This window comes from Aeromonas sp. s7(2024) (assembly GCF_040907825.1).
Taxonomy (GTDB): domain Bacteria; phylum Pseudomonadota; class Gammaproteobacteria; order Enterobacterales; family Aeromonadaceae; genus Aeromonas; species Aeromonas veronii.
In genome coordinates this window covers 57,672-113,763 of record NZ_JBFOCM010000019.1, presented here as the reverse complement: position 1 = coordinate 113,763, position 56,092 = coordinate 57,672, and the positions used below count along the sequence as shown (strand labels likewise).

Below are 56,092 nucleotides of genomic sequence, written 5' to 3'. Positions count from 1 at the left end.
GCCCGCCTTCGCATCCAGGGCGAGATGCTGCCCGAATACGCGCAAATTCTGACGCCGGACGCGGTGGCTCTGGTCTCCGAACTGGTGGAACGTTTTGCTCCCCAAAGAGGGGAATTGCTGAAACAACGTGTGGCACGCCAGGCCCGTATCGATGGCGGCGAGCTGCCGGACTTCCTGCCGGAAACCGCCCACATCCGTGAAGGTGACTGGACCATTCGCGGCATTCCCGCCGACCTGCAAGACCGCCGTGTGGAGATCACCGGCCCGGTAGAGCGCAAGATGGTGATCAACGCCCTCAACGCCAACGTCAAGGTGTTCATGGCGGACTTCGAGGACTCACTGGCCCCCGCCTGGAATAAGGTGATCGAGGGCCAAATCAACCTGCGCGATGCGGTCAACGGCACCATCTCTTACACCAGTCCGGAAGGAAAGGCTTATACCCTGAACGCCGATCCGGCCGTCCTCATCTGCCGGGTGCGCGGTCTGCACCTGCCGGAAAAACATGTCACCTTTGATGGCGAGCCGATCCCCGGTGGCCTGTTCGATTTTGCCCTCTACTTCCTGCACAACTATCAGGCGCTGCTGGCCAAAGGCTCCGGCCCCTACTTCTACGTGCCCAAGTTGCAGAGCCATCTGGAAGGGCGTTGGTGGAGCGAAGTGTTCGCCTGGACCGAGGACAAGTTCGGTCTGCCCCGCGGCACCATCAAGGCCACCGTGCTGATTGAAACCCTGCCGGCCGTATTCGAGATGGATGAGCTGCTCTATCAGATGAAGGATCACATCGTTGCGCTGAACTGCGGCCGCTGGGACTACATCTTCAGCTATATCAAAACCTTGAAGAACCATCCGGATCGCGTCCTGCCTGATCGTCAGGTGGTGACCATGGACAAGCCGTTCCTCTCCGCCTACTCGCGGCTGCTGATCAAGACCTGTCACAAGCGCGGTGCGCTGGCGATGGGCGGTATGGCCGCCTTTATTCCGGCCAAGGACGCTGCCGTCAACGAGCAGGTCTTCGCCAAGGTCAAGGCCGACAAGGAGCGCGAAGCCAACAACGGCCACGACGGTACCTGGGTCGCCCACCCTGGCCTCGCTGATACCGCCATGGCGGTATTCAACGCCACCATTGCGGCTGGCGCCAAGAACCAGATTGGCGTGCTGCGCGAGCAGGATGCCCCCATCACCGCCACCGACCTGCTGGCCCCCTGTGAGGGCGAGCGGACCGAAGCAGGGATGCGCACCAATATCCGGGTTGCCCTGCAATATCTGGAGGCCTGGATCAACGGCAACGGCTGCGTGCCCATCTACGGTCTGATGGAAGATGCCGCCACCGCCGAGATCTCCCGCACCTCCATCTGGCAGTGGATACGCCACGGCAAGAGCCTGTCGAACGGCAAGGTGGTGACTAAGGAGCTGTTCCGCCAGATGCTGGACGAGGAGCTGGAGGTGGTCAAAGCCGAGGTGGGCACAGCACGCTGGCAGACAGGACGCTTTGCCGAGGCAAGCGAGCTGATGGAAGAGATCACCTGCGCCGATACCCTGATCGATTTTCTGACGCTGCCCGGTTACGAGCGGCTCTGAATCACGGGCCCCCAGCGGGGCTCGCCAATAACAAGTCAATGGAAACGTGAAATCAATGAAAGAGGGAACTGATATGGCACTGACCCGTGAGCAACAGATCCAGGCTATCGAGAAAGACTGGGCGGAAAACCCCCGCTGGAAAGGGATCAAGCGCGGCTACAGCGCCGAAGATGTGGTGAACCTGCGCGGCAGCTTGCAGCCGGTGCACACCCTGGCCCAGCGTGGTGCCGACAAGCTGTGGGGTCTGATCCACGGCGACGCCAAGAAAGGCTATGTCAACTGCCTCGGCGCCCTGACCGGCGGTCAGGCGGTGCAGCAGGCCAAGGCGGGGATCGAGGCGATCTACCTCTCCGGCTGGCAAGTGGCTGCAGACAACAACTTGTCCTCCACCATGTATCCGGATCAGTCCCTCTACCCGGCCAACTCGGTACCGTCCGTGGTGGAGCGCATCAACAACTCCTTCGCCCGTGCCGACCAAATCCAGTGGGCCAACAAGGTTGGGCCGCAGGATGAGGGCTTTATCGACTACTTCCTGCCGATCGTGGCCGATGCGGAAGCCGGTTTCGGTGGCGTGCTGAACGCCTTCGAACTGATGAAGGGGATGATTGAAGCGGGCGCCGCCGGCGTGCACTTCGAAGATCAGCTGGCATCGGTGAAGAAATGCGGCCATATGGGCGGCAAGGTGCTGGTACCGACTCAGGAAGCGGTACAGAAGCTGGTTGCAGCCCGTCTGGCAGCCGATGTGTGCGGCACCACCACCCTGGTGATCGCCCGTACCGACGCCAACGCCGCTGACCTGCTGACCACTGACGCTGACTCGTACGATGCAGACTTCCTGACTGGCGAACGCACTGCCGAAGGGTTCTACAAGGTGCGTGCCGGTATCGATCAGGCCATCGCTCGCGGTCTGGCTTACGCCCCCTACGCCGACATGGTGTGGTGTGAAACCGCCAAGCCGGATCTGGACGAAGCGCGTAAATTTGCCGAAGCAATCAAGGCCAAGTTCCCGGATCGCATCCTGGCCTACAACTGCTCCCCGAGCTTCAACTGGAAGAAAAATCTGGACGATGCCACCATCGCCCGCTTCCAGCAGGAGCTCTCCGACATGGGCTACAAGTACCAGTTCATCACCCTCGCGGGTATCCACAACATGTGGTTCCACATGTACGAACTGGCCTACCAGTACGCCCGTGGCGAAGGGATGAAGCACTACGTCGAGATGGTGCAGGAGCCGGAATTTGCCGCCGCCAGCCGTGGCTACACCTTCGTAGCCCACCAGCAGGAGGTCGGTACCGGTTACTTCGACAAGGTGACCACCGTCATTCAGGGTGGCCAATCCTCGGTCACCGCCCTGACCGGCTCCACCGAAGAAGATCAGTTCCACTAATAAGAGAGCTGCCTTGAAATAGCAAAACCCCGGCCTGATGCCGGGGTTTCTTTTTGAAAGGCCCTTCTCCCGAAGGGAGAAGGAACAAAGCGATAGAACCTCTTCACGGTCTGTGACGAGAGGTCGTCAGCAAGGTGAAGAGCAGCACATGAGCCTTGCTCACGGCCTCGCAGTAAGAACGTGGCTAGGTTCTCAGAGGTCGAGGATCTCTTTGACAAAGGGAATGGTGAGCTTGCGCTTGGCGCGAAATGAGGCGTTGTCGAGCTGATTGAGAGTGGTGAGCAGGGTTCGCATATCGCGGGAGAGTCGGTTGAGCAGGAAGCGGCCCACATCGATGGGCAGTTTGAAGCCCCGCAGCTCGGCACGCAGCTGCAGGGCACTGAGCTTGCCTTCGTCATCCAGCTCTTCGAGATGGAAACTCACCCCCCAGTCGAGGCGCGAAGCGAGATCCGGCAGTTGCAGCCCCAGTTTGCGCGGTGCGCTGCAGCCGGTGACCACCAGCGTCCCCTCGCCCTTCTCCTGCCAGCGGTTGTAGAAATCGAACAGCGCCCGCTCCCACACGGCATTGCCGGCGATCGCCTCAAGGCTGTCGAGACAGACCAGCGGCAAGCTTTCGAGGGCATCGAGCATACTGGGATCGAGCTGTTCAAACTGATCGAGAGAAAGATAGGCAGCCGCCGCATCGCGGGCGTTGACCTCAGCACAGGTGGCGTGGAGCAGATGAGAGCGTCCGGATCCCTTGGCTCCCCAGAAATAGAGGAAAGGCGATCCCTGACCGATGGCCGCATTCTTGAGGGCGGTGATCAGATGAGCATTGTTGCCGGGATAAAAACTGACGAAGGTTTCATCATCCGGTAGTTGTACGGCTAAAGACAGTTGGGCCGGTTGCTTCACTCGTTGGGCTTTGACTGTGACATTTGTGGCTAAGTGTATCATCGCAAAGGCAGATAGAGAACCGCCCGGGCAAGCCGGGCGGTCTACAAAAGCCTTATAAAATCAGGGCTGCGACCATTGGTAACGCAAACCGCTGCCATTATCGTCAACCTTGCGCAAACGACTCTCAAGCTGCAGCGCCCGCACCAGCTCGGCCTGCTCCCCTTGCAGGGTAAAGTTGAAGGTGACCTGGTCCCCCTCCAGTTTGCCGATCGCCACCTTGCTGACGTTGGCCATCCCCTGCAGCATCTTCTGCACGGCGATCATGCTGTCCACTTCGGAGAGGCCATCCACCACCAGGGTCTGGCTGGTTGCCGGACCCGAAATGCGGGCACCGTAGTTTTTCACCAGCCAGGCCGCCAGGGTATCGGCGAACCCTTGCGCCACTTCGGCCTGAGTGCCGGTGTTATTGCCACGGGTCAGCTCGGCCACTTCACCGGCCGCTTTGGGGCCGTAGAGTCCCCAATCGATGCTCCACTTGTCACCTTCCGGTGTCAGCTTGCCCAACACCACCATCTCGGCGCCATAGCGCTGGCTTGCCTGCAAAATCGGGTCGGCAAAGCGTCCCCAGACGTCGGTGGCACTGACCGCCATGTTGTCATCGAGATCCATCAGCGGAATGCTGATGGGTAGCCCCAGCGTCTGGGCCTGCTCGCGCAAGGCTTGCGCCCAACCATCGCTGGATTGATCCGCCAGCAAGCGACGCTCACCCTGATCCACCACCAGCCAGATGGCCATCTGGGGACGCGCAGGGCCAAGCAGGGCAAACTGGCTCTCGGAGACCAGGCTGTTGACCTTATCACTCTTGAACTCGGCTTTCAGATACTTGACGGCGTCCTGATCCTGATAGCCATAGCTTTTGACATAATCGCCCGGGGCCGCCAGCGCCTTGACCACCACCGGCTGGGTGAGGATGTCGCGCTTGCCGGTCACCTTGATCAGCACCTGACCCAGTGCCTGCCCTTGAGCGGCCACCATGTCGCCACTGGTCGGGGCCTTGCCCTGATAGAGGTCGGTCACCTGAGCGGCCGAGGCCATGAATGACAAGCCGCAGCAGAGGGCGGTCACAACACGTTTGAACATGAACAGAGTCTCGAAATGGGAGAGTGTGCTTATGGTAGCGGCAAGGCGCATCCTGCGGCAAGGCTGGCACAAGCGGCCACAAACAGCAGAGCCGGCGATGCGCCGGCTCCGATCACCCCTTCCACATGGGAAGCAGGTTAAAGCATTAAGTTACTTGGTACCGAAGATCTTGTCGCCTGCATCGCCCAGACCCGGCACGATGTAGCCCTTCTCGTTCAGCCCCTGGTCGACAGAAGCACAATAGAGCTCTACGTCAGGGTGTGCGGCTTCCAGCGCCTTGATCCCTTCCGGCGCGGCAACCAGTACCAGCACCTTGATGGATTGGCAGCCTTTCTTCTTCAGCAGATCGATGGTGGCGATCATGGAACCGCCGGTGGCCAGCATCGGATCGATGACCAGCGCCAGACGCTCTTCGATGTTGCTGACGATCTTTTCGAAATAGGGAACCGGTTGCAGGGTCTCTTCATCACGGTAGATACCGACCACGCTGACGCGGGCGCTCGGCATGTGCTCCAGCACGCCATCCATCATGCCAAGGCCGGCACGCAGGATGGGTACGACGGTTACCTTCTTGCCTTTGATCTGGTCAACTTCTACTGGCCCATTCCAGCCATCGATGATAACCTTCTCGGTTTCGAAGTCAGAGGTCGCTTCATAGGTCAACAAACTGCCCACTTCTTTGGCCAGTTCACGGAAACGCTTGGTGCTGATATCGCCTTCGCGCATCAGACCGATCTTGTGTTTGACCAGGGGGTGTTTGACTTCAACGACTTTCATTATTATCTCCTCTAACCTGCCGCAAAAAAATCGCGGAATCATACAACAAAAGCCACCGCTTGTAGAGCATTTCCGCGCAAAAACGCGCAAACGATTTCCTTTCTGGTTTTTCACCGCCACTGTTAGAATACGCCCCGAATTTTACCCTCCACTTCTTTACATGACGGGGAATACTCGTGACTGACAAAACCTCACTGAGCTACAAGGATGCTGGCGTAGATATCGATGCCGGCAATGCACTGGTTGAACGTATCAAGGGCGTGTCAAAGCGCACTCGTCGTCCTGAAGTCCTTGGTGGTCTTGGCGGCTTTGGGGCCTTGTGTCAAATCCCTGCGGGCTACAAGGAGCCGGTACTGGTCTCCGGTACCGATGGTGTGGGCACCAAGCTGCGGCTGGCCATCGACCTGAAGAAGCACGACACCGTGGGCATCGATCTGGTGGCCATGTGCGTCAATGACCTGATCGTACAGGGCGCCGAGCCGCTGTTCTTCCTCGACTACTATGCAACCGGCAAGCTGGACGTGGACACCGCAGCCGCGGTAGTCACCGGGATCGGTGCCGGTTGCGAGCAGTCAGGCTGTGCCCTGGTGGGCGGCGAGACCGCCGAGATGCCGGGTATGTATGAAGGGGAAGACTACGACATCGCCGGTTTCTGCGTCGGTGTGGTGGAGAAGAGCGAAATCATCGACGGCAGCAAGGTCGGTGAAGGGGATGCCCTGATCGCGCTGGCTGCCAGCGGCCCTCACTCCAACGGCTTCTCCCTGATCCGTAAAATTCTGGAAGTCTCCAAAGCCGACGTGCATCAGCCGCTGGGTGACACCACCCTGGCCAACGCCCTGTTGGAGCCGACCCGCATCTATGTGAAACCTGTGCTCAAGCTCATCAAGGAGTGCGAGATCCACGCCCTGTCCCACATCACCGGCGGTGGCTTCTGGGAGAACATCCCCCGTGTCCTGCCCGCCAACACCCAAGCGGTGATCGACGAGCAGAGCTGGCAGTGGCCGGCAGTGTTCAGCTGGCTGCAGCAGGCTGGCAACGTCACCCGTCACGAAATGTATCGCACCTTCAACTGCGGCGTCGGCATGATCATCGCCCTGCCCGCCAACCAGCTGGAGAAGGCGCTGACCCTGCTCAAGGCAGAAGGCGAGAACGCATGGCACATCGGTCATATCGCCAAGGCAGCAGACGGTGAGGAGCAGGTCGTCATCAAATGATGCGGATCCTCGTCCTAATCTCTGGCAGCGGCAGCAACCTGCAGGCGATCCTCGACCACTGCGCCAGCGGCAAGATTGCCGGTGAAGTGGTCGGCGTTATCAGCAACAAGGCCGATGCCTATGGTCTGGTTCGCGCCAAAGAAGCTGGCGTGGCGACCTCCATTCTGGCCCAGCAGCAGTTTGCCAGCCGGGAGGAGTATGACGCCGCCCTGCTGGCGCTGATGGCAGACTATCAGCCTGACCTGGTGGTGCTGGCCGGGTTTATGCGGATATTGAGCGGCGATCTGGTGCGCCATTTCGCCGGCAGGATGATCAATATCCACCCCTCCCTGCTGCCCAAGTATCAGGGCCTGCACACCCACCAGCGCGCCATAGATGCCGGTGACAGTGAACACGGCGCCAGTGTCCACTTCGTGACCGAAGAACTGGATGGCGGCCCGGTGATCCTGCAGGCCCGCGTGCCCATCTTTGAAGGAGACACGGCGGACGAGGTAGCGGCACGAGTACAGGCGCAGGAGCACAGCATCTACCCGCTGGTGGTGCGCTGGTTCTGCGAAGGCAGGCTGCAGATGGTGGACGGCGCTGTGCAACTGGATGGCGCCCTGCTGGGCCTCGCTGGTTACGCCTGCGAGTAAGCAGACGTCTTGTCGAAATGTGAAAAAGGAGGCCGATGGCCTCCTTTTTATTTCCTGAATTTTCCCACCACAGGCACAGGCTTAAACCTGTTCACGACCTGCAGCGAGAAACCGTCAACAAGGTGAAGAGCAGCACAGGAACCGGAGCGTATAGACATACGTGAGGATTCCGAGCAGCACATGAGCCTTGATCACGGTTTCGTAGCCAGATCGTGGACAGGTTTAGACCGGATTGTCGATATCGATAAAGGTCACATCCAGCCCGTGCACAGTCGCCAGCCACTCCCCCAGCGCCTTGACGCCGTAACGCTCGGTAGCGTGATGGCCAGCGGCGTAGAAGTGCATCCCCATCTCGCGAGCGGTGTGAATGGTCTGCTCGGAGGCTTCACCGGAGATAAAGGCATCGATGCCCTGCTCCGCCGCCAGATTGATGTAGCTCTGACCGCCGCCGGTGCACCAGGCCACGGAGCGGATCAGCTCGGGGCCGCTGTCGCCACAATAGAGTGGTTCACGGCCAAGGCGCTCGGCAATCAGTTTGGCAAAGTCGGCGCCGCTCATCGGCTCTTCCAGCTTGCCCACCATGGCGACGCTCTTGCTGTTCCACGGCTCCAGACCACGGCGTACCTTGATGTCGAGCAGCTTGGCGAGCTGGGCGTTATTACCCACCTCGGGGTGAACATCCAGCGGCAAGTGGTAGGCAAACAGGTTGATATCGTGGGTCAGCAGGGTCTTGAGCCGACGCTGCTTCATGCCGGTGATCTGGGCCGGTTCACCGCTCCAGAAGTAGCCGTGATGGACCAGAATGGCATCGGCCTCGGCAGCCACCGCCGCGTCGATAAGCGCCTGACTGGCAGTGACACCGGTCACTACCTTGCGAATGCGCTCACGCCCCTCCACTTGCAAGCCGTTGGGGCAGTAATCCTTGATAGCGTGCGGTTCGAGCAGATGGTTCAGTACGGTTTCGAGTTTTCGATGAGAGATCATAGGGGTCCCTTATTAAGGCTCGGTCCCCTGCTTTACCAATAAAAACAGGGCCCAGGCTCAAAGCGCCAAGGGCCCCATGATAATCGAGCCGGGCCATCAAGACCATGACAGCCCCCACACAGTGCGGTTTCCCTCCCGGCCTCAGGCTGGCAGATCGATCCCCGCCTCCCGCATCTGGGCCAGTTTGTAGCGCAGGGTGCGCGGGCTGATGCCGAGTCGGTCGGCCACCGCCTTGCGGCTGCCGTTACAATCTTGCAGGGTGTCGAGGATGATCTGGTGCTCCTGCTGCTTGAGTTCGCTGCCGAGGCGATCGCCGCCATAGCTGCGCTCCACGCTGACAAACTCCATCTCCTGCTCGTCCAGCTCTTCCAGAATAAGGTGGTCACAATCAATGACCCCATCGGGGCTGAGGATCAGGGCGCGCTGTACCACGTTGTCCAGCTCCCGCACATTGCCGGGCCAGGGGTGGGCCAGCAGTCGCTCCCGCGAGGCGTCCGTCAACTGTGGTGTCGGTAACCCCTGCTGACTGGCATGAAGCGCCAGCAGATGTTCCGCCAGCGGCAGAATATCCCCGGGCCGCTCGCAGAGGGCAGACCAGCGCAGCGGAAAGACGTTGAGACGATAGTAAAGATCTTCGCGAAACAGGCCATCCTGCACCGCTTTTTTCAAATCCCGGTTGCTGGTAGCGATGACCCGCACATCCAGCGGGATCATCTTGCGACTGCCGAGCCGCTCCACCTCTTTCTCCTGCAACACCCGCAGCAATTTGGCTTGCAGCCCCTGATCCATCTCGGTGATCTCGTCAAGCAGCAGGGTGCCTCCCTGCGCCTGCTCGAACTTGCCCGGGCACCCCTGCACCGCACCGGTGAAGGCCCCCTTCTCGTAGCCAAACAGGGTCGCCTCCAGCATGTTTTCCGGAATGGCGGCACAGTTGATGGCGACGAAGGGCTGCTCGGCGCGGCTGGAGTTATCGTGAATGTAACGGGCCAGCACCTCTTTACCCGTCCCGCTCGGGCCGGTCACCATCACGGTCGCTTCGCTTCTGGCCACCCGGGTCGCCAGCTGGAACAGCTCGGCAGTTTTGGGATCCCCGTAGACCACGGCGCGCTTCTCCACCTTCTGGGCGGGCACATAGCGGCTGACCTGATTGAGCAGCACCTCTGGCGAAAATGGCTTGGCCAGATAGTCGATGGCCCCTTCACGCATGGCGCGCACCGCGCCATCGATATTGGCGTAGGCGGTCATAAGCAGCACAGGTATCTGCGGATATTGCTGGCGGATGGTAGCCAACAGGGTGAGGCCGTCCATCCCCCCCATCTGGATATCGGAGATCACCATGTCAAACGGCTGACGGGAGAGGGCCAGCAGAGCCCGCTCGCCGCTGTCCGCTTCACGGCACTCATAACCGCCGAGCAACAAGGTATCCACCAGCGCTTCGCGCAGGCCATTGTCATCTTCAACTACCAGGATCCTGGCCTGTGTCATGCTACACCTCCAAGCTGCACCGTTTGCTGGTGCAGGGGGAACGACAGAGTAAAGCAGGTGCCTTCACCGGGAACCGAGGCCACACCGACCTCCCCCTGATGGGCACGCACTACAGATTGCACCACCGCCAGTCCGAGACCAGTGCCTTGGGAGCGAGTGGTAAAGAAGGGTTCGAATACCTGACCGAGCTGATGGGAAGGGATCCCCTTGCCATTATCGATGACCCGCATCTCCACCCGGGCACCGCTGCGCACCGCGCTGACCAAGAGTGAGGTGGCCCCCGCCTGCTGGGCATTGGCAATCAGATTGTTGATGGCTCCCGCCAACGCGCTGCTGTTGGCCAGCAGACAGAGATCGGGCTCTGGCGCCTCCATGTGCAGCTCGCAGCCCTGTTGCTGACAGAAGGCCTCGGCACCGGCCTGCACTTCGGCCAGCAGCCCTTGTACCGAGATCGGGGTGACCACCTGATTGTCACCGTTGCGGGCGAACAGCAGGATGTCGTTGATCTGCTTCTCCAGATCCTGCAAACGGGCCATCAGCTTTTGCTGAAACTGAGTGCGGGATTCCGGCTTGAGGGTGCGGTTGGCCAGGTTTGCGGCATAAAGCATGGCAGCGGAGAGCGGTGTGCGGATCTGGTGGGCGAGCGAGGCCGCCATATTGCCGAGCGCCGACAGCCGCTTCATGTGATTGATGCGGTCTTGCAGTTTACGGGTTTCGGTCAGGTCATTGATAAAGACCAGCTGGCCGGGCTGATCCGGCAGCGGCTGGGTCGAGAGCTGGACCCGGCGCCCGTCGCGCAGGGAGATCTCGTGGCCATCATCCTCGCGCGGCTCGAAGCAGCGCGCAATGATGTGGCGCCAGAGCTCCCCTTCCAACGGCTCCCCCAGCAGGGAGATGGCCGCCGGATTCGCGCGGGTGACCACTCCAGCCCCGTCAAGCAGCAACACCCCGGTGGGGAGCGCCTTGAAGATGGCATAGAGCTGGCTCACTTCGTGGGACTGGAGTGGCATGTCCTGCTGCTGGATTGTCATAAACCTGACCTCAAACTGGCTATTGGGTCAGGTTATTCAATTTTCATGCCACTAAATTATATGAATTAAAACAATGAATTGCGCATTAGCGTCAAGGCTTTGACCCTTAGACGTCCTTGCTCATCCCGTACTTTTTCATCTTCTCCACCAGGGTAGTACGCCGCATGCCAAGCAGATCGGCGGCGCGGGCCACCACCCCGTCCTGAGACTCCAGCGCCTGACGGATCAGCTCCACTTCAAGGTCGGCCAGCATCTCTTTGAGGTTGACCCCCTCCTCCGGCAGCTGCATGGTGCGGGCCGAAGCGAGGGAGTGATCCAGCTCGGGCGGATCCTGAAACACCGCCGCCAGCGCATCCCGTTCATCCATCTCGGTCAGCCGCTCATCCCGCGGCTCGCTCGGCAGCAGGCGATAACGGCTCGGCAGATCCGCCACATCGACGATCTGGTGTGGATAGAGGATCAACAGCCGCTCCAGCAGGTTAGAGAGCTCGCGCACGTTGCCGGGCCAGGGGTACTGCATCAGTGACTCCAGCGCCCGCTGGGTCAACCGGATAAAGCCATGGTGCTGCTCGGCATGGCGGTTGAGCAGCTCCTGCAGCAGCAGCGGGATGTCATCGATGCGATCCCGCAGCGGCGGCGTCTCAATGGGGAAGACGTTGAGGCGGTAGTAGAGATCTTCACGAAAACCCTGAGTGCGGATCATCGCCTCCAGATCCCGGTGGGTCGCCGCTATGATGCGCACATCGGCCTGAATGGGCTTGCCGCCACCGACCCGGTCGAACAACCGCTCCTGCAGCACCCGCAGCAGTTTGACCTGCATCGGCATCGGCATGTCGCCGATCTCGTCGAGGAACAGGGTGCCCCCCTGCGCCAGCTCGAAGCGACCGCGACGAGCCGCGATGGCACCGGTAAACGCCCCCTTCTCGTGGCCAAACAGTTCGCTCTCCAGCAATTCGGCCGGAATAGCGCCGCAGTTGATGGGCACGAAGGGGCCACTGCTGCGGGAAGAGAGTTCATGGATAGCGCGCGCCACCACCTCTTTACCAGTGCCAGACTCCCCGAGGATCAGCACGTTGGCATCGGTCTCGGCCACCTGGCTGATGAGGCGGCGTACCTCCTGGATCCCCTTCCCTTTGCCCACCAGCAAACGCAGCAGGGCCTGCCCCTTGTCATGGGTCTGCTGACGGGGATGCAAGGATACAAAGGCCTGACAGAAGTGCAGATGACGAGTAAGGGATTCATAGGTAAAGGGCGAGATCGCGACCCCGATAAAGTTGCTGTTGGGCAGATCGGCCTCAACCAGCGAGAGGAAGGGGGTACGGGGGAAGGCGGCCAGCAGATCTGACAAGGGACGGTCGGTCAGCTCACCCACCAGCACCCCTTGCAGCGGACCGGAGGATTCGATGGCCACATCCAGATCACTTTGTGCCACCTCCTGCCACGGGATCCCCATAAACGAGAGCACGGTTCCCAACTGTTGGCGCCGCTGCGCATCGGCATCAACAATCAACACGCCCATCTCCACCATATCCATTCCTCGCGATGTCCTGAACTAACTTATTGTTTTATTTGATGATAAAACAGCTACCGACTGTCTTTTTGCTGGCACACAAAGTGCCAAAATTCCGACACATTGTCAAAAATTGTCGTATTCAGGCTAAGTGTATCGACAGAAACGGGAGATTAGATAAATTTTGCCGAGGAATTTTCTGCATTGGCGCCGTTAACAAACGCCGCCAATGGCGGAAAGAAAACTGCCCTCGTCAGAGGGCAGCATGCAACACGGTGAAGCGCACTCAGTGGCGATTATGGTGGTGCGGCGCCGCGTAACGACACTCTGGAAAACGGCTGCAAGCCAGAAAGAGTCGACCGGCGTGGGGGCCTTTTTTCGCCTCCCGCTCCACCAGCGGCGCATTGCAACGGGGGCAGTGGTGTACTTCATGCTCCTCGTCATCCTCTACATCGGCGAACAGGCTATCGACCAGCTCCCCCTCACTCTGTGGCGCCTCCATCACCCCCTTGGGCTGGATGGCGGGCTCGTGGAGCGACGCAGGCGAGATCGCCTCGGCATGGGCAGTACGGCCACGCATCCCGGCACCTACATCCACACCGTCCAGCAGCAGAGGGTTGAACGTCGGCTCGCGGCGCGCCCCGTGCGGCAAATCGTCGATCAATGGTTCGCTGGTTTTGACCAGCAGCGGCAGGATCTGTTCGCGCAGCTCTTCCACCAGATAGCTGGCACTTGCCGGGATCTGCAGCAACGGCAGACCGGCGCTGTCGCAGGCGGTTTTCAGAAAAAGGTCGCGCGCCTTGCGCTTCTGGTGACGATGGGAGCTGTCATCGAGTTCGATGGCGCAGATAAAGGAGAGATCCGCGGGGTGGCAAAGCAGATAGTCGAAATGCTTGGCACTGATCTTGTTGAAGTGCTGCTGCCATTTGCTCTTGCCGATCCCGGCCTGCGGCGTCAGCACATCGGCCACCCGCACCTTGGCAAAGACCCGGGCCTTGTCACCCACCGCCAGATCCAGCACCCCAAGGAACGATCGTTCGGCAGGACTGAACAGGGTCTCCTGCATATCATAGGGCAGGCGCTTTTGCTGTCTGCCTCTGCTCCAGAAGATCGCCAGCACAAGCAGCGCCAGCAACAACAATCCCGATAGGACAAGGGTATTCATGAGAGCACGATCCAGTTCACGACACGAAAGGGGAATTACTTTACCACAGCCGCCACGGAGCAAGGCAGCAGACCCGTGTATAGAAAGTGAAAAGTCCCATCTTTTTATCTATTTGTCAGCAGGCGGGGGTTCATATGACCAGCCCCAGCAGGCACAATAGGGATAGAGCAAGAAATCCCATTTCAAGGAGAGCAGGATGCAAAAGCAATTGGTGGTCACCGTGATCGGTGCAGACAAACCCGGGATCGTCGAGAGTCTGGCAGCAGTCATCAGCCGCGAGCAGGGCAACTGGCTGGGCAGCGCCATGAGCGAACTGGCGGGCCAATTTGCCGGTATCCTCCATGCCTCTGTCCCCGATGAGCACTATCGCAGCCTGTGCGAAGCACTGGCCCTGCTACCGGGTCTGACCATCAGCTTTGCCGAAGGGACACCTACCGCCGAGCCAGCTCATCAAGTCATGATGACAGTGACCGGCAACGACCGCCCCGGCATCGTCCATGAAGTAGCCAGCATCCTGCGCCAGCTCGAGATCAACGTGGCCGATCTCACCACCGGCTGTGAACCGGCTCCCCACTCCGGCGCCCCGCTCTTCTATGCCCATGCGCTGGTTGCCCTGCCCGACGGGCTCGCGATGGATACGCTTATCACCGCGCTGGAATCCCTCTCCGACGATCTGGTGGTCGACATCGACGAAGCGTTCAGCGAGTCATAATCCTGTCATTTATTTGTCATATATTAACGCCATAACTGCCGCGCAGACGCGACCTGAAACAGAGGCACAAGATGAGCACCGACAAGCAGTATGAAGAGAAAGAGCTGAGCTGGCTCTCATTCAATGAACGGGTGTTGCAAGAGGCAATGGACAAGACGGTGCCCCTCATCGAGCGGGTTCGTTTTCTGGGGATCTTCTCCTCCAACCAGGATGAGTTCTTCAAGGTACGGGTATCGGACGTCAAGCGCCGCATCCTCATCAATGAAGTACATGGTGGCGACGATGAAGCGAAAGTGCTGCTGCGTGCCATCCAGCAAAAAGTGATGACGCTCGGTGAAGCGTTCGACAACACCTACAAGGAGCTGTTGATTGCGCTCGCTCGCCACAACATCTTCCTGGTCAACGAGAACCAGCTCTCCGATGCCATTCAGAAGTGGCTGCGGGTCTTCTTCAAGGAGAAGGTGCTGCGTCACATCATCCCGATCCTGCTCAACAAGGAGGTCAATCCGGTCAAATTCCTCAAGGATGAGTACACCTATCTGGCCATCGAGATGAAGAAGAACGGTCAGGTGATCCAGTACGCCCTGGTGGAAGTGCCGACCGACGACCTGCCCCGCTTCTTCCAGCTGCCGCCGGAAGGGACCCGCCGCAAGAAGCAGATCATCATTCTGGATAACGTCATCCGCTTCTGTCTCGACGAGATTTTCAAAGGCTTCTTCGACTACGACGAGATTGCCGCCTATGCGGTGAAGCTGACCCGGGATGCCGAATACGATCTCTCCGACCAGCTGGACTTGAGCCTGGTGGACAAGATGAGTGACGGCTTGAAGCAGCGCCTTACCGCCATGCCGGTGCGCTTCGTCTACGAGCGGGAGATGCCCGCTGCCATGATAAGCTTCCTCAAGCTCAAGTTGCAGATCAGCTCCTACGACGCCATCATGCCGGGTGGGCGCTATCACAACTTCAAGGATTTCATCGGTTTCCCCAATGTGGGCCGTGACTATCTGGAAAACCCCAAACTGCCGGCCCTCGATTGCCGCGATTTTGACGGCTTCGTCAACGCCTTCGATGCCATCACCAAGCAGGATATTCTGCTCTACTACCCGTATCACAAGTTCCACCACTTCACCGAACTGGTGCGCCAAGCGGCGTTCGATCCGGCGGTCAGCGCCATTCGCATCAATATCTACCGGGTGGCCAAGAAGTCGCGGATCATCCACTCCCTCATCGATGCCGCCAACAACGGCAAGAAGGTGACCGTGGTGGTCGAGCTGCGCGCCCGTTTCGACGAGGCGGCCAACATCGACTGGGCCAACATCCTTACCGATGCCGGAGTCAAGGTGGTGTTCGGGGTACCGAGCCTCAAGATCCACTCCAAGCTCTGCCTCATCACCCGCCACGAAAATGGCGAGCCGGTGCGCTATGCCCATATCGGCACAGGCAACTTCAACGAGAAGACCGCCAAGATCTACACCGACTTCTCGCTGCTGACCCGCAATCCGGATATCACCGCCGAAGTGGAAGGGGTGTTTGAATACATCGAGTACCCCTATAAGCGTTACAAGTTCAACCACCTGCTGGTCTCCCCCATCAACAGCCGCCGTCAGCTCTATCGCCTCATCGACAACGAGCTCTCCAACGCCAAGGCGGGCCAGCCGAGCGGCATCATCCTCAAGATCAACAATCTGGTGGACAAGGATCTCATCAACCGTCTCTATGCTGCCGGGCAGGCCGGGGTGCCGATCCAGATGATCATCCGTGGCATGTGCGCCCTGCGTCCGGGCGTACCGGGCCTCAGTGACAACATCAAGGTGATCAGCATCATCGACCGCTTCCTCGAGCACCCGCGGGTGATGGTGTTCCACAACAAGGGCAACCCCCAGCTCTATATCTCCAGCGCCGACTGGATGAGCCGCAATATCGACGGCCGTATTGAGGTGGGCACCCCCATTTATAATGAGCGCCTCAAGCAGCGCATCATGGACATTCTCGAGCTACAACTGAGTGATACCTGCAAGGCGCGGGTCATTGATGCCGACCAGCAGAACGAATATGTGAAGCGGGGCAACCGCCGCAAGATCCGCTCTCAGGTGGCGATTTACGACTATCTCAAACGTATCGAGTCAAACAATGGACAATAGTCTCTATGCCGCCGTGGATCTCGGCTCCAACAGTTTTCACATGGTGATCGCCCATCTGAGCGAAGGGCGTTTTCGCATCGTCGATCGCATCAAGGAGCGGGTACGGCTGGCGGAAGGGATGGATGAGCAAAAGCGGATGAGCCCGGAGGCGATGGAACGCGGCCTCGCCTGCCTGTCGCTGTTTGCCGAGCGGCTCACCAACATCAAACCGGATCAGATCCGCATCGCAGGTACCTATACCCTGCGCCGCGCCAGCAACGCCCGCGAATTTGTGAGTGAAGCAGCCAAGGTGCTCAACCACCCCATCGAGATCATCAGCGGGCAGGAAGAAGCACGCCTCATCTATCAGGGGGTTGCCCATACCCAGCATATCGAGGGCCAGGTACTGGTGATCGATATCGGCGGCGGCAGCACCGAACTCATCATCGGTGAAGGGTTTGAACACAAGGCCCTTACCAGTCGCAAGATGGGCTGCGTCAGCTTTACCCAAAGCTTCTTCGCCAGCGGCAAGCTGAGCGACAAGCACTTCACCAATGCCGTGCTGGAGGCGCAGCACCAGCTCGCCCCCATCGTCAACCAGTACCGCAAGCTGGGCTGGCAGAGCTGCCTTGGCAGCTCAGGTTCGATCCGCACCGTGCGCGATGTGCTGCAAGGTGAGGGGCTGACCGATGGCAGTATTACGCTGGAGGGGCTGGAGCGGCTCAAGGCGCTGATGATTGAGCGCAAGCGAGTCGATAACCTCAAGCTGACAGGGCTTACCGAGGAGCGTCAGGAGGTGTTTGCCGCTGCGGTCGCCATCCTGCTCGGGCTGTTTACCTCGCTGCCCATCGAGCGGCTCGACTACTCCGACGGTGCCCTGCGCGAAGGGTTGCTTTATGAATTCGAGGAGCGCTTGCAGCACCACGATATTCGCGAGCGTACCGCACAGGCGCTAGGCACCCACTACCGGATGGACCGCAAACAAGCCGCCCGGGTGGAGCAGAGCGTGCTGACGCTGTTTGATGCCTTGCAAGAGCCCTGGCAGATGGAGATAGAGCCCTATCGCGCCATCCTCGGCTGGGCGGCGCGGCTGCACGAAATTGGCCTTGCCATCAACTATAGCGGCATTCACCGCCACTCCGCCTATATCCTGCAACACACCGACCTGCCTGGCTTCAACCAGGACGATCAGGCCCTGCTGGCGGCGCTGGTACGCTTTCAGCGCAAGGGGCTCAAGCTCTCCGAGCTGCCTCCCCTGCCCAACCACGACATGCAGACGGTGCTGCGCTGCATCCGCATCCTTCGCCTCGCAGTCGCCGCTCACCACAAGCGTCAGGACAACCTGCTGCCCGAGTGGCAAGTCGCAGTGCAAGGCGATCAGCTGGTCGTGACCCTGCCGATCGACTGGTGCGAGGAGAACCGTCTCCTGATGCAAAATCTGGAGAAGGAGCACCGCTACTGTCAGGAGCAGGGCTGGCCACTGTTGTTCCAGCTCGGCTAAACCGGAAAGATAAATTAAAAAGGCAGCCCACTGGCTGCCTTTTGCATCTCAATCTCCCGGTTACTGCAACTCGGGCAACAACCACTTGGCCATCTCGAAGTAGATGATAAGGCCGGTGCCATCCACCAGTGTCGCGATGAATGGCGCAGAGACCACCGCCGGATCGATGCGGAAACGACGCAGCACCATGGGAATAATGGATGCGACCGTGGCACTCCAGAGCACGATGGCGATGATGGTAAAGGTCACCACCATGCCAATCTGGGGACCGACGCCGAGACTCCATGCCCGTACCCAGGCCGCCATGGCAATGGCACCCGAGATGAGCAGACCGGTGGAGAGCTCCTTTTTCAGCACGGTACCGAGATTGCGCAAGCTCACCTCCCCGACCGCCATGGCACGTACTATGGTGGTGGTGATCTGGGTGCCGCTGTTACCGCCAGTACCGATCAGGAGCGGAATAAAGAAGGCCAGCGCGATGGCCGCTTCCAGCTGCTCCTCAAATGCCCGCAGCACGGTGCCGGTGTAGGCTTCTGCCACAAACAGGATGAGCAGCCAGCCCACCCGTTTGCGCCACAGCTGCCAGGGAGTCGCCTGCAGATAGGGAGTATCGAGTGGCGAGGAGCCACCCTGCATCTCGGCATCCTCGGTGGATTCGAGCTCCAGAATATCCGCAGCATCATCGACGTGGAAAATACCGACCAGTCGCCCCTGATCCTCGACCGGCAATACCGACAGGTCGCGGTCGATCAGCAGGCGCGCTGCCAACTCCTGATCCGCACGGGCGTTGATCCGCACAGTCTCCCGATCCATCAGGGTCGCGACACTGGCCAGCGGGTCGGCGATCAGCAAGGTCTTGAGGGAGAGGCTTCCTTGCAGACGACCATCCCCGTTGACCACATAGATATGGCGAAACAGCTGGGCATTATCCCAGGCATCATGGATCAGCTGTTTGGCGTGACCGACCGTGTCCTCCTCCCGTACCGCCAGATATTCGTGGCGCATGTTGGCCCCCACCGACTCGGTGGGCCAATCCAGCAGGGAGTAATACATGGCCTGCGCCTGGGTCGGGAAGCGAGCCAGCAACATGGTGCGATCCTGACGACCCAGTTTGCGCAGGATGGCGACCATCTCGCGACGGGGAATGGCCTCCTGCAACACGCTGACGATGCTGCCATGGAGCCGCTGCAACAGGCGCCCGGCACTCTCGGCTGAGAGTGAACCAAGCAGTTCGGCCCCTTGCGGAATTGGCAGGGTATCAAAGATGCAGTTGAGCTCTTCCGGACGCAGGGTCAGCAGTTGATCGGCGCGCTGAACCGGATCCAGATTATGTTCCAGCCAACCCTGCAGGGCGGCCAGATCGAGCAGTTGGTGACGGTTAAGAATGGTATGTGTTTTCTTCATCACAGATATCCTCATGTGATTTCAGGCGAGCCTGAATGCCTCCGGAAATAGCCGGATGCAACGACAAGAAAACAGCAATTTGATTGACGAGTAATAGGCAGGAAATGACGCCGTTCGGCGTGTCATCATCCCCACGTACCAGCTTTAGCACTGTATAACGTATCCGGCATGCCGGAAGCCACTTGGGTTTACACCTTAATCCGATGAAAACTGTCCTGATCTTGGGCGTCTCTGGACGTCGTGAGATCAGTGGCCTGTGTTTATACAGGAGCCTCGCCTAACGAGATGCTGCAAATAATTCGCACAACCCTCTGTTGTGCGGGCGGCATGATTATCCAATCCCGCAGGGAGGTCAACCCCGCAGCTCCCATTAAATGGGCAACGGCAACAGCTTGTTACAATTGGCAGGAGATGACACGGAACCAATTTTCATAGTCTGGACAAAAGAAAAGGCCCCAAAGGGCCCCTCTTAATTAGCGAATATAGTCAAATAACGTCAGACGGCTTATTTTGCTGAAAGAGAGTTGCGAGGCACTCAATGCCGCATCCTCTTTTGACAGCGCGGAAATCACTTCATAGAGATCCGCTTCCGATACCTTGGCTCTCGCCTCGGCGTTGAGGGTACTCAATCCCTCATTGGAGCCCATAGCCTGCTCCAGACTGTTCATCCGGCCGCCCAACTCACCCAATCCATGGTCAATATTCAGGCGGGCATTTTTCATATGAACGGTGGCATCGGCTACTTCCAGCGCAAAGTTGTCAGCGGTAATAGCAGGATCACGCAAGGCGGTAATAAAATCCGACATACCATTCAATATGTTGTCATTCTTCGGTGGATTAAGGTCAAACTGCTGAGCCGCACCACCTGCAGGCAAATCAAGGGTCAACTCCAGACCATTGAAGGGGATCTTGGTGCCAGCAGTATAGTTACCCGTTTGCAACGTATTGCCACCGGCATCCTTGATATCATAGGTATCCGGCGGGCCTATGGTGGTTGATACGGTATAAGTGTTGCTGGGCAGTGCCGAGTTATAATTGGACTTATAGAAATTATCAAAGTTACCCTGATCGCCGACCCCGACCTTGATATTTGCGGTGGTTGCACTGGCGGTTCTTCTGGTCGCCACGATTTCAAACAGATCCTGCCCGGAATCATTGGCTGCGATTTGTACTGTGGGTGAGACCTGAATATTTCGCTGACCTGGATCACCCTGATAAATATATTTTCCGTTGACGTCTTTTATATATGGCTGGGTCTTGCTCTGATTGCCACCAAATATAAATTCACCCGATGAGTTTTTGCTATTCATCAGGTCGAACATCTGCTGCTGCAACCCTTCAAGCTCGCTGGCGATGGCCTTGCGATCATCGTCACTGATAGAGCCGTTATTTGACTTCTGGATCAGGGTCTGGGCACTGAGCATTGCCGTATTAAGAGAATCCAATACTGTCTCTTCATGCCCCAGGCTGTTTTCCAGCAAGCTGCCATTGACACTGTACTGCTTGAACAGGTCAATCTCCTTGGTCAGAGCCATCTTCTGGCTCATCCCTGCGGGATCTTCGCCGGCAGTCTGAAATTTATTGCCGGTTTGCAACTGTTGATAGGCAGTATTCAACCGCTCGTTGGCACTGTTGAGGGAATATAAATTCCGGTCGTAGATCATGTTGGTGGTGATGCGCATGACGTTACCTCACGGAAGAGAGCAGTGTATCGAAAATGGTTTTGGCCGTGCTGACGATTTGCGCCGATGCCGCATAGGATTGCTGGAAGCGGATCAGATTGGCAGCTTCCTCCTCCAAATTGACCCCAGACACGCTTTCAAAGATGCCGGTGCTCTGGATAAGCTTGGACTCATTGGCCTTGAGCAGCGTTTTTGCCTGACTGGTATTGTTACCCACTTCCATCACCAACCCGGAATAGGCCTGATTGAAGGTCATCTTGTCGTTGGTCGTCCCACCATTGGTGCTCTTGCGCACCAGATCCTTGTTTTGCAGCTCGGCCAGAACCAGGCCATTGCTGTTATCGGCAAAGCCATTGCTGTTGTAACTGAGCTTGAAGCTGTCACCGGCATCCACCGTCCCGGTGATGCTGAACTCGTAGCCGGGGGCCTGTTTCGGGTTGGCATAGACTGCGGCTCCGGCGGGAAAAGGGTTGACGATCGCAGACATCAGGTTTTGCCCTTTGCTGCTCGCAGGGGCAGTGCCAATCAAGGTAGTACCATCGGCTTGAAACACCTGATAGTTACCACTGCCATCAATTTTGACCACCTGGGGCGCTGTCGGGCTCAGACTATTGGTACCAAAACCTGACCCTGCACCTGTATTGAATACGCCACCCAGTTTGATATCTGCCCCGCCGCCATTATTGGTGGTCTTTTCCGCTTTAAGCGGAGAGGCCAGGGCCAAATCTTCCGGTCGGGTGATCAGCTGACCCAGACCGGCGGCCGCACTTTTGGTGGGTTGCAGCAACAGTTTGTCACCCGCAGCCGGCGTACCGGTGAGATCGATTGAAATGCCGTGACCCGTGAGTTCAAACGTTGCAGGAGGGGTCGTGCCAGTCGCCACAGAGGTTCGATTACCAGACTTGTCCAGCGAGAACACCTCATAACCGGTGGCGCTGCTAAAGCGCACTTCGTAATCAAACGGGGTCACTGATGTCCCCTTGCCCGGCACGAAGCTGACATTAGCCTCAACAGTTCCTGTATTGTCGTCGTAGGGTAATCCCTTGCTGGTTGGCAGGGTGAAGATATCACCGCCAATTTCATTATCCAAATCCATCCCGAGGCGGTTCTGCTGGTTCATTGCATCGGCCATCGCCACGGCCAGCTGCCCCAGTTCGCGCTTGGTAGGTTCAAGGTCGTTACGTGCTTTGAAGAGGCCTCCCACGGCGCCACCAAAGGTCTCGTTGTCAATAAGCGCTTCATTATCACCCAAAGTTAATTGCAGCTCTAAATCTCTCGAATCAGGATCACTGGGCATCACTTTAAACTGAGCCACGCCGCCGTTTAGTACCAACGAATGGCCAGTGCTCATATTGACCAGCATGCTGCCGTTGGGTTGGGCTACGGTGCGAATATCCATCTTTTCCGACAGCTGGCGGATCGCCTCATCCCTCTGATCAAACAGCATCAGGTTCTCTTCGGGTGACCCCTGGGTGCGGATGATGGCCTGATTAAGATCATTGATGCTGGTGAGCAGGCTGTTGAGCTGCTTGGTTTCATCTTCAATACGGGTGTTGAGGGTATCGCTCTGCTTGTCGAGCTGCGCCGAAAGGGTATGAAAACGGTTGACCATGCCACTCAACTCCGTCATCACCACCTTGCGCCCACCGATCTCGGCAGGCGATTCATTGGCTGAGTGAAATGACTTGAAGTAGGAGGTGATGGCCGCCCCCACGCTATTGCTGGTATCCCCAAGCAAGCTGTCAACGCCAGCCAGCTGCTCATAATGGGTCAGGGAGGCATGATAGGCGGAGGTATCACGGCGCACCTCCCCCTGCATATAGTCATTGATCACCCGCTGGGTCTTGATGTCACCGGTCCCAAGACCGATGGTATTGGTATACACCAGCGTACGCTCACGCACATAGCCCTGGCTATTGACGTTCACTATGTTGTTACTGGTGGTCTGCAGCAGGCGTTGCTGTGCCAGCACGCCCGATGAACCAATCCCAAGCAGGTCGCTTGCCATACGTTACAGCTCCATCTCGTTGTATTGGGCAATGGCATCACTGCGCAATACCTGTTTCAATTTTCTGGCGTAGTGCGGGTCGGTGGCATAACCCGCCTGTTGCAGCGCCTCGAAGTAGCGATCAGGGCTATCCACCTTCGCTAGGGCTCCCTTGTAGCGAGAGCCGGAAGTGAGGAAGTCCACATAGTCGTTGAAGCTCTCTTCAAACGACTCATAGGAGCGAAATGCCGCTTTCTGGCGGGAGGCAACGCCTTGCTCATACTCGAGCGTGCTGACCACCGCCTTGGGCCCTTCCCAGCGCGGATCGGCCTTGATGCCAAACAGGTTATGGGTCACCTGCCCCTCGCCATCCTTGATCACCCGCTTGCCCCAACCGCTCTCCAGTGCCGCCTGAGCGACCAGTACCGCCGGGCTTAACCCCAACTTGTCGGCCGCTTTCTTGGCAAGCGGCATCAGGCGATTGACGAACTCTTCCGGTGTATCGAACTCTTTGCCCCCACTACCGGTGGCACTGCCCTCTTCACTGGCCATGCGCCCCATGGGCGGAATGCTGCGGTGAGGACGACGGGGCATAGTGAGTGCGTGACTCTCATTTGCCCCCTCGGTCATCTCTTTCTCAGCAAAATCTTTGCCAACTTTTGATGCTGCGATCAAATCATCGGCAGCCGCCGTAGGGGGCTGATAGGGTTTGTAGGTCCTTTCGGTGCGCTGAGGCATCTTGAGCACCCGTCCATCCTGATGGGTAAAAGTCTCGGGAGAGAGCTGCTTGGCCACCATGTCAGCCAATCCCATCCCCCCCTTGCTGGACATGTCGGCAACCCGCTGCTCATCCAGCATCCCTTCATAGAACTGGGTATAGCTGCTGTTCATCGGGTTGTCCTGAGTCAACACCCCGTTGGCCTGACGCATGCTCTGAAACAGCATCTGGGTAAAGATTGACTCGAACTGGCGTGACGCACTCTTGAGCGCTTCGGCCTGTCCCTCTTTGCTTTGGCTCATCTGGCGCAGACGGTCCAGGTTCTTGATGTCCTGTACCATCCCGAGATTCATGCCGCTGTTGCTGTCAAACTCCGCCATTTTGCTTACCTCATTGCCACCCGTGGCAACCACTTGCCGCTTGTTACAATATAACCAGTTGCCCCTCGATGGCGCCTGCCTGCTGCAGTGCCTCAAGGATGGCCATCAAATCACCGGGGGCGACCCCGACCTGATTGACCGCCCGGACCAGATCGTCCAGGGTCGCACCGGTATCAAACTTGAACATCCGCCCCGGCTCCTGCTGGACATTGATGGTCGAGTTGTTGGTCACCGTCGTCTCTCCTCCCGCCAGCGGGTTGGGCTGGGAGACCTGCTGGTTTTCGGCGATGGTCACCGTCAACCCGCCGTGGCTGATGGCCGCCGGTTTGAGCTTGACCTGACTGCCGATCACTATGGTGCCAGTGCGGGAGTTGACGATGATCTTGGCCGCCTCGTTGGCCGGATCCACCTCCAGATTCTCGATGGTGGCGAGATAGGAGACGCGCTGACCCGGATCCCGCGGGGCATAGACCTTGACCGAGGTGGCATCGAGCGCCTGAGCGGTATTGGACCCCACCAGATCGTTGACCACATCGGCCAGACGGCGCGCCGTAGTAAAGTCGGGTCGGTTAAGGTTGAAGGTGATAGTGTCACCCTGACTGAAGGAGTTGGGCACCTCCCGCTCCACGGTCGCACCGTTGGCAATCCGCCCGACGGTCGGGGTATTGATCACTACCTTGGAACCATCAGCCCCCTCGGCCCCCAGACCACCAACCACCAGACTGCCCTGGGCGACCGCATAAACCCGCCCATCGAGCCCTTTCAGGAAGCTTTGCAACAGGGTGCCGCCCCGCAGGCTCTTGGCCTCGCCAATGGCCGACACCGTTACGTCGATGGTCTGGCCCGGCTTGGAGAAGGGGGGCAGGTCGGCATGAATCGCCACCGGTGCCACATCCTTGATCTTGGGCTTGATGTTATCCGGCACCTTGATGCCAAAGTTGTTGAGCATGGTACGGAAGGTCTGCTCGGTGAAGGCGTTGTTCTTCTCGCCAGTACCGGGCAACCCCACCACCAGACCGTAACCAATCAGCTGGTTGTTACGCACCCCTTCAACCGAGCTGATGTCCTTGATCCGGGCCGCATTGGCCACACCCAAGGGCAGCAGACAGCAAAGCAGAGTGACAAGACGGAGTGACTTCATAACATCTCCTAGAGCGGCCACCAGGGACCATTGAAAAAGCTGGTAAGCCACCCTTGCTCCTGGCTATTGGCCAGATCGCCGGTACCACCGTAGTAAATGCGGGCATTGGCCACTTTCTGGGACGAAACGCTGTTATCAGACGTCACGTCCTCCGGGCGAATAAGGCCGGTGATCCGGATATATTCATTGCCATTGTTGAGCATGATCCACTTCTCACCGCGCACCACCAGATTGCCGTTGGGCAGTACCTTGGCCACGCTGACCGAAATATTGCCCTGCAGGCTGTTGCTCTGATCCGCCTTGGCCTGGCCCTTGAACGCGCTGTCTTGAGCAATGGAGGCTGAGAGATCATAGGGGCTGGCGGTCACGGGCACGCCACCCAACTTGACCGGGTCCAGATTGAACTTGTTATTCTTGCCACTCTGGGTATTGGCCTTTTTCGAGGCAGAGGTCGACTCCGACAACTCGATGGTAATGATGTCACCTACCTTGTGTGCCTTGATATCCGAATAGATGCCATTGACCTGATCCGGCTGGAAAATCGCCCCTGTCGGTCGCACCGACACCGGCTCCGACTCCCCGTAGACGGGGGAAAACTCGGGATCATCAGGCTTGGGCGTATTGGGAGTGCTGCTACACCCTCCCAGCACCAACAATCCCAGCATCCATACGGCTTTCATCATGCACCTCCTAATTAGGTACGCTGGATCAGGAAGGACATCATGCCGTCCACGGCGGAGAGCACCTTGGAGTTCATCTCGTAGACCCGCTGAGCCTGAATGAGGTTCACCAGCTCTTCGGTCACGTTGACGTTGGAAGTCTCCAGCATCCCCTGCTTGATCACCCCCAAACCATCGGCACCGGCAGTCCCCTGAGCGGCAGCACCACTGGATTGGGTCTCGACAAACATGTTCTCCCCCATCGGCTGCAAGCCGCTGGCGTTGACGAAGTCGGAGATGTTGATCTGACCGACGACCTGAGAAGCGCCATCGCCCTTGAGCTGCACCGAGACCTGACCATCTTCACCCACCGTAACGCTCTGGGCGTTTTCCGGGATCTGGATTTCCGGTTGCAGCGGGTAGCCATTACCCGGGGTCACTATGGTCCCTTCATCGTTGAGGGTGAACTGACCGTTGCGGGTATAGGCCGCACTACCATCCGGCAGCTGAATTTCAAAGTAACCACGACCACTGATCATCAGGTCCAGCGAGTTGTCGGTGGTTTGCACGTTGCCCTGGCTGTGGTTTTTCTGGGTCGCCACCACCTTGGCACCCACCCCCAGCATCAGGCCGGAGGGGAGCTCGGTATCGGCAGAGGAGCGGCCACCGGGCTGGTTGATGTTTTGATACAGCAGATCTTCAAAGATGGCCCGTGACTTTTTAAAGCCCACGGTGCTGGCGTTCGCCAGGTTGTTCGAAGTGACCGAAATATTGGTCTGCTGTGCATCCAACCCGGTCTTGCTGATCCAGAGTGCGGGATTCATAGGTAACTCCTTGATTAGCTGATTCGCAGCAGTTGGGTTTGAGCTTCATCATTCTCTTCGGCCGTCTTCATGATTTTGACCTGGGTTTCGAACTGGCGTTGCAGCCGGATCAGGTTGGTCATCTCATCCACCACATTGACGTTGCTCCCCTCAAGGGAGCCGGCAATCAGGCCGACATTGGCAGAGGCGGGTTCATTCTGGCCATCTTTGCGGCGAAACAGACCATCTTGCCCCTTCTCCACCGCATCGGCGGCCGGGTTGACCAGCTTGATCCGCTGAAAATCTTCCGGCAAGTTGGCGGCTGCCCCCTCCGGACGACCGCTGATGGTGCCATCCCGATTTATCTCGAGTTTCTCCATCGGCATCGGCAGCACGATGGGCTGACCACCGTCATCCACCACATTCAGACCGGTCGAGGTCTGCAAATTGCCGGTCGCATTGACCTGCAAATTCCCCATGCGGGTATAGGCCTCGCCGCCCTTGGGATCCTGCACGGCAATCCAGCCAGGACCATCTACCGCCACGTCCAGATCCCGTCCGGTGGTCATCAGCATGCCATGCTGCAGGTTCTGACCCGGGCGCTCAGCCATGGCAAACACCCGGCTTGGCAAGCCCTCTCCGAACGCCTGCATGCTTCTGGCCTGCTCAAAATCGGACTTGAAGCCGGTGGTATTGGCATTAGCGAGGTTGTTGCCCCGAACAGCCAGGCTGTTCATGGTCTCTTTGGCCCCGGACATGGCGATATAAAGCAGGTGATCCATGGAATTCTCCGTCAAACAGATGACTCTGACAGGAGAAATGCAATTAGAGTGCCAACAGCAGAGATATGGGGGGATAAGGAGGATGGGAATGCGACAGAAACAGAGAGGGGGCCAAGCCCCCTCTCATTATCATGTATTGCGCGATTAACGGATCTGCAGGATGGTTTGCTGCAGCGAACTATTGACCTCCAGAGAACGGGAGTTGGCCTGGAAGTTACGCTGGGCAGTGATCAGGTCCACCAGCTCCGAGGTCAAATCCACGTTGGACTGCTCCAGCGCCGATGATTTGATGGTCCCGAAAGTGCCCGAGTTTGCCATACCCGGTAACGCGTCTCCGGAAAGCAACGATTGTCTCCAGGAAGTATCTCCGACCTGAGTTAGTCCTTGCGCATTAGCAAACTTGGCCATTGCCACCATGGCAACTTTGACAGTAGTCGCATTGCTATAAGTTGCAGACACAATACCGTCAGGGGTAATTTCAACTTTGGTCAAACGACCGACTGTCGAGCCGTCTTGCGTCAACTTATAGGCCTCGAAAGGAGAAGCGTAAGAGGTAAGATTACCTAAAGAAATTTCAATGACTTGGGTAGGGTCTGCACCATTATTGATTATCCCTGCGCCAGCTCCTAATGCTTCGGTCTTGATAACCGCCGGTGCAGTCGGTGAAATCATTTTTCCATCAGCATCAAATGTGATTCTCGCACCAGCAGGAGCCTGATCCAAACCAGGTGCCATCGTCGGAGTAACCGCACCAACACCATCGATATCAATAGGCTTATCTCCCTGGTAAAGATACATGCGCCATGCTGTAGGATTTGCTGGGTTAGCAAGATTGGCAGGATCTGCTTCTTTAACAAAATATTGGGTAATGGTATGTGGCTCACCAAGCGAATCGTAAACCGTAATTGACGTGGACGCAGAATAGGTATTTGAGTCTTTTCGATTAAATGTAGATGCATCAGGCGGGTTAGGAACAGGAACCGTTGGTGCCGTAGCACCGGCCGGAAGCGGCTTTGTATTAGCTGGCAAGTTGTAACTTGCCTCGATCTTGGTCGTTTTCACAGGCTCACCCGCCTTATCAGGGATCTGGATCGGCTTGGTAGAGTTAATACTGACCGCCTTCGGGGTGCCATCGGCGTTAATTTCATAGCCTTGCAGGTAATGACCCTGATTATTAACCATATAGCTGTTTTCATTGAGCTTGAAGGCACCCGCACGGGTATAGGTGCGATCCAGGTTGGTCAGGCCATCGGAGGTCACAAAGAATCCATTCCCCTGAATCGCCAGATCCAGTGCGTTATTGGTGAATTGCAGCGCCCCCTGATGGAACTGTTGGGCAACCGCACCGGTTGCCACACCGTTACCGACCTGGGTCTTGGCATTGACAAAGATGGAGTTGGCGTAGACATCCGCAAACTCGGCACGGGACTCTTTAAAGCCCATGGTGTTAACGTTGGCAATGTTGTTGGCGGTGACGTTCAAGTCTTTTTGTGCCGCGTTGACACCGCTCAAGGCATTGTTAAATGACATATCCAGCTCCTTAGATCGATGCTGTCGACGTGGTTTTTGACGGTGTAACCGTCGGATTTGAATTGGTGCCTGAAATTTGCAGAATATTGTTCAGATATTCGCTCCCCAGCCCTCTCAAGTTGAGACGAGTCGGGTTGGTGGCATTGCCCAAAGCAACGCTATCTACTTTGGCATAAGCAAATGTGGCAATACTTTCCGACTTGCCATCGAGAGTGCCGCTGGCTTTGATGACATACTTGCCTGCGGCGACTCGGTTACCGGCCTTGTCTTTACCATCCCAAGCAATTTCCACATTACCTTTTTGGTCGCCTTCGAGGGGAAACTCCTTGATAACCTGTCCCTTTTCATCCTCAACGGTAATTTTGACGCCCGCATATTTATTCGTTGTGCCTACAGCAACGACCGCAGATAACGAACCATCCTTGTCTAAAAATCCTGTATTGCCCTGTAGCAATACATTTTGGCCCACCAGAGAAGACGCTTGGAGAGCCTGGCTGGATATCATCTGGTCATTAAGCTTGCCCATCTGGGTAGACAGACTACTGATCCCCTCGGATGTCGACATGGATGCCATCTGGGAAAGCATCTGGGCATTGTCGACCGGCTTGAAGGGATCCTGATATGACAGCTGCATGGTCAGCAGTTTCATAAATGAAGCCTGATCCAGCTCTTTCTTGGGCGTCGTGGTTATGCCTGTCGTCTGGGTCGTGGTACGGCTTATACCGTTAGCACTGTTGGTTGTATCGACCATGCTGCATCCCTCCTATCAGGACTTGCCAAGCTGGAGCGTCTGCTGCAGCATCTTTTTGGCCGAATCTGCAACCTGTACGTTGGTCTGGTAGCTGCGCGAGGCGTTGATCATGTCGGCCATCTCTTCAACCATGTTGACGTTTGGCTTGAAGATAAAACCGTCTTTATCCGCCATCGGGTGGTTGGGGTTGTACTCCTTGAGCAGTGGCGCCTTGCTCTCGACAATCCCCTTCACCTCAACCCCGACCGAGCCCTGCTTGTCAGACATCGCCTGATCGAGCTGGGCGGCAAAGACTGGCCGCCTGGCGTGGTAAGTATTTTCCACACTGGAGCTGACGCTGTCCGCGTTGGCCATGTTGCTGGCAACCGTGTTGAGGCGCACTGACTGTGCACTCATAGCCGAGCCTGCTATGTCAAAGACCTTGAACAAACTCATCACTGCTCTCCTTTCAGGGCCTTGAGCAGGCCACTGATCTTGCTATTCATAAATTCAAGGGAGGTTTGATACTCGAGGCTATTGCGCAGAAATTCGCTGCGCTCCTGCTGCACATCGACTGTATTGCCGTCACCGGTATCCGGTTGCAGCGGGTTGCGATATTGCACGGTACCCGGAGCGTCCATATTCAAGGCAAAGTGCTTTTCGCTGGTCGTTGCCAAACCAAAACCCTGATGCGACTGAGCCTCCTGCAATGCCTGAGCAAAATTGATATCCCTGGCTTTAAAGCCAGGGGTATCTGCGTTGGCAATATTGCTGGAAAGCACCTCTGCACGCTTGGCGCGAACGCTTATGGTGTGTTGATGCACACCGAATGCCTTGTCAAATGAAAGAGCCATAGCACACCTCCTGCTTGGTATATTTTGTTTGCAAGAGGTGTGCCATAAGCAAATCACTCAGTTCGATGGTTTGGGTATGAGCACATTTCAGACCGAAAACGGCAGGAGCATCTCGCGCATTGAGTCAGACGGCATCATTTGGCCACCTTAAGGCTTCAACCACTTTTGCAGTGGCGAGATATGGTAGGTAAATAGAAAGACTGAGCTGTAGATAAAGAAAGAGGGAAGCTCGTAGCTTCCCTCTTTGCATGAACGGGCAATATCCGGCAGAACCCCTAATATCAAGGCCATCAAGCCTATTTTACCTTGTAAACAATCCCCGGATTGCAGCGGATCATCTCGAACCGATCGGTTAACCCGGCCAGTGACTCCGACGCGCCCAGCATCAGATATCCACCGGGATTGAGACTGGCAGCAAACTGGTTGAGGATCTTCGACTTCACTTCCGGCGCAAAATAGATGAGCACGTTACGGCAAAAGATAATGTCAAACTTGCCGAGCAGACTATAACTCTCCAGCAAGTTGAGTGGCCGGAAGGTGGTCAATTTTCTGACTCGCTCAGCGACCCGCATCTTGTTGTCACCGTAAGGCTCAAAAAACATCTTCTTGCGCTCCGGTGACAAACCGCGTGCAAGAGCAAGGCTATCGTAAACGCCTTCCTTACACTGATTGAGCATGGTCGTCGAAATATCCGTCCCGACAATCTGCACGCCACCAGGCAAGGTCCCCGGCTTTTTCATCTGCTGCTCCAGTGCCGTCATGGCAATGGAATAGGGTTCCTGACCTGACGAGGATGCGGCAGACCAGATCTTGATGGGGCGGCCACTTTTCCCCAACTCGGGGAAAATCTTGTCGGTAAGAAGCTGAAACGGATAAGTATCACGAAACCAGAGGGTCTCGTTAGTCGTCATGGCATCCACCACGGCCATTTTCAGGTCACGCTCTCGCACACTCATTGCACGGGTAACCAGATCAGACAGACTCTCGATGCCAAACTGAGCCATCAAAGGTGAAAGACGGCTCTTCACCAGATACTGTTTGTTATCCCCCAGCACAATTCCGCTCTGTACCGCCAGAAAGTTGCTGAACTGTTTGTATAAGTCGTCCGAAAGTGTCTTCATGCAGCTGTTCTTCTTTATTAGAGTGCGTTTTGTACGGCCTTGGCCAATTCATCAGGCTGGAACTTGGCGATAAAATTGTTCGCACCAACTTTCTGCACCATTGCCTGGTTGAATACTCCACTGAGCGAGGTATGCAAAATAACATGCAAATCCTTGAGATTGGGATTATTCCGGATCTCGGCAGTGAAGGTATAACCATCCATTTCCGGCATTTCGATATCCGAAATAACCAGCGCAACCTGATCCTTGATAGGACCATTTTTGGTCATTTCCAGCAGCATGTTCAATGCTTCGCGGCCATCTTTTGCCAACACGCACTCGACACCGATAGCCTCAAGCGCACGTTGTACCTGTTTGCGTGCCACTGAGGAGTCATCCGCAACAAGAACAGGACGCCCCAGAGTCGGGTGGTCGACGCTGGCCTGAACCAACTCCTCACTCACATCCGTTGCAACCGGAGAAATTTCGTTCAATATCCGCTCAACATCAAGAATTTCGACCAACTCGCCGTCGACTTCAGTCACGGCTGTCATGTAGTTGATGCGACCCGCACCTTTGGGCGGAGGCAGGATGGATTCCCAGTTCATATTGATGATGCGCTCGACCGAATGCACCAGAAATCCCTGAATAGAGCGGTTGTACTCGGAGATGATAATGAAGCATTTGCTCAGATCATCAATCGGGCGTTTGCCAACCGCCATGCTGAGGTCGATAACCGAAATCGTCTGGCCACGAATATGTGCAACCCCGCGGATGCAGGAGTTCAGTTTGGGCATCACGGTCAAGGGGGGACACTGCAACACTTCACGCACTTTGAATACGTTGATGCCAAATCTTTGACGTCCATTGAGACGAAACAACAACAACTCCAGCCGGTTTTGCCCCACTAGCTGGGTACGTTGGTTGACCGAGTCCAGGATACTGGCCATAAACACTCCCTAAAAACGCTTGGCATTAATCATGCATGCGTGATGGATTGCGTCAGACTATCGATGTGACAACGAACAGATTCTGAAGCAATCATAGTTAAATATGGTGATATGCGTGAACAACTTATCGACCAACGAGCGAAAATGATTAACCGACTTTTACTCATCAGCCTCTTTTTTGGCAGTATATCTTCCAGCTACGCCTCGGACGTCACTACTTATCTGCAAGAAAAGGCACAAGAGTTCGTTTACAGCCAGCTGGATATTCCGTTGGATGCCAGAGCCGAGGTCACCTCTGCCACGCTGGATGAACGGCTCCCACTGACCCGCTGCGAAGATCTGCTCACTATCAGCTTACCAGCAAAAATGGAAATTCGCCGTAATACAACAGTTTACCTTAAATGTGAGGAAGAGAGGCCCTGGGACGTCTATCTCCCGGTGCGGGTCAGCATTCAAAAACCCTATGTCACTGTGACCAACCCCATCGCCAAGGGGGACCTGCTGAGTGAAAGCCAGCTGGTGTTGGCCTATCAGGATCAGACCCTGATCCGCGGCGACTACCTGACTGACACAGCCCCTCTTGTCGGAGTACGCAGCAAGCGGGAGCTAAAACCTGGGCAACCCATCCGTTTGAGCCAGGTTTGTGTCGTGTGCAAAGGGGATCAGGTCACCCTGACGGCAGAAAATAGCAACTTCCAGATCAAAACCATGGCCCGAGCCTTGCAGGATGGCAGCTTCGGAGAGATCATCAAACTCGTCAATATTCGCTCCGGCAAAACCGTTGAGGGTAAAGTCAGTGCAGTAGGTGCCGTATCGGTCACTTTTTAAATCCGGATCCTTGACAACTTTTTTCTAAAGTTTTGATCTGCCGCACCGATAAACAGGTAAGCAAACCTTAAAGCAGACGAAGGTAACTAAAATGGCCATCAACAATATCAACAACTTGGCGAATAATCGGTTGCAAAATACCGCTAATAGCCAGGGGACAGGCAGCAAGTCAGTCACCTCATCGCCCGAAAACAAAGCGGCTACTGTCAAGCTGGACTCCGTCTCCTTGACCAGTGAGGCGCAACAATTGCAAAAGATGCAACAAAACCTCAATACCGCCTCGACCGGCAATGAGAGCAAGGTCGAACGGCTGAAAAAAGCCGTCGCGAGTGGTGAATATCAGGTTAACAGCGACGCTGTGGCCAAGAAGATGTTCAGTTTCGAGGCCAATCTGGACAAAGTTCTGGGATGATGGATTTACCTTCGTTACTGCACACCCAAGATGATTACCTCAGCCAGATGCAAGGCATTCTGGAAGAGGAGTTCAGCTTGCTCGAACAGCGTCAGGCACTGGCCCTGCCCGCACTGACCGAGCGCAAACAGCAGTTGCTTGCTGCGATAGAAACTCTGGACAAGACACTGGCAGAGATGCCGGAACTGGCACTGCAGCTGGCAGCCTATCCCGACGAGATGGCACAGCTTCGTGCAAAACTGGATGCCTGCCAGGCACAAAATGATATCAACGGTCGCTTGCTTGAATTGAGCATCGTATCAAACCGTCGTCTGGCAACCTTTCTGAGTCAGCTGCGCGATCGCAACAGCCTCACATATGACGCCAAGGGTAACACTCGCTCTGGCACCCGCTCCTACGGTATCAAGGCCTGACATCTCTTATCAGGCCTTGCATTTTTGCTCTCCGTTTTAAAGCACCAGTCGCAACAACTCTCGCCCGTCCTCACACGCATTGACGCGCAGTACCCCGCCCTCATAGCTCCCGTAACTGGCAGGCAACTCGCCGCGCGGGAAACAGATCGACCCCGGGTTCATCAATACCCGCTCCCCCTGCCACTCCAGCACCGGCACATGGGTGTGACCGCTCAGGAACAGACTGCCCACAGGCAGCTGTACCTCGTCCGGGCGATAAAGATGGCCATGGCTGACAAACCAGCGCCGCTCATCGATCAGCAACTGGTTGTAGGGGGCTGTGATGGGAAAGCGCAACAGCATCTGATCCACTTCGGAATCGCAATTGCCCCGCACCGCGATGATCTGTGGCGCCAGCTCGTTGAGCCGATCGGCCACAGCGGCCGGGTTATACCCTTCCGGCAGAGGATTGCGCGGGCCATGGTTGAGCAGATCGCCGAGCAGCAGATAGTGATCCGGCTGCCAGGGCTCAAGTTGGGTCAGCACCCGCTCCAGCGCAATGATGCTGCCGTGGATGTCGGAAATGATGGCAAGTTTCATGAAATGCTCCTCACTGCGGGCTGAAATAGAGATCCTTGGTGGCAATCGTCCCTTTCAAATTCTGGCTGGGCAGTCCCCGCAGGGTGGGATCGACCAGTCTCATCTGATTGTAATGATACACGGGGAGGATCGGCGCCTCCTCAAGCAGCAACTGTTCGGCATGCCGGTAGAGTTCAACCCGGCTCGCGCAGTCCAGCGTATTGGCAGCCTGCTCCAGCAACAGATCAAAGTCGGGATTGCAGTAGCCGCTCTCGTTGCGCAGATCCTGACAACGGAAGCTGCCCAGCATGGCAGACGGCTCCACGTAATCGCCAAACAGGAAGCTTCTGGCCACCTGGAAATCACCGCTATCCTTGGCCACCTGATAGGCACCCCACTCCAGACTGTTGAGGGTGACCTGTACCCCCAGCCTCTGCCACATGGCGGCAATGGCCATCGCCATCTGCTTGTGGGTTTCTGCGCTGTTGTAGGTAATGCTCAGCTTGAGTGGATTGGCACTGTTATACCCGGCCGCTGACAACAACGCTGCCGCTTTGGCCTGGCGGGTCGGCATATCTTCAAGCGCCACAGGCAATATCACCCGGGGGTAACCCGGCATCTCCGGCAACAGCGACCATGCTGCCTGTTCATCCTGCCCGCTCACCGATCCAATGAGCTGCTGTCGATCAACCGCCATGGAGAGCGCCTGACGCACCCGCACATCCTGCAGTTCGGGTCGCTTCAAATTGAACGCATAGAGATAGGTGCCAAACAGCGGCAATCCCCAGAGCCGCTCCGGAGATTCGCGCTTCATCTTCTGGTAATAGCCGAGGGAGACCTTGTTGGTGAGCTGGATTTCACCAGCATCATAGCGCAGCCGTTCGGCATGTTGCGAGGTGATCGGCAGGTAGGTGACCCGTCCGATACGGGTGTGAAGGTCATCCCAGTAGTGAATATTGCGCTCGGCTTCTATCCGCTCGTTTGGCGTCCAACTTGTCAGCCGGTAAGCACCATTGCTCACCAGCTTGCCGGGCTCGGTCCACTGTTTGCCAAATTTAGCTATCGCCTTCTGATTGACCGGCACAAAGGGGCGCTGACTGATGAGCTGCAGGAAATAGGGAGCCGGCCGCTCCAGGGTGATTTTCAAAATCTGATCGCTTTGCGCTTCAATGCCCAGATTGCCGAGCTCCAGCGCACCGGCATAGATGGATTGCGCATTGTTGATCCCCGTCGCCAGCAGCAATCCGGCAGAAGGGGAGTTGATGGCCGGATCGAGCAGACGGCGCCAGGCATAGACGAAATCAGCGGCCACCAGCGGCTCGCCATTGGACCATTTCAGTTGAGGGCGCAGGAAGAATCGCCACTCCAGCCCATCGTCACTCACCTCCCAGCGCTGTGCCTGAGCAGGAACGATATTCCCCTGCCCATCATCACTGACCAGCCCTTCAAACAGATCGACCAGCACAGCCTCCCCCGGAAAACCGGAGCGCACCAGCGCCGGATCCAGCGACTCCGGCTCGGCACCGTTGCCCTTTACCAGGGTTTGCCGATCGGCAAGCAGAGGCTGCTGCTCAACGGTGGTGGCATGGGCCAGGGGCCCTGCCAGCACGGCAAGCAATAGCGGGGAGAGCCAGCGTTGCGCCAGCTTGGGGAAGAAACCATACCTCATGACAAAACCTCGAATAAAACCACTGCAGGAGGGGAAGGCCGACGGCGCGCCTGATGAATGCCTGATGCCGCTCTTGTTATCCCCGAAAACGCCCCGTATTGTATCGGGCTTGCCCGGGAGATGGAGTCTTTCGGGTTAATTTTTTCAGGAGTTTTTATGGGTTATGAGTGGCTGGCCCTCGCGTCGGCCAGTTTATGGGCAGTTGCAGCGCTAATTTCGGTCAAACCGGCCCGTCATCTCGGCGCATTTGCCTACAGCCGCTGGCGCATGTTTCTGGTCAGCCTGATGCTCGGCACCATGAGTCTGCTCACCGGTGGCTGGCAAACCCTCACCGCAAGCGCCCTGCCCCTGCTCGCCATCTCGGGGCTGGTCGGCATCTTCGTGGGCGATACGGCGCTGTTTGCCTGCATGAACCGGTTGGGGCCAAGGCGCAGCGCCCTGCTCTTCTCCTGCCATGCGCTGTTTTCCGCCCTGCTTGGGCTCTGGCTCTTTAATGAACAGCTGACAGGCTGGCGACTGCTGGGGGCCGTGCTGGTCTTTGCCGGCGTGATGCTGGCGATCCTGTTTGGCAGACGCAGTAGCAGCAACGAGTGGGAGCAGATCCGTGGCCATCTGGCGCTGGGAATTGGCCTTGGCCTGACGGCGGCACTGTGTCAGAGCGTGGGAACCATCATCGCCAAGCCGGTGATGATGAGTGGTGAGGTGGATGCGGTGAGTGCATCGGGTATCCGGATGGGCAGTGCCCTGCTGGCCCACTGCGTCCTTCGGCTGGGGCGCTTGCCGCTGGCCATGCCGCTAAAACCGGTCAATCGCCATATCCTCGCCATGATTGCCACCAACGGCTTTCTGGCGATGGGGCTGGGGATGACGCTGATCCTGATGGCACTGCGGCAGGGCGAGGTGGGCATGGTAGCCATTCTCTCCTCCACCACGCCGGTACTGCTGCTGCCGCTGTTGTGGTGGCACTCGGGGGAGCGGCCATCCATTGCCGCCTGGGCAGGTGCACTGATTGCCACCCTGGGCACGGCGCTGGTGCTGGGTTTCAGCACTCACTGACACCCGGCACCATCCCAGATCAGAACAGGGCAATCTCCTCAGCGGTCAGCTCGCGGTATTCACCGGGGGCCAGATCTTCGTCCAGCGTCAGCCCGCCCACCCGCTCGCGATGCAAGCCAACGACCTTGTTGCCGATGGAGGCAAACATCCGCTTGACCTGGTGGTACTTGCCTTCGTGGATGGTCAGGCGTGCCTCGCACTCGCCGAGAATTTCCAGCTGGGCAGGACGCGTTTTATCGGTCTCGTTACGCAGGTAGACCCCTTCGGCGAACAGCGCGATCGCATCCGGGCTTACCGGATCGGCCAGCCAGACGTGATAGGTCTTGGCACACTCGTGACGCGGTGAGGTGATGCGGTGGGACCATTGACCATCATCGGTCACCAGCACCAGACCCGTGGTATCGAGGTCGAGGCGACCCACTACGTGCAGCTTGCCCATCGCCGGTTCATCCATCAGGAAGAAGACGGTCGGGTGATCCGGATCCTCGTTGGAGCAGACATACCCTTCCGGCTTGTGCAGCATGAAATAGCGGTTGCGCTGCTCCAGCGTCAGCAGCACGCCGTCAAACTCGATCTGGCTCTGCTCATTGATATGAAAGGCGGGCTGCTTGACCACAATGCCATCCACCATGACCTCGCCCTGACGGATCAGTTTGCCTGCCAGCGAGCGGGTCAAATCGGAACAATCGCACAGAAATTTATCAAGCCGCATTCACAACCTCGGAGTCCAACAAGTAAAGGGGCGTCATTATATCGGGCGGGGGCGACAACGCCACTGTTAAGGGGTTGCCAATTATGACGAACTGGTCATCCGATGTTACACTTCTCCGGTGTGACCCATCCGAACGATACTCATAATAATAAGAGTCAGGAAGCCCTCATGAAGTCTCAAGCATCCTATCCCGTCATTCCCGTCAACCAGCTGAAACCCGGCATGTATGTCATTGCTATCGCCAGCCAGACAGGTGGGATGGAGATCGCCCAGATGGGCTTGGTGACCAGCGTGGCGCAAATTGCCAATCTGGTACGTCAGGGGGTGCTCACGGTACGCATCGATCTGGCCCGCAGCAAGCTGGGCAGTGCCGAGAGTGACGCCGTTACCTCCCCCGATCTCAATGCCAACAGCGCCCAGGTAGGGCGCCGGGCCAGTGCCAACGGCGAAGGACGAGAGCTTAAAATCCGACGCCTCTATCAGGAAGCGCGCGAGCTGCAAGGCAAGTTCATTCGCCACCTCAAAGCGGGTGAGCCCATCGACATCACCCCGCTGGCCGAAGTTGCCGAAGAGATGGTGGACACAATGTTCACCCACGGCGATGCCATGCTCTGTCTGGCCCGTATTCGCGCCAAGGATGCCTACCTGATGGAGCACTCCATGAACGTGGCCATTCTGCTGGCCAACTTCGGCCGCTATCTGGGACTGGAGCGCAGCGTGCTCAAGGAGCTGACCCTGGGTGGCCTGCTGCACGACGTGGGCAAGATCATGACCCCGGACGAGGTGCTCCACAAACCGGGCAAGCTGACTGATGAGGAGTTCGCCATCATGCGCCAGCATGTGGTGCACAGTTACGAGATCCTCAGCAATACCCCTGGCATTACCCCCACCATGCTGGAGGTGGCCGCCAACCACCACGAGCGGCTCGATGGCTCCGGCTACCCGCAGCGACTCAAGGGGGAGCAGCTCTCCCTCTATACCCGGATGAGCGGTATCGTCGATGTCTATGATGCCATCACCGCGGATCGGGTCTACAAAGCAGGTATGCAGCCGACCCAGGCCTTCCGCATCCTGCTCAAGGGGATCAATCAGCACTTCGATGCTGAACTGGTTACCAAGTTCATCAAGTGCATGGGGGTCTATCCGGTGGGAACCCTGGTACAGCTCTCAAACCAGCGCCTGGCTATCGTGATGCAGCGCAACGAGCAGCAGCCGCTCAAGCCAGTGGTCAAGGTGATCTATCACGCCACCCAGCGTCACTACCTCGACGTACAGTGGCTGGATCTGGCCAAGTCAGGGGTGCAGGAGAGCATCGAAAACACGGTCGACCCCAAAGAGTTTGGCATCAACCTCGCCAACTTCTTCTAAATCTCTCACCTCAGATATTCATGATTGGCGCTGGCTGTCGAGCCAGTGCCGGATCAGAAACTCCTCATCCAGCGGCGAGAGATCAAAACGCAGGCTGGCCTCTTCAATGGCGGCGAGATCGTGCTGGTGATGCTCGCTGAGCCAACGCACCGCACGACGCAAATCTTCACCATGGGGCAGTAGCAGATGGTCGCTCATGGGATACCTCCGGTAGACTGCAGGGCGGCCCGCGAACGTGGCCACCCCTTTCCAGTCTAGTCGGTCAATCCCCATCACCCGCGCTTCTTCACCCTCCCCCCTCAATCACGGCAATCAGCTTGTCACCGGGATCAGCGACCGAAGACGCGCTGCCAATCCTGCTCAAACTTCACCAGCGCCGCATCCACCGCAGGCACATTCAGCAGCTGCTCCGCCACATCGAGCGGCAAGGTGATGGACTGACAACCCGCCAGCAGGCAGTCGAGCGCTTGGCGCGGGGTACGGAATGACGCCGCCAGCACCTTGCTGTTCGGTGCGTGCAGCGCAAGCAGCTGTTGCAACTCCTGCACGGTGGCAATGCCATCGCCACCCTGGGCATCCAGCCGGTTAACGTAGGGCGCGACATATTCCGCCCCCGCCACCGCCGCCAGCCAACCCTGCAGCGGGGTATAGACAGCGGTGCCCAAAGTCGGCACACCGTTGGCTGTCAGGCTCTTGATGGCAGCCAGCCCCTCTGCGCATACCGGGATCTTGATCACCAGATCCGGGTCCAGCTCACGCAGAGCGAACGCCTCGCGCACCATCTCGGTTTCGGTTTTGGCCATCACCTGGGCAAACAGGCGCGCCTTGGGCCCCAGCACGTCGCGCAGGGCGGGCAGCAGCTCACAGAGCGGCAATCCCCCGGCGGCGGTAATGGAAGGATTGGTGGTGACACCGGCCAACGGCAGGATCCGTGACCAGCGACGTACTGCCGCCACATCAGCGGTATCGAGATACAGCTCCATCTCTGACTCCTTAACGGGATGTTCAATATGTCGCCATTCTAGCGATAAAACATCTGCAAATAGCTTGATCGAAATCAAATCAACTTTCGAATGAAAGTAAATAGAATGCAAATACAAAAGGAGGCGGTATGATTTTCGACCTGCAACGATATTCAACTCACGACGGCCCCGGCATTCGCACCCTGGTGTTTCTCAAGGGGTGCTCGCTGGCCTGTCGCTGGTGTCAAAACCCGGAAAGCCGCTCTCCCAAGCCGGACATACTACTCGACCGGCGCCAATGCATCGAGGGATGCCAGCTCTGCTGCCAGGCCTGTCCGGCAATCTTGCGTGACAGCGAGGGCATCCAGCTCAGTCGTTCTGCCCTCAAGGCCGACGATATGGAACGGCTGCGCGGCCTCTGCCCCAGCGAAGCGCTGCAGGTGTGCGGCCGCGATGAACCCCTGGACACCCTGATGGACACCATCTTGCGGGATCGCCCCTTCTTCGAGCGCAGCGGCGGTGGCGTCACCCTCTCCGGTGGCGAGCCTTTTATGCAGCCCGACTTTGCCGCCGCTTTGCTGGCCCGCTGCAAGGCCGAAGGGCTGCACACCGCGGTCGAGAGCTGCCTCCATGTGCCATGGCACCAGATTGAGCCAAGCCTCCCCTCACTGGATCTGGTGCTGGCAGATCTCAAACACGTGGATAAAGAACGATTCTTCCACTGGACCCGCGGCAAAGTGGAGTTGCCCATCGCGAACCTCAAACGCCTCGCCAAATACGGCATGCCGATGCAGATCCGGGTGCCGCTCATTCCCGGCTTCAATGCCGACCGCGCATCGATCAGCGCCATCACCGACACCGCCGCCAGCCTCGGCACCGTGCAGGAGATCCACTTCCTCCCCTACCACACCCTGGGGATGGGCAAATATGCCCTGCTGGATCTGCCCTATCAGGCGCCGGAGACACCGCTCGACGACCCCGATTTACTCCACTTTGCCCATGCATACGCCCAACGTCAGGGGCTGACCCCTGTGACCAGAGGATAAGATCATGACCCAGCTCGACCTCAATACCCTCAGCCCACGGATCCGCGCCCACAAAGAGAGCCTGATCCACATCGTTCAGCCACCGGTTTGCACCGAGCGTGCCCGCCACTACACCGAGGCCTATCAGGCTAACCTCGCCCGCCCGCTGCCGGTGCGCCGCGCCCTGGCGCTGGCTCATCACCTCAAGGAGCGCACCATCTGGATCAAGCACGACGAGCTTATCGTCGGCAATCAGGCCAGTCAGGTACGGGCGGCGCCGCTATTTCCCGAATACACTGTGAGCTGGATTGAGAAGGAGATCGACGAGCTGGCAGACCGCCCCGGTGCCGGTTTTGCAGTCAGCGAAACCGACAAGGCGATCATCCACGCCCTCACCCCCTTCTGGCGCGGCCAGACGGTGCAGGATCGCTGCTTTGGCCTCTTTACCGATGAGCAGAAAGCGCTGCTGGAGAGCGGCATCATCAAGGCCGAGGGCAACATGACCTCGGGGGATGCCCACCTCGCGGTCAACTATGAGGAGCTGCTCACGCTGGGGCTCGATGGCTTCAAGGCCAAGGTGGCCGAGCGGCGCAGTCAGCTGGATCTGGCGGATTGGGCCGACCTGCAGCGCGAGCAGTTCCTGCACGCCGTCGCCATCACTCTGGATGCGGTCAGCGCTCACATCTCGCGCTACGCCGCACTTGCCCATGATATGGCAGCACAAGAATCTCGCCCCGAGCGCCGAAACGAGCTTGAGACCATAGCGCTCAACTGTGCCCACATCGCCCACCAGCCACCCGAAACCTTTTGGCAGGCACTGCAGCTCTGCTACTTTATCCAGCTCATTCTGCAGATCGAATCCAACGGCCACTCGGTGTCGTTCGGCCGGATGGATCAGTACCTCTATCCCTGGTATCGCCGCGAAGTGGAGCTGTCAGAATCCCTGTCTCGCCCCCGCGCCATCGAGCTGCTGCAAGGGTGCTGGCTCAAGTTGCTGGAGGTGAACAAGATCCGCTCCGGCACCCACTCCAAAGCCTCCGCTGGCAGCCCGCTCTACCAGAACGTCACCATTGGCGGCCAGAACTGGCGGGATGGCAGTGCCCATGACGCAGTCAACGGCCTCTCCTACGCGATTCTGGAGTCCTGCGGCCAGCTGCGCTCCACCCAGCCCAACCTCTCGGTGCGCTACCACGCCGGGATGAGCGAGGATTTCCTCGACGCCTGCATTCAGGTGATCCGCTGCGGCTTCGGCATGCCCGCCTTCAACAACGACGAGGTGGTGATCCCCGAGTTCATCAAGCTCGGGGTGAGCGTGGAAGATGCCCACCACTACGCCGCCATCGGTTGCATCGAGACCGCCGTGCCCGGCAAGTGGGGCTACCGTTGCACCGGCATGAGCTTTATCAACTTCGCCCGCATCCTGCTGGCCTCCCTTGATGGCGGCCGCGATGCCACCACCGGCAAGGTCTTCCTGCCCCAAACCCAATCGCTGCGAGACGGTAACTTTGGCAACTTTGACGAGGTGATGGCCCGCTGGGATGAGCAGGTGCGCTACTTCACCCGCAAATCCATCGAGATCGACTGCGTGGTCGACAGCGTGCTGGAAGCCCAAGCCCATGACATCCTCTGCAGCACCCTGGTAGATGACTGCATCGAGCGCGGCAAGACCATCAAGGAGGGGGGCGCCGTCTATGACTGGGTCTCCGGTCTGCAGGTGGGGATCGCCAACCTCGGTAACAGCCTGGCAGCCCTGAAGAAACTGGTGTTCGAGCAGGGGATTGTGGATCAGCAAGAGCTGGCCGAAGCACTCGAGCAAGATTTTTCAGGTCTGGCGGGGGAGCAGCTGCGTCAACGCCTCACCAACGCCGCCCCCAAATATGGCAACGATCTGGACGAGGTAGACCTGCTTCTGGTGCAGGCTTACCAGAGCTACATCGACGAGCTCAAGGGACTGCACAACACCCGCTTCGGCCGCGGCCCCATCGGCGGTACCTACTATGCCGGCACCTCCTCCATCTCCGCCAACGTGCCGTTCGGTGCCGCCACCATGGCCACCCCGGATGGTCGACACGCCCGCACGCCGCTGGCGGAAGGGGCCAGCCCGTCGTCAGGTTCGGATCGTCTCGGCCCGACGGCGGTATTCAACTCCATCGGCAAGCTACCCACGGCGGCCATTCTCGGCGGGGTGCTGCTCAACCAGAAGCTGAGCCCGGCGAGCCTTGAGAACGAGCGGGACAAAGCCAAGCTGATGATCCTGCTGCGCACCTTCTTCGAAGTGCACAAGGGGTGGCATGTGCAGTACAACATCGTCTCGCGGGAGACCCTGCTGGCAGCAAAGGCCCATCCCGATCAGTACCGGGATCTGGTGGTGCGGGTGGCGGGCTATTCGGCCTTCTTCACCGCCTTATCCCCGGATGCGCAAGATGATATCATCGCCCGCACCGAGCACAGTCTCTGACGGGGCGCTCCCCATGGCGCCTGTGACGTCATATGATTGGCAAGCCACCCCACGGGTGGCTTGCCGCTATCCACCACCTTCTATGTGAGCGCACCATGAATCCACGCCACCAATTGATCCTCACTCTGGTCCATCAGGCTCGCAAGATGAGCGTGAGTGAACTCTCCCGACACACAGGCGTGTCTGAGGTGACGGTGCGCAACGACCTCACCGTGCTGGAGAAACAGGGACTGCTCAGACGGGTACACGGCTCGGCCATGGCGCTGGAGACCGATGACCCGGATGCCCGGATGAACATCAATTACCTGCTCAAGGAGCGCCTCGCCGAGCGTGCCGCCCAGCTGGTGGAAGATGGCGAGACGGTCTTTATCGAAGGGGGCAGCGCCAACGCCATACTGGCCCGCCATCTGGCCCTGCACAAACGGGTCACCATCATCACCATCAGCAGCTATATCGCCCATCTGCTCAAAGACACCCCGGCTCAGGTGGTACTGCTTGGCGGACTGTTCCAGCATCAGAGCGAGAGCGTGGTGGGGCCGCTGACGCGCCTCTGTATCGAGCAGGTGCACTTCTCCAAGGCCTTTATCGGGGTGGATGGCTTTCATCCCGAGATGGGTTTCACCGGCCGCGATATGATGCGGGCCGATGTGGTCAACAGCGTGCTGGCCAAGGGGATGACCAATGTGGTGATCACCGACAGCAGCAAATTTGGGGCCATCCACCCGAGCCAGCTTGGCGCGCCGGGCCAGATCAACGTGCTGGTTACCGACGATGCCCTGCCCGCCCCCATGCGGGCCGCCATCGCGGCCAAGGGGATCAGCCTGCACTGCGTTGCGGCCTAGGCCACCCGCTAATTCACGCTATTTCATTGACCTGACAGGATAAAATTTTCATGATGAGCCAGTCCCCATCGGGACTGACATCACCAGTGTGTGATCTGCAGGAAGCAGACTTCAGGAGAGCAAGGACATGCCATCGACCATCACCGCCGGGGAGCGCCGACTCCCCCCTATCATTCGCGCCACCGCCATCACACTGACCCTGTGCTGGAGCCCGTTTGGCTGGAGTGCCACGCTGCCCGCTGACTTGAAGTGGGAGAGCAACAACCAGGATCCTCTCTATGCCGATCCGGCCGCCAAGCGCGGCGGCACCTTTCGCACCTTTATGACCAGCTTCCCCCTGACCCTGCGCAAATATGGCCCCGACTCCAACGGCGGCTTTGCCGGTTACGTGCGGGAAACCAACCTGCCACTGCTGAGCACCCACCCCGTCACCGGCAACCCCATGCCGATGCTGGCAAACGAGTGGGCTTTCGGCGCCGACAACAAGACCCTCTATTTTCGCATCAATCCCAAGGCGCGCTGGTCAGATGGCCAACCGGTCACCGCCGATGACTGGCTCTTTACCCTCAAGATGATGCGCAGCAAAGAGATCAACGACCCCTGGTACAACAACTACTACAGCACCCAGATAGCAGACATCACCAAGTTTGATGATCACACCCTGGCCATCACCAGCGGCACCGAAAAGAGCCGCCAGGATCTGCTCGAATCACTGCCCATCAGCCCGGAGCCGAGCCACGCCATCAAGCTCACCGCCAACTGGGTCAAGGAGTACAACTGGAAGGTGTTGCCAGTCACCGGCCCCTATCAGATCGATCAGGTAAAAAAGGGCAAATCGGTCACCTTCAAACGGATTGAACACTGGTGGGGGGATGACGAGCGCTACTTCCAGCATCGCTTCAATCCTGCGCGGATCGAGATCAAGGTGCTCAGGGATCTGAACATCGCCTGGCAGCACTTCCTGCGCGGCGATCTCGACACCTTCCCGCTGGTGATGCCCAACTGGTGGCACGACAAGACCAAAACCGCCGAGTTCGATAAGGGGTATATCGCGCGCACCTGGTTCTACAACCAGACTCCGCAATCGCCGATGGGGCTCTATCTCAACACCGCCGATCCGCAGCTGAATAATCTCGATGTGCGGCTCGGGATCCAGCATGCCCTCAACCTCGACAAGATGCTCACCACCCTGCTGCGGGGGGATTACCAGCGCCTCAACAGTTATGGCTCCGGTCAGGGGGAGTTTACCAACAGCGAGATCAAGGCCCGTCCGTTCGATCCCAAACTGGCACGGGAATACTTTGCCAAGGCAGGCTTTAACAAAGTGGGGCCGCAGGGGATTTTGCAAAACGACAAGGGGCAGTCACTGACCCTCGCCATCACCTACACCACAGCAGAGCACGCCCAGCGGCTCACGCTGTTGCGGGAAGAGGCCAAGAAGGCGGGGCTTAATCTGGAGCTCAACCTGATGGATGCCTCGGCCGGGTTCAAATCGATGCTGGAGAAAAAACACCAGAGCGCCTGGATGGCCTGGGCGGGTAGCCGCTATCCCGCCTATTGGGAGTTCTTCCACAAGGTCAACGCCAACAAGCCCCAGACCAACAACATCATGAACATCAATGACGATGCCATCACGGCTCTGGTGGAGCAGTATGACAAGGAGTTCGACTTTGCCAAAAAGGCGGCCCTGTCACGGCAGATCCAGCAGCGGCTCTATGAGCTGGCAAGCTTCGTCCCTGCCTATCAGGTGCCCTACACCCGGGAAGGCGCCTGGCGCTGGATCAAACTGCCAAAAGTACCAGCAACCCCCAAGAGCGAGCAGCTCTACTGGCCCCTCGGTGGCGACAACAGCGGTTACAGCTATGGCGGTCTGCTGTGGATCGATGAAGAGCTAAAATCCGAGACCAGGGCAGCCATCAAGAGTGGCAAGACTTTCCCGGCCGAGCCCATCATCGACACCACCTATCGCCAGCCCTGATAGCCACAACTCGTTTGGCAAACAGACCTAAAACAAAGACCCCGCCAGATAGCGGGGTCTTTGTTGGCAACCGGTGTTGCGAATAGCTCGGTGATCAGCCGCGTTTGGCCTGCTTCTCGGCAATGGCGTCAGCCACGTCGGCCGGCTCCAGTACGATGCCTTCCTGATCCGGGGTCGGGAACACAGCAACACACAGCTCATCCTGCTCCATACCGTCAACCCAGCGCTCCAGCCATACCTTCAGGGTGATGGACTGCGGCTTGCAATCGGCCCACTCGCCTTCAGCCCACGCCTTGGCGTACTCCGGGTGCGGCCATACCGGGATGCAATCTTCATCGTCGGTGGTCAGCATCATGACGCCATGCTCGTCTGTCAGGACGAACAGCTCTTCATGCTCGACCAGCTTGCTGATGAAGTGATCGTAACGGTAATCAGCGTTCAGTTGCAGCGCGGCATTGCGCTCGGTGTCGCTCAGTTCATAGCTCATTGGCCAAGTCTCTCTCTCGATAAAGGGCGCCATGTTCACATCTTGTCGTCAGCTTGTCCAGCTTGCAGCCCCTTGGCACCGGATGGGGAGGACAATGACGCAAATAAGGATAGAGCAGCCTCCTCGATAGCGAGACCGCCAGCCATCATATTGCCCCTTTTACAGCGCAGGGGTGATCAGCTCCACATCAGGCTGCTCGCTCAGTTTTTGCCGCAGCCAGTAGGCGGACTCCACCTCGACAAAGCAGAGCAGATCCCGGCCATTGGCCGCCATCGCCATCAGCTGCTCAAAACGCAGCTGTTGTTGCTGCTCCCAGGCGGCAGCGAGTTTGGCACCGTGGGCCTCATCCACCACTTCGCGACGCAGCTCGAACAGGTTATCGGTGATCGGGCTGTTGATCTTGGCGGCGGTGTGCCAGTACATCAGCAGGTTATCCATCATCTCGCTGTCGTAGTTGGCCAGTGCATCCAGCTCGGGTGTATCACCGCTGTCGCTAGCGGCAAAATCACACCAGCCCGCATCGAGTGACGCCAGCTCATGAGCCCCATTGGCATGCTTGCGCAACAGTGCAATGTCGGCCCCCTTGCGTGCAGGTAACCATACCTCGCCCTGATGGGCATCCAGCAGGGACGTCAACGAAGCAGCGGGGTAAACCGGAAAGCGGGTACAAAGTGAATGCAGCAGGGATACCAGAGTGATCTTGACCATGAGCGATACCTTGAACAGGGCGAACAGCCACCAATAGACCGTCCGATATAAAGAAGTGCCCTATCCTACCACGTTTGATCCGGCTCGGCCCTTGGCGAAGCTGTCAGCCAACCATCTGATTACGCCGAAAAAAACAGCATTTGAAACGCAGCATCCAGCCAAAGATCAATAATTTGAGCCAGCGCCCACTAAAGTGGATCCGGGGATGTTAGTTTGCATACATCTTTAGCGTAAGGAGTAAATCCATGATTGGGATCGACCAGGTTTCTAACGAATTCGTGAACGATTTGAAAATACTGGCATGCTTTGATCCGGCCAACATGAGCCTGGGGATTAAATTACGCAGCGATATGTCTGAAGAGTTGTGCCAGGCGGCAGCCCGTCTGCATCAACAGGGGCTCATCAGCGCAGAAGATGGCGGCTATCTCACCCCATTTGGCATGACCATGGTTGAACACCTGCAACATCTGTTGGTCGCACTCAAACCGCTTTGACCGGCTGTGGTGCCCAGAGCGAAAAGTTGAGTAGCTCCCAGCGCACCCCTTGGTGAAGATGACAGGCAAACAGCAAAGGACCTTCGGGTCCTTTTACTTTGCCATCCACCAGCCACTCCCCCTCCCTTTCAGGTACCAGTCGCGCATTTACCTCATCGGGTTGCAACGCAGCGCCCATCCGGAACTGGACAAATTGCTGGCAAATCACCTGCGCTTCCATCGCGGATTGAACCGGTACCGGCGCATCGGACGTCGGAGTCAAGGTGGCAGCAAGCAGGAGCGATAGCAGCATGATTCAGCACATGGGAGTCAGTAGCAGAAGCAAGATAAACAAAAAGCCGTGGCACCAGAGGTACCACGGCTTTCTTAAATTCTGTAAGAATTACAGAGCGGTTACGTTCTCAGCCTGCGGGCCTTTCTGACCTTGGGTCACAGAGAACTGTACGCGCTGACCTTCAGCCAGGGTACGGAAACCGTTACCTTGAATGGCGCTGAAGTGAACGAAAACGTCCGGGCCGTTTTCTTGCTGGATGAAGCCAAAACCTTTGGTTTCGTTGAAAAACTTAACGGTACCGGTGATCATGTTAGACATATCTTTTAAACCTGTATTCAAAATAATTACTTATGCTTTTCAGCGGGTAAAGCTCAAAAAACGGGATTAACTTATGAACAACAGGACAAGATGTGAAACATCGTATTCATTGACATAACTATCGCCCTTTCAAGCTGGTTTGGATTATACGTGGCTTTGTAGATTACGCAAACAAATTTGTGCCCTGCCAATGACAGGGCACAAACCGTTATAAGGTGGCTGCTTCCAACGCTTCGACCAACGCTCTGAGAAAACGGGCCGCCTCCCCGCCAGTGCACGCCCTGTGGTCAAATGTCATCGACAGTGGCAATGCCCTGACGGGGCGCGCCTCGCCATGGATGAACACCATTTTTTCGAACAGTTTGCCTGCCCCTATGATGGCCACCTGTGGCGGCGTGACGATGGGGCTGGCATAGCGGCCAGCGATGGCGCCGAAGTTGGTGAGCGTAATGGTCGCCCCCTGCAACATTTCGCGCGGCACGGCGCGCGCCTTCACATCGGCGATCATCCGATCCAATCCCTGCCGCAGATCGGCCCCCTCCCGCTCGGCCACGTTCTCCATCACCGGCACATAGAGGCCATGTTTGGAATCCACCGCGATGGCTACATTGACCTCTTTGAACAGCCGCCGTGACAGGGTGTCGCCATCAAACCAGGCGTTCATCGAAGGCTCGGCGCGGCACGCCACGCCAATGGCCTTGATAAGGCGCACCGTCACATCCTCATCAGGCCGCCAGTGACGCAAATCCACCTCGTCGGTGATGCTGACCGGCACCACAGTCTGATGAGAGAGCTCCATCGCCTTGGCCATGGCCCTGCGCGACCCTTTGAGGAATTCGTTGCCACTGCTCTGCTGGGCCTCGAATGCCTGCTGCACATCCAGCTCGGTCACCATGCCGCCGCTGCCACTCCCCTTGATCCGGTCGATATCCAGACCCAGTTTTTGTGCCAGCAGTCGCACCGCTGGCATGGCTTGTACCAGCGCGCCACCCGGGGCAATGGCCCCCACTACGAAGTGATCCTCGATATGTTGCTGATGGACGCTCACCTTGCCCACCACGGTGCCATCATCCTCCCCCCCCTCGAATTCCACCAGCGGCGCACCGATATGGAGGATATCCCCCTCGGCGCCGCAGAGACGGGCGATCACCCCGGCCACCGGTGAGGGCACATCCACCAGCGCCTTGGCGGTTTCCACCGACAAGAGCACCTGATCGACCGCAACGGTATCACCGGCACTCACCTTCCATTCGACGATCTCGGCTTCGGCCAACCCTTCACCCAGATCCGGTAATTTGAAAAATTTCATAGCCACTGGTTCTCCATCAGCTGGTGAGCGGCATCGGCGATATCCTGCTCGGTGATGAGGTAATACGCTTCGTTGCGATAGTAGGGGACGGCGGCATCCACACCGGTCAGCCGCTTGGGCGGCGCCTTGAGGCAGGGAAGTGCCTGCTCGGTCACCCGCGCCACAATTTCGGCCCCGACCCCGAAGCTGCCGCACGCCTCGTGTACCACCAGTAAACGGCCGGTCTTGCGCACCGAAGTGAGGATGGTCTCCATATCCAGCGGCTTGATGGTGGCCAGATCCAGCACCTCGCACTGGATATCCTGCTCGGCCAGCAGGTTCGCCGCCCGCATCACCTCCTGAATGCAGGCCCCCCAGGCCACTACCGTGATATCCCGGCCCGGGCGCAGGGTGAAACAGACATCCAGTGGCAGGCCGACACCGTCATCCACCACCTCGGATTTCATCGAGCGATAGATGCGATCCGGTTCGAAAAACATCACGGGATCCGGATCACGGATGGCCGAGAGCAGCAGGCCATAGGCGCGTCTCGGGCTGGAGGGGATCACTACCCGTAGCCCCGGAATATGGGCAAACAGCGCCTCGACACTTTCGCTGTGGTGTTCCGGCGAGTGAATGCCTGCGCCATAGGGAGAGCGATAGACGAGGGGACAGGAGAGGCGGCCACGGGTGCGGTTTCGCATCCGCGCCGCCTGACAGATGATCTGCTCCATCCCGGGGAAGATGAAGCCCTGAAACTGGAACTCAGCCACCGGCTTGAGCCCCTGGGTCGCCATGCCGACAGCCACCCCGGCGATCAATCCTTCGGCAAGCGGCGTGTCGATCACCCGCTTGAAACCGAACTTGTCGCGCAGGCCCACAGTGGCGCGAAACACCCCGCCGTTGACCCCCACATCCTCGCCCAGTACCACCACATCCGGGTCGTGCTCCATCTCGTAGTGAAGAGCCATGTTGACCGCTTCCAGCAAACTGATCTCACTCATGGCCAACCTCCTGCTTCATCCCCTTGGCAATTACTCGCTCGCGCTGGGGCAAGAGTTCGGCGGGCAGGCTGGCGTAGTGATAATCGAGCATCGCCTCCGGTGGCTGGGGCGCCATCGCCTCATAACGGGAAACCGCCTGTTCTACCTCTCGGGTAGCCTCCGCCAGCAGGCTCTGCTCCTGCTCTTCATCCCACCAGCCCTGGCTGTGCATAAACTGGCGCAGCCGCTTGACCGGCTCTTTCGCCCAGGCGGCCTCGACCTCGGCCCCATCGCGATAGCGAGTGGCATCGTCGGCCGTGGTGTGATCGCCGAGGCGATAACTGACCGCCTCGATCAGGGTCGGCCCCTTGCCGCTGCGAGCCCGTTCGACGGCACTGCGGGCGGCATCGTAGACCGCCACCACATCGTTGCCATCCACCTGCAGGCTGCGCACCCCTGCACCAATCCCCTTTTGGGCCAGCGTAGGAGCGCTCGATTGCAGCTTGCGCGGCACCGAGATAGCCCACTGGTTGTTGTTGACGATGATGACCATCGGCAGGTGCCAGACCCCGGCGCAGTTGAGCCCCTCCAGAAAATCCCCCTTGGAGGTGCCGCCGTCGCCGATGGTGACTACGGCAACGCGCGGTTGATTACGCAGTTTGAAAGCCGAGGCAATACCGCAGGCGTGGGTGATCTGGGTGGCGATGGGGACGCAGATAGGGAGATCTTCAGAGGGAGTCCCATCGGGTTTGAGAAAATAACTGCCCCGCTCGTCACCACCCCAATATTGCAAGTTTTTCTCCATCGGCACGCCCCGCACATAGAGGGTGGGCATGTCCCGATAGTAGGGGACGTAGACATCCTGCGGCTGCATGGCCAGACCAATGCCAATCCCTACGGCTTCTGCGCCGAGATGGGAGGGAAAAGTACCGAGCTTGCCGGTTCGTTGCAGCGCAATCGCTTTTTTGTCATAGCTGCGCACCATCACCATATTGCGGTAGAAGGTGTGCAGTATCGCCTTGTCCAGCCAGGTCGGTAAGGTTGCGACCGGGCCCCCTTCCGCATCGAGGTAACGAAGGAAAGGGATGTCGACATGGGTCATAACTGGCTCCTTGCCGTTGTGAGCGTCACCGATGCTGGTGACATCTAGATGTAAATACCTTGTTAAATAAAAAGCAAAGGGATTTACTCAGGTAAGACCAGTAGAAACTTCTTTAAAGTAGCGAAGGAGCTGAATTTTCGGCGATGAGTGGCAAGGTATGCCGTAAATGGTGCAACTTTGCAGCGCTGAATGCAGGATGCAAAATGTGAAAAAGGGGAGCCTGGCTCCCCCATTGAGTTACTTCAGTTAGCTGTTACTTCTTGTCAGGGGTTACTCCAACCAGCAGTTACACCAGCCACTGTTGCAGCTGGCGGGCCATACCCGCTGGCAGCAAGTGAGCGCGACTTAGCAAGCGGCTGCGCCAGGGCTCGGCCAGCAAGGTGGGGCAAATTCGCATCTCCCGCCCCCTGTCAGCCACGCGCACCAACCTGTCGATAAGAGTTTCCAGCGGCGGATGCACCGGCCAGTGGGGATAGAGGTAGACAGTTGTGATATCGGCCAGCTCGCACACCCGATCCTCTTCCTCATCTCCCTTTCCATCAGCCATTGGCCAGGGGTGAAGCACCTGCAGCCAACCCGGCCGTGCGGCCTCCAGCAACTGGCCCAGCGTCGGCTGCGCAAAGTGGGGATCCCCTGCAACTTTGAGCATATGGCGCGCCCCTGCCAGCACCACCACGCCGCGGGCGGGAAGTGCAAGAAGATAGTCGGCCAGCGCCTGATCCCGCCCCCTGTTGTGTTGCTGCCACCGCTCCGGGCTCATCTCCTGCCACTCGAATAAGGGCTCGCAGAGATGCACCCGCAGCCGCACATGTTCGGGGCGCGCCAGATTGCTCTGGCGCAGGGCGGCAAAGAAGGCCGGAAACTCGGGGGCCATCCAGGCGGGAAAGGCACAGGAGTCGAGCCAGACCGGATAGAGCCGTGCCAGCGTCAGCGGCTCACCCTGCCAGCTCTCCTCCCCCGTCAGCCAGGCATCGAGCAAGCCTTGATGGCGGCGGTTGCCGCACTCCAGCACCAGATCGGTCATGATTCCCCAGAGCACCGGATCACAGAGCCAGGCGTGCTGGCGCCGGATAAAATCCGGGTGCCAATGCGGCTCCCCCAGCCCCACCAGCTTGCCCGCCAGCAAGGCTTCCCGGATGGCGGCAACCGGGGTCATGCGCCCCCCTCCAGCCGGATGTGCGGTTGTTGCCCGACCCCATCGACCCGCTCACCAATAAGGGCGCCGACCTGCGCCAGCCAGTCGGGATGCACCATCTCCTGATGCAGGCAGGGGAAGCGCTCATAGCGGATTTCCCCTTTTGTCAGCGGCTCCCAGCCACGTCCATCCAGCCAGGGCTGGCGGGAAGCTGACGCTTCGATAAAGATCACCTCCCCGTGGTAGCAGTAGTCGACCGGCTCACGGATGAGCCGGTTGTTGTGGCCCACCAGCTCAATCATGGCGCTCACCACCTGCTCGTCGAGCATGGCCAGCGCACTCCCCTCCGCCCCCAGTCGGGCCACCACCTCGTCTCGAGTGAGGGAGTCGAGCGCCTCATCCGCAACCGCAATGCCCCCCATTCGCAGCAGCGCATCGAGCATCCGCTGCTCGTCGGGCAGCGGCTGGGTCTGCCACTGCTGACAGGGGTAGGCATCGAGCAGCAGCACCATGGCCACCTCTTGTCCCTGCTCTTGCAGCATGGCGGCCATCCGGTGCACCAGCATGCCCCCGAGCGACCAGCCGAGCAGCCAGTAGGGCCCCTCGCTCTGTTGACGACGCAGCTCGGTCACATAGTCGAGTGCCAGCTCGTCGAAACTGGCGGGCAGCGGCGCATCCGGCTGACAGAGCGCCCGCGCCTGCAGGGCATAGACGGCCATGTCGGTCGGCAGATGGGGCACCAGTGGCGCATAACACCAGCCGAGCCCCCCTGCGGGGTGGACGCAAAAGAGGGTGGGGCACGATGTGCCAGACTGCGTACCATGCGCCCGCAGGGGCAACAGCATGGGCATGGCCTCCCGCTCGCCGCCAAGACGGCGCGCCAGCTGGGCAGGGCTCGGTGCTTCGAACAGGCTAGCCAGAGTGAGAGTCTGTCCAAGCGACTCTTCAATACGCACCACCAACTGCGCCGCCAGCAGGGAGTGGCCGCCGAGGGCAAAGAAGTTATCGTCGGCGCCGACCCGCGCCAGCCCCAGAACCTCGGCGAAGAGGCGACAGAGCCGCTCCTCCAGCAAGGTTTTCGGCAGTGACTGACCCACCGCCGACGCCATGTCGGGCAGCAGCAGCCCCTTGCGATCCAGCTTGCCATTGGGGGTAAGCGGCAGCTCAGCCAGGTTTACCAGGAGCCCCGGTACCATGTAATCGGGCAAGGCAGCGCCAAGGGCGGGTGCCAGCTCGGCCAGCGTCAGCTCTGTGCTATCTGCGGTCACCACATAGGCCACCAGACGGCGATCGCCGGGGGCAAATTCGGGGGCCAGCACCACCGCCTGCGCCACCCGGGGATGGCGCAGCAGCACCTGCTCGATCTCTTCCAGTTCGATGCGTTGACCACGGATCTTCACCTGAAAATCGAGGCGCCCCAGATACTCGATGGCGCCATCCTCGCGCCAGGCGGCCAGATCGCCGCTGCGATAGAGCCGTCCCGCTCCGAAGGGGTTGGCAATAAAGCGCTCGGCGGTGAGCTCGGGCTGGCCAAAGTAGCCCTCCGCCACCTGTACGCCGCCGATCCAGAGCTCCCCCGCCACACCGGGCGGCACCGGCTGCAACCAGGGGTCAAGAATGTGGATGCTGGTATTCCAGACCGGATAGCCGATGGGCACGCTGGTCACCGCCTCGTCTGCCCGGCAGAGATACCAGGTGACATCCACCGCCGCCTCGGTCGGGCCATAGAGGTTGTGCAGAGGGGCGGAGAATGTCCCATACCAGCGCTGCACCAGATCCGCGGGCAGCGCCTCACCGGAGCAGAAGACCTGCCGCAGTGCCTGGCAACGCGCAGGCTCGGCCTGAGTGACAAAGATCTGCAGCATAGAGGGGACAAAGTGCAAGGTGGTGATCCCGGCCTGCTCAATCAGCTCGGCAAGGTAGGCGGGATCCTTGTGGCCGCCCGGTTTGGCGAGCACCAGTCGCGCACCGGTCATAAAGGGCCAGAAAAACTCCCAAATGGATACATCAAAACCGGCCGGGGTCTTTTGCAGCACCCGATCCGCCGGGCCGATGGGATACATGTGCTGCATCCAGAGCAGCCGATTGACGATGGCGCCATGGCTCACCACCACCCCTTTGGGCCGACCGGTCGAGCCGGAGGTGTAGATTATGTAGGCCGCATCTTCCGGTTTGGGGGCTGGCAGA

53 protein-coding genes and 1 riboswitch (2 of these 54 only partly in view) are annotated in these 56,092 nt (G+C 58.3%); of the genes, 17 read left to right on the top strand and 36 right to left on the bottom strand.

Annotation, left to right across the window (positions count from 1 at the left end):
* Positions 1–1,578, top strand: the 3' portion of a protein-coding gene (gene aceB, locus AB5Y73_RS08500; protein WP_107685162.1) for a malate synthase A. Its footprint begins 30 nt before the window's first position; only the last 1,578 of its 1,608 coding nucleotides appear in the window; its start codon lies off the left edge, out of view; the stop codon is at positions 1,576–1,578.
* A gap of 73 nt (positions 1,579–1,651) precedes the next feature.
* Entirely contained in the window at positions 1,652–2,965 is a 1,314-nt protein-coding gene (aceA, locus tag AB5Y73_RS08495) for an isocitrate lyase (protein ID WP_005334111.1), read from the top strand.
* A 192-nt stretch (positions 2,966–3,157) separates the two neighbouring features.
* Here aceA and hda read toward each other — a convergent pair whose 3' ends face one another.
* The 3 genes from hda to upp form a co-directional block, all read right to left on the bottom strand.
* Positions 3,158–3,859: a DnaA inactivator Hda gene (hda, locus tag AB5Y73_RS08490; protein ID WP_279499472.1), complete on the bottom strand. Its 702-nt coding sequence runs from the start codon at positions 3,857–3,859 to the stop codon at positions 3,158–3,160.
* A 102-nt stretch (positions 3,860–3,961) separates the two neighbouring features.
* Positions 3,962–4,981, bottom strand: a complete 1,020-nt coding sequence (locus tag AB5Y73_RS08485) for a DUF2066 domain-containing protein (RefSeq protein ID WP_107685161.1) — start codon at positions 4,979–4,981, stop codon at positions 3,962–3,964.
* 150 nt (positions 4,982–5,131) lie between these two features.
* Positions 5,132–5,758 (bottom strand): uracil phosphoribosyltransferase, encoded by a 627-nt coding sequence (gene upp / locus AB5Y73_RS08480; RefSeq protein WP_005334115.1) that lies wholly within the window; start codon positions 5,756–5,758, stop codon positions 5,132–5,134.
* A gap of 176 nt (positions 5,759–5,934) precedes the next feature.
* Here upp and purM point away from each other — a divergent pair, with 176 nt between their 5' ends.
* Both purM and purN read left to right on the top strand, forming a co-directional pair.
* Positions 5,935–6,972 (top strand): phosphoribosylformylglycinamidine cyclo-ligase, encoded by a 1,038-nt coding sequence (gene purM, locus AB5Y73_RS08475; protein ID WP_021231046.1) that lies wholly within the window; start codon positions 5,935–5,937, stop codon positions 6,970–6,972.
* Complete coding sequence (gene purN, locus AB5Y73_RS08470) at positions 6,969–7,607, top strand: phosphoribosylglycinamide formyltransferase (RefSeq protein WP_019446697.1); 639 nt, start codon at positions 6,969–6,971, stop codon at positions 7,605–7,607. Before purM ends, purN begins: the two co-directional genes overlap by 4 nt.
* 222 nt (positions 7,608–7,829) lie before the next feature.
* On the opposite strand, the gene AB5Y73_RS08465 is transcribed toward purN, so the two are convergent.
* The 5 genes from AB5Y73_RS08465 to AB5Y73_RS08445 all read right to left on the bottom strand — a co-directional run bounded on the left by AB5Y73_RS08465 (position 7,830) and on the right by AB5Y73_RS08445 (position 13,782).
* Entirely contained in the window at positions 7,830–8,591 is a 762-nt protein-coding gene (locus AB5Y73_RS08465; protein WP_118853618.1) for a Nif3-like dinuclear metal center hexameric protein, read from the bottom strand.
* Positions 8,592–8,732: 141 nt separating this feature from the next.
* Positions 8,733–10,076 (bottom strand): sigma-54 dependent transcriptional regulator, encoded by a 1,344-nt coding sequence (locus AB5Y73_RS08460; protein ID WP_021231049.1) that lies wholly within the window; start codon positions 10,074–10,076, stop codon positions 8,733–8,735.
* On the bottom strand, positions 10,073–11,107 hold the full coding sequence (locus AB5Y73_RS08455; RefSeq protein WP_118853617.1) for a PAS domain-containing sensor histidine kinase: 1,035 nt from the start codon (positions 11,105–11,107) through the stop codon (positions 10,073–10,075). Before AB5Y73_RS08455 ends, AB5Y73_RS08460 begins: the two co-directional genes overlap by 4 nt.
* A 106-nt stretch (positions 11,108–11,213) precedes the next feature.
* A complete protein-coding gene (locus tag AB5Y73_RS08450) occupies positions 11,214–12,635 on the bottom strand; it encodes a sigma-54 dependent transcriptional regulator (RefSeq protein WP_162895325.1) in 1,422 nt (473 codons plus the stop codon).
* Positions 12,636–12,903: 268 nt separating this feature from the next.
* On the bottom strand, positions 12,904–13,782 hold the full coding sequence (locus tag AB5Y73_RS08445; protein ID WP_118853616.1) for a DUF2726 domain-containing protein: 879 nt from the start codon (positions 13,780–13,782) through the stop codon (positions 12,904–12,906).
* Positions 13,783–13,978: 196 nt separating this feature from the next.
* Here AB5Y73_RS08445 and AB5Y73_RS08440 point away from each other — a divergent pair, with 196 nt between their 5' ends.
* The 3 genes from AB5Y73_RS08440 (at position 13,979) to ppx (ending at position 18,115) form a co-directional block, all read left to right on the top strand.
* Positions 13,979–14,494: a glycine cleavage system protein R gene (locus tag AB5Y73_RS08440; protein ID WP_118853615.1), complete on the top strand. Its 516-nt coding sequence runs from the start codon at positions 13,979–13,981 to the stop codon at positions 14,492–14,494.
* A gap of 71 nt (positions 14,495–14,565) precedes the next feature.
* Complete coding sequence (gene ppk1, locus AB5Y73_RS08435) at positions 14,566–16,635, top strand: polyphosphate kinase 1 (RefSeq protein ID WP_181497192.1); 2,070 nt, start codon at positions 14,566–14,568, stop codon at positions 16,633–16,635.
* Positions 16,625–18,115, top strand: coding sequence for an exopolyphosphatase (gene ppx, locus AB5Y73_RS08430; protein ID WP_019446140.1), 1,491 nt, complete (start codon positions 16,625–16,627; stop codon positions 18,113–18,115). The genes ppk1 and ppx overlap by 11 nt, the downstream gene beginning before the upstream one ends.
* Positions 18,116–18,175: 60 nt before the next feature.
* Here ppx and mgtE read toward each other — a convergent pair whose 3' ends face one another.
* The 14 genes from mgtE to AB5Y73_RS08360 all read right to left on the bottom strand — a co-directional run bounded on the left by mgtE (position 18,176) and on the right by AB5Y73_RS08360 (position 32,835).
* Positions 18,176–19,519, bottom strand: coding sequence for a magnesium transporter (mgtE, locus tag AB5Y73_RS08425; protein ID WP_019446139.1), 1,344 nt, complete (start codon positions 19,517–19,519; stop codon positions 18,176–18,178).
* A gap of 122 nt (positions 19,520–19,641) precedes the next feature.
* A riboswitch (M-box (ykoK) riboswitch) is annotated at positions 19,642–19,811 on the bottom strand.
* A 181-nt stretch (positions 19,812–19,992) separates the two neighbouring features.
* A complete protein-coding gene (gene flgL / locus AB5Y73_RS08420) occupies positions 19,993–21,201 on the bottom strand; it encodes a flagellar hook-associated protein FlgL (protein ID WP_118853613.1) in 1,209 nt (402 codons plus the stop codon).
* A 4-nt stretch (positions 21,202–21,205) separates the two neighbouring features.
* A complete protein-coding gene (locus AB5Y73_RS08415; RefSeq protein WP_118853612.1) occupies positions 21,206–23,209 on the bottom strand; it encodes a flagellar basal body rod C-terminal domain-containing protein in 2,004 nt (667 codons plus the stop codon).
* 3 nt (positions 23,210–23,212) lie between these two features.
* Positions 23,213–24,286 carry a flagellar assembly peptidoglycan hydrolase FlgJ gene (gene flgJ / locus AB5Y73_RS08410; protein ID WP_107685155.1) on the bottom strand — a complete coding sequence of 358 codons (1,074 nt, stop codon included), beginning with the start codon at positions 24,284–24,286 and terminating at the stop codon, positions 23,213–23,215.
* A gap of 43 nt (positions 24,287–24,329) precedes the next feature.
* The gene (locus AB5Y73_RS08405) at positions 24,330–25,427 is read right to left on the bottom strand and encodes a flagellar basal body P-ring protein FlgI (RefSeq protein WP_107685154.1); all 1,098 of its coding nucleotides are present in this window, start codon (positions 25,425–25,427) and stop codon (positions 24,330–24,332) included.
* A gap of 8 nt (positions 25,428–25,435) precedes the next feature.
* Positions 25,436–26,107, bottom strand: a complete 672-nt coding sequence (gene flgH / locus AB5Y73_RS08400; protein WP_005350662.1) for a flagellar basal body L-ring protein FlgH — start codon at positions 26,105–26,107, stop codon at positions 25,436–25,438.
* 14 nt (positions 26,108–26,121) lie between these two features.
* Positions 26,122–26,910, bottom strand: a complete 789-nt coding sequence (flgG, locus tag AB5Y73_RS08395; protein WP_181497191.1) for a flagellar basal-body rod protein FlgG — start codon at positions 26,908–26,910, stop codon at positions 26,122–26,124.
* A 14-nt stretch (positions 26,911–26,924) separates the two neighbouring features.
* Positions 26,925–27,671: a flagellar basal-body rod protein FlgF gene (flgF, locus tag AB5Y73_RS08390; RefSeq protein WP_005334159.1), complete on the bottom strand. Its 747-nt coding sequence runs from the start codon at positions 27,669–27,671 to the stop codon at positions 26,925–26,927.
* 144 nt (positions 27,672–27,815) lie between these two features.
* Entirely contained in the window at positions 27,816–29,201 is a 1,386-nt protein-coding gene (gene flgE / locus AB5Y73_RS08385) for a flagellar hook protein FlgE (RefSeq protein ID WP_005334163.1), read from the bottom strand.
* 10 nt (positions 29,202–29,211) lie between these two features.
* Positions 29,212–29,952 (bottom strand): flagellar hook assembly protein FlgD, encoded by a 741-nt coding sequence (locus AB5Y73_RS08380; RefSeq protein ID WP_107685153.1) that lies wholly within the window; start codon positions 29,950–29,952, stop codon positions 29,212–29,214.
* Positions 29,953–29,967: 15 nt separating this feature from the next.
* Positions 29,968–30,387, bottom strand: a complete 420-nt coding sequence (gene flgC, locus AB5Y73_RS08375) for a flagellar basal body rod protein FlgC (protein ID WP_005350658.1) — start codon at positions 30,385–30,387, stop codon at positions 29,968–29,970.
* On the bottom strand, positions 30,387–30,785 hold the full coding sequence (flgB, locus tag AB5Y73_RS08370) for a flagellar basal body rod protein FlgB (protein WP_005334169.1): 399 nt from the start codon (positions 30,783–30,785) through the stop codon (positions 30,387–30,389). Before flgB ends, flgC begins: the two co-directional genes overlap by 1 nt.
* Before the next feature lie 296 nt (positions 30,786–31,081).
* Positions 31,082–31,906, bottom strand: coding sequence for a protein-glutamate O-methyltransferase CheR (locus tag AB5Y73_RS08365; protein WP_005350656.1), 825 nt, complete (start codon positions 31,904–31,906; stop codon positions 31,082–31,084).
* Between the two features lie 17 nt (positions 31,907–31,923).
* Positions 31,924–32,835, bottom strand: a complete 912-nt coding sequence (locus tag AB5Y73_RS08360) for a chemotaxis protein CheV (protein ID WP_005334174.1) — start codon at positions 32,833–32,835, stop codon at positions 31,924–31,926.
* A 144-nt stretch (positions 32,836–32,979) separates the two neighbouring features.
* Here AB5Y73_RS08360 and flgA point away from each other — a divergent pair, with 144 nt between their 5' ends.
* From flgA to AB5Y73_RS08345, 3 genes are all read left to right on the top strand, one after another.
* The gene (gene flgA / locus AB5Y73_RS08355; protein WP_005334175.1) at positions 32,980–33,663 is read left to right on the top strand and encodes a flagellar basal body P-ring formation chaperone FlgA; all 684 of its coding nucleotides are present in this window, start codon (positions 32,980–32,982) and stop codon (positions 33,661–33,663) included.
* A gap of 91 nt (positions 33,664–33,754) precedes the next feature.
* On the top strand, positions 33,755–34,075 hold the full coding sequence (flgM, locus tag AB5Y73_RS08350) for a flagellar biosynthesis anti-sigma factor FlgM (protein ID WP_005334177.1): 321 nt from the start codon (positions 33,755–33,757) through the stop codon (positions 34,073–34,075).
* On the top strand, positions 34,072–34,488 hold the full coding sequence (locus tag AB5Y73_RS08345; RefSeq protein ID WP_181295010.1) for a flagella synthesis protein FlgN: 417 nt from the start codon (positions 34,072–34,074) through the stop codon (positions 34,486–34,488). Before flgM ends, AB5Y73_RS08345 begins: the two co-directional genes overlap by 4 nt.
* Before the next feature lie 36 nt (positions 34,489–34,524).
* Here the strand turns inward: AB5Y73_RS08345 and yfcE are convergent, their stop codons facing one another.
* On the bottom strand, positions 34,525–35,067 hold the full coding sequence (gene yfcE / locus AB5Y73_RS08340) for a phosphodiesterase (protein WP_181497190.1): 543 nt from the start codon (positions 35,065–35,067) through the stop codon (positions 34,525–34,527).
* Positions 35,068–35,077: 10 nt separating this feature from the next.
* Entirely contained in the window at positions 35,078–36,715 is a 1,638-nt protein-coding gene (locus AB5Y73_RS08335) for a peptide ABC transporter substrate-binding protein (protein ID WP_181295009.1), read from the bottom strand.
* 156 nt (positions 36,716–36,871) lie between these two features.
* Between AB5Y73_RS08335 and AB5Y73_RS08330 the strand changes: the two genes are divergently transcribed.
* Positions 36,872–37,771 (top strand): DMT family transporter, encoded by a 900-nt coding sequence (locus AB5Y73_RS08330; RefSeq protein ID WP_107685150.1) that lies wholly within the window; start codon positions 36,872–36,874, stop codon positions 37,769–37,771.
* 19 nt (positions 37,772–37,790) lie between these two features.
* Here the strand turns inward: AB5Y73_RS08330 and rsuA are convergent, their stop codons facing one another.
* A complete protein-coding gene (gene rsuA / locus AB5Y73_RS08325; RefSeq protein ID WP_064336826.1) occupies positions 37,791–38,483 on the bottom strand; it encodes a 16S rRNA pseudouridine(516) synthase RsuA in 693 nt (230 codons plus the stop codon).
* Between the two features lie 168 nt (positions 38,484–38,651).
* Here rsuA and AB5Y73_RS08320 point away from each other — a divergent pair, with 168 nt between their 5' ends.
* Complete coding sequence (locus AB5Y73_RS08320) at positions 38,652–39,851, top strand: HD-GYP domain-containing protein (RefSeq protein WP_005350638.1); 1,200 nt, start codon at positions 38,652–38,654, stop codon at positions 39,849–39,851.
* An 18-nt stretch (positions 39,852–39,869) separates the two neighbouring features.
* Here the strand turns inward: AB5Y73_RS08320 and AB5Y73_RS08315 are convergent, their stop codons facing one another.
* Both AB5Y73_RS08315 and fsa read right to left on the bottom strand, forming a co-directional pair.
* Complete coding sequence (locus AB5Y73_RS08315) at positions 39,870–40,049, bottom strand: hypothetical protein (protein WP_042080202.1); 180 nt, start codon at positions 40,047–40,049, stop codon at positions 39,870–39,872.
* Between the two features lie 131 nt (positions 40,050–40,180).
* Positions 40,181–40,834, bottom strand: coding sequence for a fructose-6-phosphate aldolase (gene fsa / locus AB5Y73_RS08310; RefSeq protein ID WP_107685149.1), 654 nt, complete (start codon positions 40,832–40,834; stop codon positions 40,181–40,183).
* Positions 40,835–40,962: 128 nt separating this feature from the next.
* Here fsa and AB5Y73_RS08305 point away from each other — a divergent pair, with 128 nt between their 5' ends.
* The 4 genes from AB5Y73_RS08305 to AB5Y73_RS08290 all read left to right on the top strand — a co-directional run bounded on the left by AB5Y73_RS08305 (position 40,963) and on the right by AB5Y73_RS08290 (position 47,116).
* Positions 40,963–41,859, top strand: a complete 897-nt coding sequence (locus tag AB5Y73_RS08305) for a glycyl-radical enzyme activating protein (protein WP_118853606.1) — start codon at positions 40,963–40,965, stop codon at positions 41,857–41,859.
* Positions 41,860–41,863: 4 nt separating this feature from the next.
* Entirely contained in the window at positions 41,864–44,296 is a 2,433-nt protein-coding gene (locus tag AB5Y73_RS08300) for a formate C-acetyltransferase/glycerol dehydratase family glycyl radical enzyme (protein ID WP_107685147.1), read from the top strand.
* Between the two features lie 95 nt (positions 44,297–44,391).
* The gene (locus AB5Y73_RS08295) at positions 44,392–45,138 is read left to right on the top strand and encodes a DNA-binding transcriptional regulator YciT (protein WP_107685146.1); all 747 of its coding nucleotides are present in this window, start codon (positions 44,392–44,394) and stop codon (positions 45,136–45,138) included.
* Between the two features lie 127 nt (positions 45,139–45,265).
* On the top strand, positions 45,266–47,116 hold the full coding sequence (locus tag AB5Y73_RS08290) for an extracellular solute-binding protein (RefSeq protein WP_107685145.1): 1,851 nt from the start codon (positions 45,266–45,268) through the stop codon (positions 47,114–47,116).
* A gap of 94 nt (positions 47,117–47,210) precedes the next feature.
* Here the strand turns inward: AB5Y73_RS08290 and AB5Y73_RS08285 are convergent, their stop codons facing one another.
* Positions 47,211–47,603 (bottom strand): DUF2750 domain-containing protein, encoded by a 393-nt coding sequence (locus AB5Y73_RS08285; RefSeq protein WP_005334204.1) that lies wholly within the window; start codon positions 47,601–47,603, stop codon positions 47,211–47,213.
* Between the two features lie 159 nt (positions 47,604–47,762).
* The gene (locus AB5Y73_RS08280) at positions 47,763–48,311 is read right to left on the bottom strand and encodes a hypothetical protein (protein WP_107685144.1); all 549 of its coding nucleotides are present in this window, start codon (positions 48,309–48,311) and stop codon (positions 47,763–47,765) included.
* A gap of 245 nt (positions 48,312–48,556) precedes the next feature.
* On the opposite strand from AB5Y73_RS08280, the gene AB5Y73_RS08275 reads away from it, so the two are divergent.
* The gene (locus AB5Y73_RS08275) at positions 48,557–48,805 is read left to right on the top strand and encodes a TIGR02647 family protein (protein WP_005334209.1); all 249 of its coding nucleotides are present in this window, start codon (positions 48,557–48,559) and stop codon (positions 48,803–48,805) included.
* On the opposite strand, the gene AB5Y73_RS08270 is transcribed toward AB5Y73_RS08275, so the two are convergent.
* The 7 genes from AB5Y73_RS08270 to AB5Y73_RS08240 form a co-directional block, all read right to left on the bottom strand.
* On the bottom strand, positions 48,792–49,097 hold the full coding sequence (locus AB5Y73_RS08270; RefSeq protein WP_181497188.1) for a hypothetical protein: 306 nt from the start codon (positions 49,095–49,097) through the stop codon (positions 48,792–48,794). The genes AB5Y73_RS08275 and AB5Y73_RS08270 overlap by 14 nt on opposite strands.
* Positions 49,098–49,187: 90 nt before the next feature.
* On the bottom strand, positions 49,188–49,397 hold the full coding sequence (locus tag AB5Y73_RS08265) for a cold-shock protein (protein ID WP_005302803.1): 210 nt from the start codon (positions 49,395–49,397) through the stop codon (positions 49,188–49,190).
* 208 nt (positions 49,398–49,605) lie between these two features.
* On the bottom strand, positions 49,606–50,706 hold the full coding sequence (locus tag AB5Y73_RS08260) for a dihydrolipoamide acetyltransferase family protein (protein WP_107685142.1): 1,101 nt from the start codon (positions 50,704–50,706) through the stop codon (positions 49,606–49,608).
* Entirely contained in the window at positions 50,703–51,689 is a 987-nt protein-coding gene (locus tag AB5Y73_RS08255; RefSeq protein WP_041209833.1) for an alpha-ketoacid dehydrogenase subunit beta, read from the bottom strand. The genes AB5Y73_RS08260 and AB5Y73_RS08255 overlap by 4 nt, the downstream gene beginning before the upstream one ends.
* Positions 51,682–52,770 carry a pyruvate dehydrogenase (acetyl-transferring) E1 component subunit alpha gene (gene pdhA, locus AB5Y73_RS08250; RefSeq protein ID WP_107685141.1) on the bottom strand — a complete coding sequence of 363 codons (1,089 nt, stop codon included), beginning with the start codon at positions 52,768–52,770 and terminating at the stop codon, positions 51,682–51,684. Before pdhA ends, AB5Y73_RS08255 begins: the two co-directional genes overlap by 8 nt.
* Positions 52,771–53,056: 286 nt before the next feature.
* Positions 53,057–53,926, bottom strand: coding sequence for a hypothetical protein (locus AB5Y73_RS08245; RefSeq protein ID WP_107685140.1), 870 nt, complete (start codon positions 53,924–53,926; stop codon positions 53,057–53,059).
* A protein-coding gene (locus tag AB5Y73_RS08240) for a non-ribosomal peptide synthetase (protein WP_107685139.1) crosses the window boundary here: on the bottom strand, positions 53,923–56,092 show its 3' portion. 1,820 nt of this gene lie beyond the right edge of the window; the window shows 2,170 of its 3,990 coding nt (coding positions 1,821–3,990); the start codon falls outside the window, past its right edge — the gene reads right to left on this strand; its stop codon occupies positions 53,923–53,925. The genes AB5Y73_RS08245 and AB5Y73_RS08240 overlap by 4 nt, the downstream gene beginning before the upstream one ends.

What these genes read in the sequence shown, in the direction of transcription:
- aceA (WP_005334111.1), top strand. Translation starts at nt 1,652, where the DNA reads ATGGCACTGACCCGTGAGCAACAGATCCAGGCTATCGAGAAAGACTGG.
- AB5Y73_RS08485 (WP_107685161.1), bottom strand. Translation starts at nt 4,981, where the DNA reads ATGTTCAAACGTGTTGTGACCGCCCTCTGCTGCGGCTTGTCATTCATG.
- upp (WP_005334115.1), bottom strand. Translation starts at nt 5,758, where the DNA reads ATGAAAGTCGTTGAAGTCAAACACCCCCTGGTCAAACACAAGATCGGT.
- purN (WP_019446697.1), top strand. Translation starts at nt 6,969, where the DNA reads ATGATGCGGATCCTCGTCCTAATCTCTGGCAGCGGCAGCAACCTGCAG.
- AB5Y73_RS08465 (WP_118853618.1), bottom strand. Translation starts at nt 8,591, where the DNA reads ATGATCTCTCATCGAAAACTCGAAACCGTACTGAACCATCTGCTCGAA.
- AB5Y73_RS08460 (WP_021231049.1), bottom strand. Translation starts at nt 10,076, where the DNA reads ATGACACAGGCCAGGATCCTGGTAGTTGAAGATGACAATGGCCTGCGC.
- AB5Y73_RS08455 (WP_118853617.1), bottom strand. Translation starts at nt 11,107, where the DNA reads ATGACAATCCAGCAGCAGGACATGCCACTCCAGTCCCACGAAGTGAGC.
- AB5Y73_RS08450 (WP_162895325.1), bottom strand. Translation starts at nt 12,635, where the DNA reads ATGGTGGAGATGGGCGTGTTGATTGTTGATGCCGATGCGCAGCGGCGC.
- AB5Y73_RS08445 (WP_118853616.1), bottom strand. Translation starts at nt 13,782, where the DNA reads ATGAATACCCTTGTCCTATCGGGATTGTTGTTGCTGGCGCTGCTTGTG.
- AB5Y73_RS08440 (WP_118853615.1), top strand. Translation starts at nt 13,979, where the DNA reads ATGCAAAAGCAATTGGTGGTCACCGTGATCGGTGCAGACAAACCCGGG.
- ppk1 (WP_181497192.1), top strand. Translation starts at nt 14,566, where the DNA reads ATGAGCACCGACAAGCAGTATGAAGAGAAAGAGCTGAGCTGGCTCTCA.
- ppx (WP_019446140.1), top strand. Translation starts at nt 16,625, where the DNA reads ATGGACAATAGTCTCTATGCCGCCGTGGATCTCGGCTCCAACAGTTTT.
- mgtE (WP_019446139.1), bottom strand. Translation starts at nt 19,519, where the DNA reads ATGAAGAAAACACATACCATTCTTAACCGTCACCAACTGCTCGATCTG.
- flgL (WP_118853613.1), bottom strand. Translation starts at nt 21,201, where the DNA reads ATGCGCATCACCACCAACATGATCTACGACCGGAATTTATATTCCCTC.
- AB5Y73_RS08415 (WP_118853612.1), bottom strand. Translation starts at nt 23,209, where the DNA reads ATGGCAAGCGACCTGCTTGGGATTGGTTCATCGGGCGTGCTGGCACAG.
- flgJ (WP_107685155.1), bottom strand. Translation starts at nt 24,286, where the DNA reads ATGGCGGAGTTTGACAGCAACAGCGGCATGAATCTCGGGATGGTACAG.
- AB5Y73_RS08405 (WP_107685154.1), bottom strand. Translation starts at nt 25,427, where the DNA reads ATGAAGTCACTCCGTCTTGTCACTCTGCTTTGCTGTCTGCTGCCCTTG.
- flgH (WP_005350662.1), bottom strand. Translation starts at nt 26,107, where the DNA reads ATGAAAGCCGTATGGATGCTGGGATTGTTGGTGCTGGGAGGGTGTAGC.
- flgG (WP_181497191.1), bottom strand. Translation starts at nt 26,910, where the DNA reads ATGAATCCCGCACTCTGGATCAGCAAGACCGGGTTGGATGCACAGCAG.
- flgF (WP_005334159.1), bottom strand. Translation starts at nt 27,671, where the DNA reads ATGGATCACCTGCTTTATATCGCCATGTCCGGGGCCAAAGAGACCATG.
- flgE (WP_005334163.1), bottom strand. Translation starts at nt 29,201, where the DNA reads ATGTCATTTAACAATGCCTTGAGCGGTGTCAACGCGGCACAAAAAGAC.
- AB5Y73_RS08380 (WP_107685153.1), bottom strand. Translation starts at nt 29,952, where the DNA reads ATGGTCGATACAACCAACAGTGCTAACGGTATAAGCCGTACCACGACC.
- flgC (WP_005350658.1), bottom strand. Translation starts at nt 30,387, where the DNA reads ATGAGTTTGTTCAAGGTCTTTGACATAGCAGGCTCGGCTATGAGTGCA.
- flgB (WP_005334169.1), bottom strand. Translation starts at nt 30,785, where the DNA reads ATGGCTCTTTCATTTGACAAGGCATTCGGTGTGCATCAACACACCATA.
- AB5Y73_RS08365 (WP_005350656.1), bottom strand. Translation starts at nt 31,906, where the DNA reads ATGAAGACACTTTCGGACGACTTATACAAACAGTTCAGCAACTTTCTG.
- AB5Y73_RS08360 (WP_005334174.1), bottom strand. Translation starts at nt 32,835, where the DNA reads ATGGCCAGTATCCTGGACTCGGTCAACCAACGTACCCAGCTAGTGGGG.
- flgA (WP_005334175.1), top strand. Translation starts at nt 32,980, where the DNA reads ATGATTAACCGACTTTTACTCATCAGCCTCTTTTTTGGCAGTATATCT.
- flgM (WP_005334177.1), top strand. Translation starts at nt 33,755, where the DNA reads ATGGCCATCAACAATATCAACAACTTGGCGAATAATCGGTTGCAAAAT.
- AB5Y73_RS08345 (WP_181295010.1), top strand. Translation starts at nt 34,072, where the DNA reads ATGATGGATTTACCTTCGTTACTGCACACCCAAGATGATTACCTCAGC.
- yfcE (WP_181497190.1), bottom strand. Translation starts at nt 35,067, where the DNA reads ATGAAACTTGCCATCATTTCCGACATCCACGGCAGCATCATTGCGCTG.
- AB5Y73_RS08335 (WP_181295009.1), bottom strand. Translation starts at nt 36,715, where the DNA reads ATGAGGTATGGTTTCTTCCCCAAGCTGGCGCAACGCTGGCTCTCCCCG.
- AB5Y73_RS08330 (WP_107685150.1), top strand. Translation starts at nt 36,872, where the DNA reads ATGGGTTATGAGTGGCTGGCCCTCGCGTCGGCCAGTTTATGGGCAGTT.
- rsuA (WP_064336826.1), bottom strand. Translation starts at nt 38,483, where the DNA reads ATGCGGCTTGATAAATTTCTGTGCGATTGTTCCGATTTGACCCGCTCG.
- AB5Y73_RS08320 (WP_005350638.1), top strand. Translation starts at nt 38,652, where the DNA reads ATGAAGTCTCAAGCATCCTATCCCGTCATTCCCGTCAACCAGCTGAAA.
- AB5Y73_RS08315 (WP_042080202.1), bottom strand. Translation starts at nt 40,049, where the DNA reads ATGAGCGACCATCTGCTACTGCCCCATGGTGAAGATTTGCGTCGTGCG.
- fsa (WP_107685149.1), bottom strand. Translation starts at nt 40,834, where the DNA reads ATGGAGCTGTATCTCGATACCGCTGATGTGGCGGCAGTACGTCGCTGG.
- AB5Y73_RS08305 (WP_118853606.1), top strand. Translation starts at nt 40,963, where the DNA reads ATGATTTTCGACCTGCAACGATATTCAACTCACGACGGCCCCGGCATT.
- AB5Y73_RS08300 (WP_107685147.1), top strand. Translation starts at nt 41,864, where the DNA reads ATGACCCAGCTCGACCTCAATACCCTCAGCCCACGGATCCGCGCCCAC.
- AB5Y73_RS08295 (WP_107685146.1), top strand. Translation starts at nt 44,392, where the DNA reads ATGAATCCACGCCACCAATTGATCCTCACTCTGGTCCATCAGGCTCGC.
- AB5Y73_RS08290 (WP_107685145.1), top strand. Translation starts at nt 45,266, where the DNA reads ATGCCATCGACCATCACCGCCGGGGAGCGCCGACTCCCCCCTATCATT.
- AB5Y73_RS08285 (WP_005334204.1), bottom strand. Translation starts at nt 47,603, where the DNA reads ATGAGCTATGAACTGAGCGACACCGAGCGCAATGCCGCGCTGCAACTG.
- AB5Y73_RS08280 (WP_107685144.1), bottom strand. Translation starts at nt 48,311, where the DNA reads ATGGTCAAGATCACTCTGGTATCCCTGCTGCATTCACTTTGTACCCGC.
- AB5Y73_RS08275 (WP_005334209.1), top strand. Translation starts at nt 48,557, where the DNA reads ATGATTGGGATCGACCAGGTTTCTAACGAATTCGTGAACGATTTGAAA.
- AB5Y73_RS08270 (WP_181497188.1), bottom strand. Translation starts at nt 49,097, where the DNA reads ATGCTGCTATCGCTCCTGCTTGCTGCCACCTTGACTCCGACGTCCGAT.
- AB5Y73_RS08265 (WP_005302803.1), bottom strand. Translation starts at nt 49,397, where the DNA reads ATGTCTAACATGATCACCGGTACCGTTAAGTTTTTCAACGAAACCAAA.
- AB5Y73_RS08260 (WP_107685142.1), bottom strand. Translation starts at nt 50,706, where the DNA reads ATGAAATTTTTCAAATTACCGGATCTGGGTGAAGGGTTGGCCGAAGCC.
- AB5Y73_RS08255 (WP_041209833.1), bottom strand. Translation starts at nt 51,689, where the DNA reads ATGAGTGAGATCAGTTTGCTGGAAGCGGTCAACATGGCTCTTCACTAC.
- pdhA (WP_107685141.1), bottom strand. Translation starts at nt 52,770, where the DNA reads ATGACCCATGTCGACATCCCTTTCCTTCGTTACCTCGATGCGGAAGGG.
- AB5Y73_RS08245 (WP_107685140.1), bottom strand. Translation starts at nt 53,926, where the DNA reads ATGACCCCGGTTGCCGCCATCCGGGAAGCCTTGCTGGCGGGCAAGCTG.